The sequence below is a fragment of the Pedobacter sp. genome (assembly GCF_040513095.1).
Taxonomy (GTDB): Bacteria; Bacteroidota; Bacteroidia; order Sphingobacteriales; family Sphingobacteriaceae; genus Pedobacter.
Genome location: NZ_JBEVDX010000173.1, coordinates 1 through 49,796, shown reverse-complemented (window position 1 = coordinate 49,796; position 49,796 = coordinate 1). Strand labels below are relative to the sequence as shown.

The following is a 49,796-nucleotide window of genomic DNA, read 5'->3' as shown; positions in this document are numbered from 1 at the left end:
TACTAGCGCCTTCATCTCCTTGCAAACGGTGTACAAAAAGGTGCTGGTCTTTTGCAACTTTGAATTGCTGTCCTGCTATATTTACTATTGCGTACATTGTTAAATAATTAGTATTTTAAATTGTTTATTTTTTATCGAGGTGCAAATATAGAATATATATTTATAAAATCATAACGATTTCTATTTCTTGCTGTATCTTTCTTCAGCATCATTGATAGTTTGCTCTACAAGGGTCTTCATCTGGCCGGCAACAGTAGCCAGTTTAGGAATATCATTGTAATCAGTCAGGTATACCACCTTCTTTGTTTTACGTTTGTATTTAAAGGTAAAGACATACCGCAGCACCTTCGACTTGTTCAGATCTGTTTCTGCATTGGCAATCAGGTCAGGGAAGTTCCAGTATCCCAGCTCGTTCATCTTGTTGTGCAGATAAATGATATCATTCTGCCTCAGTTTGACATTGGTTTTGATCAGGGAATCATTTTTATCGAGGTATTCATATCTTCCGGTAGCGGAATCATAAATATTAGGCATGTCATTGCCAGCACCCCACTGGAACTGGAAAGACACAAACTCGTCTGATCTGAAAGGGGCATTCCTGATAATCGGGGTGTAATAGATAATACAATAGCCCAAAAACGGAAGGACTATGGTCAGGAATAAAAATATTTGTTTTGCTCTGGTACTCATTATATGTAGTTAAAAAAAATTAATCCTGGGCTTCTGAAAGCTCGCCCTCCCACTTGCTCACTACGGCAGTAGCAATGCTGTTTCCAATCACATTTGTTGCAGACCTGCCCATATCCAGCAGCGGATCTATCCCAATCAGCAGGGCCAGCCCGGCTTCAGGAATATTAAATGTGGCAATCGTACCTGCTATCACTACAAGGGATGCCCTTGGTACGCCCGCAATGCCCTTACTGGTTAACATGAGGATCAGCATCATAGTCACTTGCTGCTGGAAAGACAAATGGATTCCGTACGACTGCGCAATGAACAAGGAGGCGAATGTCATATACAACATAGACCCATCCAGGTTAAATGAATAACCAAGCGGCAGTACAAAACTCACGATCTTATCCTTACAGCCAAAACGCTCCAGCTGAAGCAGTGTCCTGGGGTAAGCAGCTTCACTGCTGGCAGTACTAAATGCCACCAATACCGGCTCCTTCATCCTGTTCATCAGGTTAAACACCCGTCCTTTAAGGATAAGGTAACCGATCAGGATCAGCAATAACCATAACATCAGCATACTGGAATAAAACTCCCCGATAAATAAGGCATAGGTAGACAATACGCTTAAGCCCTGTTTGGCAACAATAGCCGCCATGGCACCAAATACCGCAAAGGGTGCAAAGTTCATCACATATCCGGTAATTTTAAGGATTACATGGGCAACAGAATCAAAAAATTCAATGATGATTTTGCCTTTCTCTCCTATCGCTGCCGTGGCAACACCAAAGAAGAGGGAGAAAACTACGATTTGCAGGATCTCATTGGTGGCCATTGCTTCAGTCATGCTCTTGGGTACTATATGCGAGATAAAGTCCTTTACTGAGACTGCTGCTTTTTGTATACCAGTGTCTGAGTGACTGCTTGGCAAAGGCAGATGCATGGCCTCGCCGGGTTTAAAGATGTTTACCATAATCAAGCCCAGTGTGAGCGATAATAAGGATGCACTAAGGAACCAAAGCATTGTTTTGCCTCCTATCCGTCCAACAGCTTTGATATCCCCTACTTTGGCAACACCCACTACAAGGGTGGCAAAAACCAGCGGCGCAACAATCATTTTGATCAGCCGGAGAAAGATATCACTTAATAAGGTAAGGGGTTCCAGCTTCTTTTCCCTGATGGTCTCGTTTTCCCTGCGGACCTTTAACGCTTCTTTCTTCTGTATATTTAACTGCACATAACTTACTCCGGAAGTATCTTTTATTCCCCCCAGCTGCGTGTCAATACTTTTAATCTGATTATCAGCCCTCAGGATATTGGTATTATAGGCATCAAATGATTTTACGTTAAGAACGTAGCCCAGGATGACGCCCAGTATCAATGCTAAAAATATAAAAAATGTTAACTTGTTGTTTTTTGACATTGGTTGTGGATGTGGAGGTTTGAGAGCGTAAAACTACAATAATAAACTTATTTAGTAAAGATTGTGGAAAACGCGGGAAAAAACTATCCCTGCCTGTAACAATTCGGTACCAAACACGTCATACACACATAAACTAAAGCAGATTGGATCAGAAAGACCTCTTATTTAAGCAAATCTTCGACAGTAATTCCAAGAAGATCTTCCATTTGTGCTATGGATATACGGGAGATGCTGATGCGGCCAACGACCTCTTGCAGGAAACCTTCCTGAAAGTATGGCAGAATATGGATAAGTTCAGACAGAAATCGCTCATCTCCACCTGGATCTACCGTATAGCTGTAAACACATGTCTGACCTATCTCCGGTCTGAAAAGAGACAGGCAAAGGATGAGCTGACAGAAACACTTATCGAAAGCAAAACGGAAGAATACTCCGAAAAAAATGAGCAGATCGCTCTTTTGTACAAATCTATATCCAAACTTGAGGAGAATGACCGTTTAATTATTACCATGGTGCTGGATGAACTTCCCTACAACGAAATCGCAGATATTTCAGGGATTTCCGAAGGAAATCTCAGGGTTAAAATTCACCGGATTAAACAAAAACTCACCGAATTATACAATCAACATGCAAGACTTTGAAAATATACAGTCCCTCTGGCAATCGCATTCTGTAGAGCTGAAAATCTCTTCGGGTGAGATGCTGGACCAGGCAAAAAAAGAAGTAAATGCGATACGTACCAAATCGCTGCTTAACATCGGGGGAATGCTGCTTTCCTTTATTGCCATCAGTGCAGCGCTGATCTACTTTGAATTCGATGCCTGGACAACAAATCTCGGTATAGGCATCATCGTGCTTGCGGTGGCAATTTATACCTTTTTACTTTACCGTGAGCACCGCCTGATCTCCCGTAATGATTTTACAGAACATCCGGGTGCTTTTTTAGCTAAGCTGCATGAATACCAGCTCAGCAGATTTAACCTTTATAACAAGCTGTACTGGTTTTATGTCGCTGCAATTTCGATAGGATTTGTCCTCTTCTTCTTTGAAACCCTGCATAACCTTGGCCTCTGGACACAGCTTTCCATTTTAATTTTCACTGTACTGTGGATGGTCTTCTGTGCGACAATCCTGCGCAGGGCTTTTATGAAAAAAGAGAAAGAACGCATTGATCTCCTGATTGAGAAATTTGAAAGAATCAGTGCACAGTTCCAGGAACAGGCATAAAGCGGTAAATCTTTATTTCGTGATTTCGTCTATTGAAAAAGTGTTCCCCCGTAAGCGGTAAAGGAGCATTTTTTCAGAACCGTTCTTTTGTGCGGTATCTGTAGAATTTACTATTGGATAGGACCTGAACAGTTCCCCGTTTTTGATCGTATATTTATCATTTCCGGCATAGGTCTTTTTAGCCCTGCTGCTCAGTGCAGGAAAGCTGATCTTGTTAAAGCCGCCGTTACCATATTCATATACATTGAGGTCCCGGATAGTTTTTTTGCTCAGTAACTCGATGTATAACTCAGGGTTACCGTCATTGTCAAGGTCCATATTCCAGGCATCAGTGATGATCCCTTCGCGCTCAACGGATAAAGATTTGTAATTGTTCTTAGTTGAATCAGACATCAGCAGCAGGTAGCCACCAATACTGTCTACTCCCTTGCCCCAGCTTACTACTTCAAAGTTAAGTCCCGGTTTAATGGCAATATCTTTATAAAAGGCAAAATGATCTGCATTCTTATTCACTGGGGATTTGTCTTCCCCGGCATTTTTTGCAGGTACGGTTTCTTTGTTATTACAGGCAAACAAAAACAGCAGCCCCACCAAAAGTGCAGACTGCTGTGAAATATATTTAAATGGCTTCATCCTCTTTTTTGTCAGCAATTTATGCTAAAAAAGATTTTTAACCAAATTTAAAATCTTACTTAGCTTCATTATTAAGCGGTGTGGATGTAACTACACTGCGCTTGCCGGTTGAAGTTATTACGATAGTTTTCAGTTCAAGTTTCTTCCCTTTTGGTACAGTTACTTTTAAAGGAGCTTTAACTGAGTTGGAAACTTCAGATGGGCGTGTGCCGTCCAGCGTGTAATATACTGTTGATCCGTTCACCGGCGCTTTAAGTGTAAAAGTACTCTCTTCGCCATCAATTTGCTTGTCAGACTGACCAAGTGGTGTAGGCACCCAGAAGTTCACTCCCGCCTTGTCCAGACGTGCAAGATGCAATGGAATGCGCTCTTCAGAGAAGTTTTTAAAATCTTTTCTGGCAACCGGGCTCCAGGCGATCTCACTTAAGGCCATCATCCTTGGAAAAACCTGGTATTCCAGCTTTGCATCATTCTCTACATATTCTGTCCAGATGTTTGCCTGTACGCCTTCAATGAATTTCTTCTGGTCGTCTGAAAGTTCAGCAGGAACAGGATCGTAAGAATAAGCTTTTGAATATGGCGAATTTCCACCGATATTTACCGGTTCATCAGGTGATGACGACTGTGCATGATCAACATACAGTCCATTTGTTCCCGGTGTCATGATTACATTGTGGTTTAGCTTGGCAGCAGCAATGCCCCCCTCAACTCCGCGCCACGACATTACAGTAGCATTCGGAGCCAGACCACCTTCAAGAATTTCATCCCATCCAATGATAGTACGGCCCTTTGTATTGATATATTTTTCAATGCGCTGAATGAAATAGCTTTGCAGTTCATGCTCATCTTTCAGGCCTTTTTCTTTGATCAGCTGCTGGCAGAACGCTGATTGTTTCCAGTATTCTTTCGGACTTTCGTCGCCGCCAATGTGGATGTATTTTGATGGAAATAATACCAGAACTTCATCCAGGACATCCTGTATAAATCCAAAGGTATATTCTGATGGTACAAATACATCGTCAAATACCCCCCATGTCTGCTGTACCTGTTTGCCTTTTCTCGGGCCAGACCAGGGTGCCTTCGGGTCGATATAGGTATCTCTCTCCGGAAAACAGCTCAGTTGCGGATAAGCAGCGATAGCAGCAGAGGCATGGCCTGGCATTTCAATTTCCGGAATTACATTAATAAACTTGCGCGCAGCATAGGCTACTACTTCTTTTACTTCAGCTTGTGTATAGTAACCTTTCACAGGCATATTATCTGCGGCAACTCCCGGATGATGTCCTATGACGCTGCCTGCCCTTACTGAACCTACACTGGTTAACTTTGGATATTTCTTAATTTCTATTCTCCATCCCTGATCATCAGTTAAGTGCCAGTGAAAGTTGTTTAGTTTGTAAGCAGCCATCAGGTCAATATATTTTTTCACAAAGGCAACAGAGAAGAAATGCCTGCACACATCAAGGTGCATTCCACGGTATTTAAATCTCGGATAATCCTGAATTTTACTTGCAGGGACATCGATTTCCTGGCCTTTTTTCTCAGGCATCATCTGCATCAGCGACTGTACTCCATAAAATAATCCTGCTCCTTTACCGGTAACTTTGATCGTTTTTGCATTTACTTCCAGCAGATAACCTTCTTCAGGAAGCTGATCTGCACCTTCAGAGGTCAGCAGAATCGCACGTTCACCATTAGCTGCACTTTTCGGCGTTCTCAGCGCAAAGCCACCATTACCAGTAATAAATGCATTGAGCATATCCGCTGTTGCAGCGTTTGTTGTTTCATTCGAAACAAGCACAACTGTTTTATCCAGCTTAAAGAAACCCGACTGCCGTTCAACAGACACAGGCGCAGGGATGATCCCCAAATTTGCATCTGTCTGAGCGCTCACACTCAGTGTTACAAATGCCAGGACTAGTCCTGAGATAACCTTCTTCATAGTTTATAGTTTTTGTTTATATTGATTTTTTCTTCCAGTCTGATATCCTGTGAACCGGCTCCTACCCTGAGGGTAAAACTTCCGGCTTCAACCACCCTTTGCAATTGCTGGTTAAGCAGGCTCAGGTCCTTTTTATGCAGTACAAAGGATACCGTCTTTGTCTGCCCAGCTTTAATTGTTACCCTGCTGAAAGCCTTCAGCTGCTCCACCGGGGTAACAACAGATGAAACATCATCCCGCAAATACAATTGTACCACTTCATCGCCGTCCCGGCCGCTTTCATTTGTAACGTTTACACTTACATTCAGGCTCAGGTCATCAGCCTCTGCTACCTCTGCTTTGAGGTCGCTATATTTAAAGCTACTAAAACTTAATCCATATCCAAAACTATAGAGCGGACTTGCCGGGCCTTCCACATAATCATGTTTGGAGGAGTTCTGGTAATTATAATAAACAGGCAGCTGCCCTACAGATCTTGGAATTGATATAGGTAACCTTCCGGCAGGGTTATAATCACCAAACAGCACATCGGCAACTGCATTTCCACCTTCCTGTCCCGGGTACCAGGCAGAAACTATGGCAGGTACATTTGCTGACGGCCAGTTCAGGTTCAAAGGCCTACCGCCGATAAATACAAGGATTACAGGTTTACCTGTTTTTACTACAGCTTTTAAAAGCTCCAGTTGTTTGCCCATCAGGTCCAGCGACTGCCGGTCAAATCCCTCACCGCTTTCCATATCACTCACATTCGTTGTGGCCTGACTTACCGTAGCGGCTCCGGTACTGATATATTCTGTTTTAAAATCACGTGCACTGGAACCTCCCAGTACAACAACAGCCACATCAGATTGCGCTGCAGCAGCTACTGCGTCAGCAATATGAACATCAGCTGTATCCCTGATTGCACAACCTTTTACGTAGTTTACCTTTGCTGAAGGCAATTTTCCTTTTATGCCTTCCAGAATGGTAACTATTGCTTTAGGATCCTGCGGAGCCGTATAATCACCCAGCTGGTTATAGATATTGTCAGCATTTGGTCCGATCACGGCGATAGAACCTATATTTTTCTTTAAAGGAAGAGCGGCTGACTCATTTTTCAACAGGATCACCGACTCCTGTGCTACTTTACGGGCAAGTGCTACATTAGCAGCATTCCTCACAAATTTCTGAGCTGCTTTAGGATCTGCGTATGGATTCTCAAATAATCCCATCTCAAACTTCTGCGTAAGGAGGCGGCCAACGGCTTCATCAATTCTTTGCTGAGAAACCCTGCCCTCCTTCACTGCCGTAATCAGGGGAGCAGAAAAAATTTGTCCGCCCAAATCGTTGTCCAGTCCTGCATTCATTGCAAGCGCAGCAGCATCAGTATTATCAGCCGCTACGTGTTGCGTAGATACCAGTCCGTCTATACTTCCCAGATCAGAAACTGAAAAACCTTTGAATCCCCATTGTTTATGTAAAAGCGTATCCAGCAGGTAAGGGTTGCTGCTGCATGGAATACCATCTACAGAATTATAAGCAGCCATGATCGATAATGCACCAGCTTTAACTGTAGCCTCAAACGGCGGCAGATAACTGCTGATCAGTTCTCTTCTTCCCGGATTGATTAAACCTGCATTGTGCCCACCTTCAGGCGCGCCATAAGCGGTAAAATGTTTCAGCGTGGAAATAATGTTTACCCCGCTGTTCAGCATGTTATTTACTCCCTGGAATCCTTTTACCATGGCTACGCCCATTGTACTGTTCAGGAACTGGTCTTCTCCGTAGGTTTCTTCTACGCGTGACCATCTTGGCTCGCGTGCAAGATCCAGTACCGGACCGTAGCCTATATGTGCGCCCTGCAGTCTTGCTTCTTTGGCAATTGCTGTAGCCATCGACTGGATCAGCATCGGGTCCCAGGTGCTGCTCTGTCCTATGGAGGTAGGAAAAACAGTGGTCCCGATTGCCATATGCCCATGCGGACATTCTTCGGCGATAAATACAGGTATCTGTAACCTGGTATGATCTATAATATATTTCTGCAGGGCATTTGTTGCCAGTGCAGATTTATAAGGGTCAAGGCCTGTTTCCAAAGTCTTCTGTGTCCATGGGTCTGCTCTCAGCGTGGCCCATAACATTCCTATCTGCTGCGCTTCCGCAGCCTTCTTAAATTTATCGGAGGCCACTACTGTGCTTCCTTTTTTCTCATACATTTCCCATCCCAGCAGAGTAGAAAGCTGACCGACTTTCTCTTCGAGGGTCATTCTGCCTAGCAGGTCTTTCACCCTGTCAGCTACTGCAGCTTTGGGGTTTTTATAAAGCGGGACTTCTTTTTTTTGTGCAGAAACCAGTGCAGGACTGCCTACAAAAAAGAGAACTGGCAAAAGCCAGTTCTTTAATTTATTTTGTTTCGTAAACATTTTTGGTAATGGGTTTTTGGGTTTAAATCAGCAGGTGCGGACGTTCCTGGTAAACTTCCCAGAGAAATTCACCAAAGATTGTATTCGTCCATGCAAACCATGCCCTGGTAAAAGTTTCCGGATGATCTTTTTTATAGGATTCATGCATAAACCCTGTGCCGGCGTGGCTCTTTTTCAGCCATGCGATACACTGTTTAATTTCTGCATCGTCAGAACTTGTTAATCCCCTGGCGATAATGCTCAGTGGCCAGATCATGTCCTGCTGTTCTACATGGGGACCACCGATTCCTTCGCTTTCCACACCTTTGTAGAAGTATGGGTTATGCTCAGACAGCGCAAATTTACGCGTGTTCTGATAAACAGGATCTGTAGCTTTTACCGCGTTCAGGTATGGCAGGGCCAGCAGACTTGGTACATTGGCATCATCCATCAGGTTTACGTTACCAAAACCATCTACTTCAAATGCGTACATTTTACCGTAAACGGGATGTTCAACGATAGCATATTTTTGAATAGCGGTTTCTACCTCCAGTGCCAGAGCAGTCAGTTCTGCGGCTAATGCAGCGTCCTTATGTACTGCCGTTACCAGCTCAGCAATTTGTCTTAAACTCACTACAGCAAACAGGTTTGATGGCACCAGAAATGGAAAAACCGTTGCGTCATCACTCGGTCTGAACATCGAGCAGATCAGGCCCACAGGTTTTACCGGAAAACCGTAACCAGCCATAGGTAAACTATCAGTTGGTTTTGCAGTTTCACGCTGGAAAGTATAAGGTCCCAGACCTGTTTTGCGCTGTTGCTCCTTGAACGTTTTAACGATAAGCTGTATTGCTTTTTTCCACTCAGCATCAAATGGAGCTGTATCTGATGTCAGCTTCCAGTAGTTGTAAGCCAGACGCATGGTATAACACAGCGAATCGATTTCCCATTTGCGCTCATGTACACCAGGCTGCATCTTTGTATGATCACTCTGCCACTCACTTTTCTGCTCACCAGTATGGTAAAAAGCATTGGCATAAGGATCTTTCAATACATAAATAGTCTGACGGTTAATCACACCTGCAATCAGGTCCTTCAGCTTTGTATCTTCCTTCATAAAAGAAAGGTATGGCCATACCTGTGCAGAACTGTCCCTCAGCCACATGGCGTCAATATCTCCCGTGATCACATATGTATCAGGTCTTCCATTGGCAGTAGTATAGGTAACCGTTGTATCAAGCGTATTTGGAAGGCAATTATTAAACAACCAGCTCAATTCCGGATCTGTAACATTCTTCTGGAATTTTTTTATTGCTTTTTCTACAGCAGGGCTGCTGAATCTTCTTTTGTTCACCGGTACCCTAACATTGGGATATGCCAGTTCAAAAGCACTCAGGTCCTTACTCAGAAGGAGCCCTGCAGTAAGCAGGCCGGTGTTGGTAATAAAGTCTTTTCTATTCATCTGTATTTGGTTTTTTTCTGATTATATAACAGGCTGGCTCTTCAAGGCCGGAACACTTTTTCCAACTTTGCATCCTGTGGTAGCATAATAAAAAATGTATATGTAACAAGGAACCATAATCCAGTATGCCTGCTGCGGGTTAACAATGTCTGCTAAGGCACCATAACACAAAGGAATTACTGCTCCTCCGGCAATACCCATAATCAACAGGGAAGATGCCATCTTGGTAAATCTGCCCACTCCGTTTAAAGCCAGCGGCCATATCGCAGGATATACCATTGAGTTGGCGAAACCTAACAATGCGATAAACAGCACAGATACATAACTTGTAGTGAAAATGGCCACAAGGGTTAATACCACACCCAAGGCTGCAAACCACTTCATCGCATTTTCCTGGCTCAGGTATTTTGGGATACAAACAATACCAACCAGGTACCCGAGGATCATTCCGAGCAGGGTAAACGAAGTAAAGAACTTAGCTGTAGCTAAAGGAACTCCCTGGTAGGCACCATAACTGATTACAGTATCACCCGCCATTACCTCTACCCCTACATAAAGGAACATGGTAAGTACACCCAATAACAGGTGAGGAAATTGAAATACACTGGTTTTACCTGCTGTAGCAATAGATACTTCTTCATCTTCTTTATCCGCATCAACTTCCGGAAGCGTAGAAAAATAGATCAATACTGCCAGTATAACCAATACCACGATGATTACTGCATAAGGCAGGATCACTCTCGAAGCCAAAAGGTTCAGTTCAGCAATCTTTGCTGCCGGGCTCATCTGGGCAAGGCGTGCATGAAAACCGTCTGCATCTTTCAGTGCTATGGCACCTAAAATAATCGGCGCGATTGCACCCGCTACTTTATTACAGATCCCCATCACACTTATTCTTTTGGCGGCACTGTCTGCCGGGCCCAGAATGGTGATATAAGGGTTAGAAGCGGTTTGTAACAATGCAAGTCCCGTACCCTGAACGAACAGTCCCAAAAGGAAGAGTGCATAAGTACGTGTCAGCGCTGCAGGGATAAAGATCAATGCACCAACACCCATCACTACCAGCCCTAAAGCCATTCCGTTTTTGAATCCGGTCTTGTTCAGCACACTGGCCGAAGGAATCGCCATCACCAGGTAACTGATATAAAAAGCGAAAGCAACCAGGTAAGACTCAAAGTTGTTGAGCTCACATGCAAGCCTTAAATACGGGATCAACACCGAATTTAACCAGGTTACAAATCCAAATACAAAGAACAGCGCACCAATGATAAATATGGGCTGGATTCCTTTTTTTACTGTTGTAGTCATTTAAATGATTATAAAGAATGAGGTTAAACTAGAATTTCCATTTTACGAAAGCTTCCATTGCTTCGTATTCTGCCAGACCGAGCTGATCATAAGCTTTGGCAGTTTCCTGCGTACGTGCTTCTGCCCTTACCCAGAATTCTCTGGAGTCGTCTCCAGGGAAGACAGGAAGGTCTTTTTGCGACTGGTGTTTGAAGATCGCCAGTCTTTTTCTTTCTACCTCTTGTGGAGAAAGCGGAACGGCCATTTCAATTTCGTGGGTTTCAAACTCATGCCATGCACCTCTGTACATCCACAACCAGCAGTCTTCTGTCCAGCTTTCTGTTGCACGCAACCTGATCATGGCTTCAACGATAATATTGAAACACACTTTATGCGTACCATGCGGGTCTGCAAAGTCACCTGCAGCAAAGATCTGCTGTGGTTTTACCTGCTGTAAAAGTTCCATTGTCTGCACGATATCATCCTCATAACTCACGTTTTTCTGGAATTTACCCCTGTCATAGAAAGGAAGGTCCTGGAAGTGTATACGGTCGTCAGTTAATCCTGCAAACCTCGCACCTGCAATAGCTTCCCCTTTTCTGATCAGTTTTTTAACTGTGCGGATCTCTTCTGGATCTGTTTGATTCGGCAGTTTTTTGCTGATAAAGTCACGCATTTCGTTATAGGTAGCGCGCAGTTCAGAAGCACCTTCCGCTCTTGATTCGGCAAAATCTATATTGAATTCCATGAACCTCAGTACATCATCATCCCAAACCGCAGTGTTACCTGAAGTCTGGTAAGCCACATGCACCTCATGCCCCTGGTCTGCAAGGCGGATGAAAGTACCACCCATTGAGATCACATCGTCATCAGGGTGTGGTGAGAAAATAACCACACGTTTTTGTGCAGGCTGTGCACGTTCCGGACGCTGGCTGTCATCTGCATTGGGTTTACCACCCGGCCATCCGGTAATCGTATGCTGTAACTTATTAAAGATCTGAATGTTGATATTGTATACCGGGCCGCGTTCTGTTGCCAGCTGCGCCATCCCGTGGTTGTTATAGTTATCTTCAGTTAGTTTCAGGATTGGTTTGTTCAGCTCTTTAGCCAGCCAGATTACTGCTTTGGTGACTGTAGCATCATTCCACTGGCAGTCTTTAACCAGCCATGGTGTATCAAAACGTGTCAATGAAACGGCTGCGTCCCCGTCAAGAATAAATTCCACATTAGGAGAAAGCTGTAAGAAAGTTGCCGGTACATCAGAAGACAATTCACCTTCAACTGCTTTTTTCACAATCGAAGCTTTTTTCTCGTTCCATGCCATCAGGATAATTTCTTTGGCTTTGAAGATGGTACCAATACCCATAGTGATTGCTTTGGTAGGTACATTTGCCACCCCTCCGAAATCACGTGAGGCATCTCTTCTTGTCAGGTCATCCAGTGTAACCAGACGTGTTCCTGAGTTCGGTGCAGAACCCGGCTCATTGAAACCGATGTGTCCTGTTCTGCCAATACCCAGCAGCTGCAGGTCAATACCGCCAAATCCACTGATCTTTTGTTCATACTTTAAACAGAAGTCCTCGATATCTTCCCTTGCCAGCTCACCATTCGGAATGTTGATGTTTTCAGCAGCGATATCAATGTGGTTGAAAAGGTTTTCATTCATGAAACGGACATAACTCTGGTCTGCATCAGGTTTCATAGGATAGTATTCATCCAGATTGAAAGTAACCACATTTGCAAAACTCAGCCCTTCTTCCTTGTGAAGACGGATAAGTTCTTTATAAACTTTTACAGGAGTAGCACCGGTTGCCAGACCCAATACAGCCTGTTCACCTTTTTCCTGTTTTGAAATAATGAGTGAAGCGATCCTTTTTGCTACATCAACGCTTGCAGTTTGTTCATCACTGTATACGGTAACTGGCAACTTTTCGTATCGGGTCTCTTCCAATAAATTTAATCTGGACATGTTTATTTGAGTATTAGGTTATCTATGGATTTATTTGGATTGTTTGTTCATTACCAGCGTAGTTTGTTAAAGTCAGCGTTGGCATAGCGGCTCCTTTTTCAGGAGTATAGTCAATAATAACCTTTTTTTCTGCTCCCGGAAGAACCGAGAAATAGTTATCATCATAAAATACTGGCAATATTCTTTTCTTCGTTTTTGAATCTACAAGGGAGATACGGTTGAAGAAATTTACCGGGCCGTTAGCAGCATTGGTTAAAGTTACTTCGATCTTTCCGTTTTTCAATTGTTTTGCCGTAGTTTTAAGTGGCGAAGCTTTCAGTTCATTCAAACCAGAATACATCCCTTTTTCATCGGCGAGCCAGTATAGGTTATCACTCAATACTTTTTTATCTTCATCAAGCAACTGCATGGAAAGGAAAGACCCTTTTTTTGCAGACAGCTGATCGATCATTTTTTTGAATGATCCGATTTTCTTGTAGCTGGAAGGGTCCATGAAAGTGAACACCTGCGTGATCATCGTTTCCTTACCCTCCATATCAAAAGATTTGATCACCAGCATCATGCTGCGTTTAGCCTCAAAGCCATTGTTTACTACATACACCATTCCATCTTCCTGGTTATACATAGAGTGCAGTGATTCACTTCCTGAGCGCAGGCCGAATAAACAGGCATTGGGATCAAGGTAGTAATCATACATCTGGCCACGCATCGATGTCCATGGGTTTTGTGTTTTCCAGATGATCACACCCGTATACCAGTCCCACATATGTGAGCTGAAACCTTCCATTAAACCTCGGTACTGGTCATAGTTCACCAGCTGTGCTTTTAAGGCGAAATCGCCGATGCTCGTTGGTTTACCGTAAGGCAGGATATGGTCTTCATAACCTACACCCAGGTAATTGTGGTAATCCCATACAGAATCTGCTTTCTCTGAAGGGCCTCCCGGCTGGCGTTTGTCTGCAGGAATAAACTGCGGCGCTACCAGGCTTGACTTTGGCAGGATACGCTCCAGTGATTCCAGATCGCCTACACCTACAGAACCTACTTCGGAGTTGAACGGCCATGTTCTTGTGTTCCAGAAGGTGGAAATTTTCTGAATGCCATAAGGTCCGTCCCCATTACCACCAAGTGTATTCCTTGACATATCGTCTGAGTTTGAATAATCTACAAACCAACGGGTACCATCCAGTTCCGGAAGCAGCTTGTCCCTTAAAGGAATCAGGATATCTTCCGGTGGTGTGATCTCATTTCCGCCGCACCATACTGCCAGCGAAGGATAGTTTCTGATCATCTTGATTGCATCAGCGGCACATTCCAGAAACAGGTTGTGGTCATCAGGATATTTCCTGCGTGTCCACTGATCTTCAGATTTCATCGGATCCAGCCAGCGTCCGTTTGCGTCGCCAGACATCCAGAAATCCTGGAATACCAGCATTCCGTATTTATCACAAGCTTCAAAAAACTCAGGTCGCTCTACCAGTGAACCGCCCCAGATCCTGATCAGGTTGAGGTTCATATCACGGTGGTACCTGATTTCAGCATCATATCTTTCCTTGGTTAAGCGCAGCATCGCGTCAGACATGATCCAGTCGCCACCTTTAATAAAAATTTTCTGACCGTTTACGCTGATTTGTTTACTGCTGGTAATGCTGTTCCATTCTGTTTGAATTTCCCTGATACCTACGCTTACCGACTCACTGTCAGTAACCAGTGTACCTTTTTCCTGGAAACTGATTTTAAGGTCATACAAATCCTGTTTACCGTATCCTGCAGGCCACCATAATTTCGGATTTTTAAACACCAGGTCTGGCATTTTAATTTCCGCAGCAGCATTGGCTTTTAGCAATACACTTTGCATTACCTTTTTACCGTCAATCACATACACTAGGTTTCCGCTTACTTCTTTCGCCGTTGAATTTTTCAGTTCGGCAGAAACTTTAATAATTGCAGGCTCCTGTGTTCCGTCAGCTTTTCTTTTGCCGGGAACAAGAGTAACCACATGCGGGTTATCAAGGCTCACACTACCTGTTCTTTCGATAAAAACTTTATCCCAGATACCAGTATTTCTGTCCCTGATCGGACGGATCCAGTCCCAGCCAGCTGTATACTGCGAACCTACCCCACGGGCGATGGTACCATCACCACCCTGACCGCCATTCGGGTTACCTACTACATCCGGTGGATGTACAATTACGGCCAATCTGTTGCTTCCTGTTTTGGAAAGCAGTTTGGTTATATTGAATGATTTTCTCAGGTACATTCCTTTGAATGGAGCGGCATTTACCTTTTTTCCATTCAGAAAGATATCACAGCTGTAGTTGATCCCTCTGAATTTTAACCATACCTGGCCATCAGCAGCAGGTACAGCTTCTTTGAAATCCTTTACAAACCAATAGGTATAATAGTCTCTTCCAACTTTATACACATCGGGAATAAGGTTATTATTCATCCCGAAATATGGATCCGGTACTTCTTTGTTAACCAGCATTGTGGTCAGTACCGTTCCTGGCACAACCGCCTTTTTCCAGCCTGAAGTAGAAAAATCACTCGTTGATATATCAGTTCCCTGAGCTTTTACCTGGGTAGCTGGCGAACACAGCCATCCGGAATTAAGTTCATACTGATCCTGGGCAAAAAGCTGTCCTGCTGTTGTCAGCACTACAAGCAATGTACACAGGTATTTTAGGGATTTAATTTTCTTAAACATTATAAATTGTATATAGTATTGAGTTATTGTGTTACTGAATATGGTCTGTCCGCCTGTTTTATACCCCACGTTGCAGAAGGTTTAGCGCCCATAGTAATTGTCATTGCTCCACCTTTAACCAGCTCGCTGTGCAGGATGTAGCTTTTTGTATAAGGTTTTCCGTTCAGTGTAATTGACTGGATATATTTATTTGTTTTACTGTTGTTTTTTACAGAAAGGTTGAATGTTTTACCATATCCTACTTTCATCGTGGCTTCATTGACAACCGGGCTGCCGAATACGTACATTCCGTTTGAAGGATTCTCAGGATAAAATCCCAGTGAGGAGAAGATGTACCAGGCAGACATCTGACCTACATCTTCGTTACCGCTTAATCCATCCTGTTCATCATGGTAAAGATTCTCCATGATGTATCTTACTTTATCGGCAGTTTTATAGGGTTGGCCTACATAGGCATACATATAAGTAATATGATGACTTGGCTCGTTTCCATGTGCATACTGACCAATCAGTCCGCTGATGTCCGGAGATGAAGAAGCACCCATATCACCTTTTGCCGCAAACAGGGAATCCAGTTTAGCAGTAAAAGGTTTCTGTCCGCCCAGCAAACCGATCAGGCCTTCCACGTCCTGCGGTACCAGCCAAAGGTATTGCCATGCATTTCCTTCAGTATAATCATCCTGACGGTGGATTGCCTGAAAAGGGTTGAAAGGAGTTCTCCAGGTATTGTTTTCAAAGCGGCCTCTCATGAAACGGCTCTCTTTATCAAAATAGTTCTGGTAGCTTTTTCCGCGTTTGATCCAGTAGTCATAATCCGCTTTATTGCCACGGTTTTTAGCTACTTGTGCTACACCCCAGTCGGCAACCGCATACTCCAGTCCCATTGCAACAGACTCTACAGTGCTGTCAGCAGGAATAAAACCATGTTGCTGCAACAGGTTAAGTCCGCGTTCTTTTCTCATACCTGTAGCTTTCAGTGCTTCATAAGCAAGGTCTTTATCAAATCCTTTGATGCCTTTGAGGTAAGCATCTGCCACCGTGATCATCCCTGGATTGCCCACCATACAATCAGTTTCGTTGCCCATCAAATGCCATACCGGTAACCTGCCCTGCTGCTGGTAAATTGCCAGCCAGGTGTTTACCATATCCCCTGCTTTTTCACTGTTGATCAGCGTTAGCAAAGGCATTGCAGCCCTGTAGGTATCCCATAAAGAGAATGTTGTATAATTGGTGAAAGGGGCATTTTTATAAACTTTTTTATCCGTACCCATATAGTCACCGTTCACATCATTGAACAATGAAGGAGCGATCATGGTGTGGTATAAAGCGGTATAAAAGATTTTCATTTGTTTAGGATCATCACTCTTGATGACTACCCTGCTCAGTTCCTTATTCCATTCTGCATCAGCTTTGGCCACCTGAGCGGCGAAGTTCCAGCCCGGAATTTCAGTTTTCATATTCAGTTTCGCATTTTCTACGCTTACTGGCGAGATTGCAACCTTCAACTGGATCGGGCTGCTGTCTTTTGCATCAAAAACAGCCAGACCTAATACCCCTTGCGCCTTCAGTTCGGTACCGGCTTTGGTAACAGTGCTGTCAGATACAGAGAATTTTTTGATCGGTCTTGAAAATACAGCAGTAAAATAAATCCGCTGGTCTGCTGCCCAGCCTTTGGAAGAACGGTAACCGGATATTGTAGTATCATTTTCCTGACGGATGAAAGTTTCCACTGGTGCATCCCATCCTATACCCTGTTTCAGGTTGATGATAATCTTAGGCTGCTGTCCGGCAGGAAAAGTATATTTGTGAAAGCCTACTCTCTTGCTGGCAGTCAGCTCAGCTTTAATGCTATATCGTTTAAGCATTACACTATAATATCCTGGCTTAGCGGTTTCATCTTTGTGAGAGAACAAAGAAGTAAAACCACTTTGCAGGTCGCCGGCTTTACCTTCAGTCATTTTCACATCACCGGTTACTGGCATGACAGAGATGTCTCCCAGATCACCAATACCTGTACCACTGAGGTGTGTATGGGAAATTCCAGTGATGGTAGAATCACTGTAATGGTAACCTGAACACCAGTCCCAGCCCGTAGACAGATTCCTTATTCCAAGCTGCACTGCACCAAAAGGTACGTCTGCACCTACAAAGACGTGGCCATGGCCGCCTGTTCCGATAAAAGGATCAACATATTTAGTCAGTTGCACAGAAGATTTAGTCTGTGCCAATGCCTGACCGCTGATAGCTGCCAGGATCAGTGTACCGCCAAGCATCAAACTTTTTACAGGAAGATGAAAGCGCTGAAGTGTCATTTTAAACATAATTATAATTATTGTGCAGGGTATGAAAATGCCAGTGCACCGTAAACAGTAGTATTATTTTTTATTGATTCCGGAAGATGAACTTTGACTGTTGTGCCGCTCAGCTCCCATTTCACCGGTTGATTGGTATTGAGCAGGACCATTTTGCCACCTTTTTTCGGTGCATTGCCATTCCATTCAATTGTAGTTGCAGGAAGCTTTTCCTTGAAGGTGTAAATAGCGTTTTTGGTCAGCTTATTTTTGCTCTCGGTAAACCAGGTATTTCCCTGGTGATAATCAGGAGTAATCCTTGTGCCGTAAATAGCTTTGCCATTGGCTTTCATCCATTTGCCTATCTCTACGAGACGCTGTGTAGCAACCTCTGGGAATGTCCCGTCAGGTCGTGGTCCAACTCCAAGCAGTAAACTGCCTCCTTTTGCAACCACCTCTACCAGCGAGCTGATCACCTGGTTTGGTGTTTTGTACTGGTCGTTTTTCACAAAGCCCCAGGCGTTGCCGAGTGTCAGGCAGCTTTCCCATGGATGGTCCTGTTGTGTTTTGGGAATGGTTTGTTCCGGAGTCTGATAGTTTTCGTAAGGGCCATGTACCGTTCTGTCTACCATCAAAAGACCAGGCTGCGCCTCTCTTGCCATTGTGGCAATCTTAGGCATGTCGATCTGCTGGTCCCATTCAGGAATAGCAGCACCCCAGCTTCTCACCTCATCGTTGACGGTTTCGAGCGGACGCACCCATCCTCCGTCCAGCCAGAGAATGTCTATAGAACCATAGTTATGCATCAGTTCGCCGATCTGGTTATAGGCAAAAGTTTTAAACTGATTCCATCTCCATGGGTACTTTCTGATATCGTAATTTGTGTTGCGGTCTGGGGTCGCGTATTTAGACCACCAGAAATATTGAGAATGCCAGTCCGGTTTGGAGAAATAGGCGCCGATCATAAAACCCTGTTTTCTGAATGCATCGAAAACATATTTAGCTACATCAGCTTTGGGATTATTGGCGAAGGGGCCGGAGGCAATATTGAAGTCGGATTGTTTGGTGTCAAACATCGAGAAGCCATCGTGATGTTTGGTGGTAAAGATCATATATTTCATACCAGCATCTTTACCTGCTTTTGCCCATTGGTCTGGGTTAAATTTTACCGGGTTAAACTCTTTGCTGAGTCCCCAGTACCACTTTTTGTAGTCTTCATAAGCTACTGTACTATCTGGACGCTCGATCCAGCTTTCATTGCAAAGTTCCCAGGATTCTATAATTCCGGGGACAGCATATAGTCCCCAATGGATGAGCATTCCGAACTTCTGGTCCTGCCACTGATCTAATTTTGTTTTTACCGCCTGATCTTTGGGCCACTCATAAATCGTAGATTGTTGGTGTACGCCATTCTGGGCCTGTACTTTTACAGATAGCAGTATTAAACATACAACTACCCAATTCATTTTTTTCATCTGAATATATCGTTTTTCAATGGTCATGAAGCTTGCATAAGATTGTTCAGATTTATTATAAGTTGTAATCTTATGCAGGTTTCATTACTTATTTTTTAGCTTGATGAAACTAGCAGTTCCTGCTGATTTTTCCCATGAGCGTTAAGGAACCTGTTAAGAAGCCTTAAAATATCTCATTTTGACAGCTTATTTTACGTTAAATAGTGGTCCGGTGCAAATAAGCCTGTAATATCTTAAAAAAAAAAGAAACAACTCCTACCGAAATACTATTATTTGAATTTTCATCAAAATAATTGCACAACGGCAGGAGTTCTTTCTATTTATTAGTTAGCTACGTCCCACCAAACCCTTGAGGTAAGGAAGTCGCCGCCAGTTAAAGTTGCAACAGCAGCAAGATAGTTGGTGCCGTTAGCAGTTCTCTCTGTTTGAGGATAGATCATCCTTCTTGGAATTGTACCGTTAGTTACGTTACCTGTATAGTTTACCGGAGTAAGTACAGGGAAACCAGATCTTCTCCAGTTAGACCAGCTTTCGATAAAGCTAAAAGTAGCATTTTCATTAGCCCAGTATTGTTCGTTGATCATTTTTAATTCCTGACCGGCAACCAAAGGATGAGCAGCTGCAAAGGCAGCAGCAGTACCGTCAGCAATCGTTGCAGCAGTATTGATTTGTGCCAATCCTGTTAATGAAGCAGTTAATGCACTCGCGTAATGCGTAGCGGCATTTGCACCTACTGCCCAGCCGCGGAAAGCAGCTTCAGCAAGCAGGTATTCAGTTTCAGCATACGAAAGCGTGATGATTGGTGCGTTTTGTTGAATAAACACAGCAACCCTTGGTCTTGAATAATTACCCAGGGCAGCTACATCACTACCTGTACCTGAAGCGCCCGGATATCCCGCAGCACGTGCGATATTGGTAGCCCCTTCACCAAGATCATAGCCATTTGGCATACCAACCTGAACAGCAGCAGTATTGTCACCTACTAGGGTGCTGTTTTTGTTGTTTACCGCACCCGGAGCAGAAATTTCTGCGATAGCACTGATACGTGGATCATTAGATGCTTTCAGGAAGTTGATGAAAGTCTGGCTCCATCTAACCTGCTGGAAATCGTCAGTTACCAGTAGCGCACCAGTACTTGCATTTCTTGTATCGTCGAAGTTACCATCAGTTTTGAAAATCATATTGTCAGCATTGCTGGCCATTACACCACCTGTGTAAGCTCTCTCTGCCCAGGTTTTTGCTGTAGCAGGATCAACTTTAGTTAAACGCATAGCTAATCTCAGCATCAATGAATAACCGGCTTTTCTCCATTTTGCAACATCACCGGAGAAATAAGTATCACCAGTAACCGTTCCTGCTGCCGGATCAAGGGCAGTAATAGCAGCCTGCAGGTTAGTTAGCAATGCTGTATAGATAGCCTGTTGAGAATCGTACTTAGGAGTAACGTTTCCTGCCTGAGCCATTAATGCTTCAGAAAAAGGAACTGCACCGTAAGCATCAGCAATCCTTTGGAACAAGAAAATCTGATTGATTTTCGCCACCTGGATTACATTTCTGAATTTACTTGCATCCTGAGCAGTACCAACTTTAATGGCCTGGTCCAGTTTACTTAATGCAGTGTAACCTTCATTCCAGATCCTTGCCTGGTAGCCGATAGTACCGCTTGTATTTACATATTTATCACCGTTTCCGTAGTAACCTAAAGTACTTGCCAGACCCTGGATTGCCATAGATTGATATAGTAACTGGGTATAACCGGTATTTGCGTATCCAAGCTCACCGGAGGTAAGCAGGAAATTTGGATCTGTATTTGTAATTGTACCAGCTTTCGGGTCAGTATTTGTTTCGCCAAGATCTTCTTTAGAACAAGACGAGGTAATTACTACCGCAGAAAAAGCCAGGTATGTTAATATTTTTTTCATAGCTGTCTATTTAAATTTGAAGTTAACATTGAAACCATAAGTTCTTGTGAAAGGCAATGCTCCGCCTTCAACACCTGCAAGGGCAACTTGTGAAGAGAAAGTATTCTCAGGATCAATATTATCAGTATGTTTCATGATTGTGAATAAGTTACGTGCTACAAGGTTAACGCTTATAGAAGAGAATGGAAGTTTACCAAGCATGTTTTGTTTAAACGTGTAACCCAATGTAGCCTGACGGAATTTGATAAAGCTACCGTCTAACACTGCAAGACTATTCACATTCTGCATTAAGCCGGTGTAATAGTTCTGAGCGCCTACATTTGTAGTATTTACTGAGCCATCTTCTTTTACACCCTGAGCAACAACACCACCATCACGACCTGGCAAAGTAGCTTTGTTTAATCCATAAGTATAAGAGTAGAATTCAGTTGCCGAAAGGATTTTGTTACCGAATCTATAATCAATCAGGAAGCCCAGGTTCCAGTTTTTGTATTGGAAATCGTTATTGAAACCACCATAAATTTTTGGAAGACCAGATCCCTGTGGTTTAAGATCACCACGCAGCGGAATACCATTGGCACCAATTACAATGTTTCCATTGGCATCATATTTATAATCGTAAGCCATGATCTGAGCTACACCGTAACCTTGAACAACTCCGATATATGCATCACCAGGTCTGTAAGTACCAGTGTTTAACGGGGCGTTTGTACCGCCGTCAATGCTCAATACTTCTGTCTTAACATTGGTAAAGTTGAAGCTTGAATTCCAGCTGAAATCATCAGTTTTAACCGGTGTACCGCTTAACATCACCTCAATACCTGTATTTTTTGTCGATCCCAGATTCACATATCTCGACTCAAATCCTGAAGCTACAGAAGTTGTTGCCTGAACTACTTCACCCTCAGTTTTTCTTCTGAAGAATGCAGCATCAACACCAATCCTGTTGTTCAGGAATTTCAATTCTGTACCAAACTCAATTTCTGACAATGAGTATGGCTTCAGGTTTGCATTCGGCAAAATATTGCTGAAGCTTGCTGCAGTTGTACCGTTGATCGAATTTCCGATAGTGTAATATTGCTGGGTCAAATAAGCTTGTGCCGGCTCACCGCTGGTTTTAGCATATGACGCACGTAATTTACCAAAACTTAACGGCTCCCAATTTGTCAGCTGTGAGAAAACAAAGCTGGTTGATACTGATGGGGTAAAGATACTGTTTTGATTAACTGGCAGTGTAGAGAACTGATCGTAACGGCCGGTAGTACTCAGCGTTAATAAGTTTTTATAAGTGAAATCGGCAGTATAATATGCAGACTGCGTTTCTCTTGCGTTATAATCGTAATTAACGTTTCTCGTTCTAAGGTTAGAAGGTGTGTACAGATATGGAATAATGAAACTGTTACCACTTGAACCTGTTTGTTCATAAGTTGCTTTACGGTAGTTTCCTCCGGCACTTGCACTAACATTAAAATCCTTTACAACTTCTTTGTTGAAACTTAACAATACGTCAGTGTTCATCTCTGTTCTCTGCGCCTGTGAAAGACCATTTAACTGACCTAAACCACTGTTAGAGTAAGCTGTTCCATAAGGAGTTACCGAAAGAGAACGGTCATTAGTAAGGTCATAACCTAAACGTGCCTGTAAAGACAGGTAGCTTGTGAAAGCATATTTGGCAGATGATACCGCAATAAAACGTTTACGGGAGTTATCATTTACCAGCTGGCTGGTTACAAAATAAGGATTAGTCACGTATGAGTTATCATTCCAGCTCATCTCCGCACCGGTTACTGTATTGTATCCCGGAGCCAAAGTTGTTACATCTAAACTTGTAGGCAGGAATTGAACAGCATAGTTAGCGTTTAATGGTGAATCACTCAAATAAGCTTTGTTTTTGTCCTGCTGATCGATATAGTTGGCAACCAGGTTAAAAGATAACTTGTCTGTCAGCTGCTGATTAGTACTGAAGTTGAAAGTTTTTCTTACCAGGCCACTGTTAGGCAACACCGATTTTGCATCCAGATTAGCTGCAGAAAAACGGTAAGTTCCTTTTTCGCCACCACCTGCTATAGAAACACTGTTAGTGAAACTTGGGGCAGTACGGTAGAAAGTACTAACATTATCGGTTACGGCTGAATATGGGTGAAGCTGACCATCAGCAGCAATAGTTTGCGCGCCGTCTAATTTCTCTCCCCATGAATACAGGCCAGAGCTGATAGCAGAATTTTGGTTTGTTGGTCTTGCACCTTGCTGTCCCTGACCATATTCGTATTGGTAGTCAGAGTTATCTACTGCTTTATCAAATTGTAAGTTGGCATTGTATTCAATTTGTACTCTGCCTTTTTTACCTGATTTAGTAGTAATGTTGATTACACCATTTGCAGCTCTGGCACCATATAATGCAGAAGCAGTTGATCCTTTCAGAACGGTCATGCTTTCTACGTCATCCGGGTTGATGTTGGAAAAACCATCACCACCGTCAGATCCGCCATACTGGCCTGCACCTGTTCCTCTTTGGGAGTTGTCGATCGGCACACCGTCGATAACGATCAAAGGAGTAGTACTACCAGTAAATGAAGTAGCACCACGGATATTCAACCTTGCAGAAGCACCAGGACCACCACTTGTACCCCCTACACTTAAACCTGCCACGCGGCCGCTCAATGAGTTGGCAATGTTTGATTCCCTTGCTTTATCCATAGTTTCGCCGCCAACTTTAGTTACAGAGTAACCTAATGTTTTCTGGTCTTTGGTGATACCTAAAGCAGTTACAACAACCTCATTCAGGTCGTTTGCATTTGGTTTGATACTTACGTTAATTGTAGTTCTGCCATTAACAGGAATTTCCTGTGATGCATAACCTATATAAGATACTACAAGGACTGCATTATCGGGTACGCTTAAAGAGAACAAACCTTCAGCATTTGTAGTAGCACCACCTTTACCACCTTTAACCTGAACAGAAGCACCAATTACCGGTAAACCTGTTTCGTCAGTGATTTTACCTTTTACAACGATATCAGCTGCTTTTTCTCCAACCGGAACAATTACGATCAGGTTATTTGCCAGCATATTGAATGTAAAGCCGGTATTTTTAAGGGTTTCATTTAAAATGAAAGGAACATCTTTGTCAGTAACATCTATACTGATAGTTTTTCCTGCTGGGATTTTACGGTTACTGAACATGAACCTGTACCCTGATTTGGCTTCAATCTGTGCAAGTACATCAGTAAATTCTGCAGAGGTCACTTTTACAGAGATTCTCTTTTGTGAGTATACACCGGCAACTGCACTTAGATTAAGTGTAAGCAGCAGTCCGCATGTAACTTTAATTATGGCCATTGATTTTGCTGGCGCATTTTTTGGTACTGCGCGTTTTAAGCGCGATAAAAATTTCATACTAGTTATTGTTAGCGTGATAATTCAAGCTTCCGTCTGGAAGTTAAAAAATAGACAATTGGTTTTTTGCTCGATTTGGGAATGGAATACTCCCGCATGTCATTGCTTACGTGGAAATCTCTCTCATATGATCTGGGTTAGTTGTTTTTTATTTTGTTTATAATAGTTGTGCTTTGATTAGAAAATTCTGATTGCAGAATCATTTATGGTGTAATTAAACTTTTCTGTGAGCTGGAGAGCTTTAAGCGCTTCCCCTATATTCTCTTTTTCTATGATGCCGGTAAATCTCAGTTGTTTTGGGTTCTCGTTGTCGAAGCTGATATCTACGTTATACCATCTTTCCATACTTCTGGCTAACGTTGAGAAATCTTCATTTTTGAAAGTCAGTTTATTATTTGTCCAGGAGGTTTCTATAATGGTAGCATGATCAGGCTCAAAATAGGTCAGCTGTCTCATGGAAGTATCAATATCTGTACTGTTCAGGGCTCCCCTCCTCTTATCACTACGAGGATTTCTGAACACAAGTTTTTGTGAGGGTTTTAAATAGATCTGTTTCTTTGATGGATTGTTCAGGGTAACAGTGATTGCACCATTGAGCAAAGTGGTTTCGGTAAGGCTTTCATTGGAGTAAGCTTTTACATTAAAAGTTGTGCCCAGTACTTTAATGTCCATATCCTTGGTATGTATTATAAAAGGGTGAGCCGCGTCCTTGCTCACATCAAAAAAAGCTTCTCCAATCAAAAACACCTCTCTGGTAGAATCAGAAAAGTGAGACGGATATTCTAACCTGCTGTCGGCATTAAGCCTGATCTCTGTTCCGTCTGTTAATGTAAATACAGAGCGGACTCCCTTTGGTGTCTCTTTAATAATAAGTTCTTTTCTATAGGTCAGAAAACTATGGTATACAAAAAAAGTACAGCAGAGGATCAATAAGCCTGCTGCTGATTTGGACATCCAGTCCAATAATGGCGTAGCGGATATTTCATCCTCTATATTATCTTTATTATCCGCATGCTCCGGAAAGTCTTCCTCACCAGTTTCACCCTTCTCTATTTTTTGCTGAATTCGTTTAAAGAGCGAAGTGCTGTCATATTCCACCTTATGGCTGTTAGACCAGTAAGCTCTCAACAGATCCTCTTCTTTACGGTCATAAAAAGGCTCCCCACGTAAGTAGATTAATTCGCGCTTCTCATCCACTGTGATTTCTCCAGTCAGATCTTTGGTAAGCAACTCAATAAACCTATCTTTTTCCATTCAGTATCCTTTTAAGAGCGTTCACCTATATAGACACGGAACTTTTATAAAATGCTTACAGGAAAGTAAAATAAAATTGGTAAGGTTAGTGTATTTTGAACACTTAGCATGATTTTGAGTATTAAAAATCTTCACACAAGGCCAATTCAACTAAAAAAGCATTTTTTATAAGGCGGTTTACATTAGTAAACTTGTAAAAACCAGAAAAAAACTAGTTTTTCGAACGGAATTATATTTGAAAAAAGAGAAAATATAGTCCGGTTATGTGATTTTAACATTTTTTATATAAAAATGCTGGTGAATATCTTATTTTATATATCAGTTGCTATAAAAAGAAAGGGAATCTGCATCTGTTAAAATAAGCTATATGTTGCCGGGGCTGCCTGCTGCTGAAGGGCACGAGAATGCCCCGGCACCATATAGCTTATTTTTTTGAAAAGATAATCCAGGGGAATTTACAATCCACCGCGCTGCAGATAATCCTCAGATAAAGATGTAACTATCTTATTCAGCGAAGCCGGAGGATCTTAGAAACTATGCGATTTTAAAATTTGACTACTATATACAATGTGCATTGCTATATATATACAATACTTATACAGACATTATACAAATTTCGAAAAGAAATTCTTGACGGTAAGATAAGGACTCATCTCCACACTAAGTTTCTTCATTGCCCTCAATATCTGTGTCTGCACTGTTTTATGTGAAATATTCAGGATCTCAGCAACCTCTTTGTACTTCATTCCATCTTCTTTTACAAGCTGGAAGATAATTTTACATTGTTGCGGAAGGGTATCAATAGCCTGATCGAGTTTAAAGAACAACTCCTTTCTTTCAATCTCTGCTTCAGGATTGCTGTAGGCTACAATTTCACTATGGCTATCTTCAATCTGAACCAGCTGCACGGCAGCGTTTTTTCTGAGATGATTGAGTGACCGGTTTTTCACCGAGATAAAAATGTAGGTTTCGAGATTTTCTACCCCGAGCATCTTCATGCGTTGGTTCCAGAAATTTACAAATACGTCAGCTACGATTTCTTCTGCTATTTCTTTTTTATTAACATACAGCTCACAGAATTTTATCAGCCGGGTATTGTAGATAAGAAAGAACTGTTCAAATGACTTGTGATCATTATCACAAGCTATTTTCATCCATAGTTTCTTTACATCAAGTCCTTTTTCTATCAAAATAGGTATGTTAAATCGTTTTATCAACTTTGTAAACTGAATTTATGATTTTTATACTATAAAATCAACCTTCTCCGGAGTTTACGTAAAATGTGTCGGTGAATTGACCGTAATATTGCAGAGTAAGCATGCAATATGGCCTTCTAACAATTCAAAGACATAACTTTCTCAATATTTCAAACAGAATTAAGCAATAATAACCAGTTAAAACGCAAAATAAATATGCATGACTGTCAGTAAACTATATTAAATGAATTGGGCCTGCGAGTGCAAACCAGCAGGCCCAATTCATTTATTACTTATTAATGGTTAAAACGTTCGATCATTTAAGATAGTACTTTTACCTCGTCTTCTTTTGCTGCAAGGTAACGCTCGGCATCCAGTGCTGCCATACATCCTGAACCTGCAGCAGTAATAGCCTGGCGGTAATAGTGATCCTGCACATCACCACAGGCAAAAACACCTTCAATATTGGTTTTTGTAGTCCCCGGAATAGTTTTTAAATAACCGGTATCATCCATTTCCAGCCATCCTTTAAACATATCTGTATTCGGTTTATGACCAATGGCTACAAAGAAACCTTCAACTTCAAGATCCGACTCGAGGCCAGTCTGGTTATTGTGAATTCTCAGGCCAGTTACGTTTTTACCATTACCCAGTACTTCTTTGGCTTCAGAATTATAGATCACTTCTATATTTGGTGTATTCAGTACGCGGTTCACCATTGCTTTGGAAGCTCTGAATTCGTCGCGGCGAACAAGCATATATACTTTTTTACATAATTTGGCAAGGTATGTTGCCTCTTCAGCAGCAGTATCTCCGGCACCAACGATCGCTACATCCTGTCCCCTGAAAAAGAAACCATCACAAACAGCACATGCCGAAACGCCGAAACCGTTGTAGTGGGATTCACTCGGTAAACCCAGCCATTTAGCTGTAGCACCTGTAGAGATAATCACAGTATCAGCAGTAATCGTTTTGATCTCATCCACAACCACTTTGTGTGGCATTGAAGAGAAATCTACTGAACTTACATAACCAAAACGGATATCAGTTCCGAACCGCTCTGCCTGTTTGCGGAAATCCTCCATCATTTCAGGTCCCATTACTCCGTTGGGATATCCCGGAAAATTATCGACATCAGTTGTCTGTGTCAGTTGTCCCCCAGCTTCCATACCGGTATATAATACTGGTTTGAGATCTGCTCTTGCAGCATAAATTGCCGCAGTGTATCCCGCAGGGCCCGAACCAATAATAAGGCATTGAACGTGTTCTATTTCTTGAGTAGTGTCCATAATTTATTTTCTATGATAACTCCGGCGATGTTTGCATTTGAAAGATGCGTAAAATTTACCGGCGTTAATTGATATACAAAATTAAGCTTTAATATGAGATGCGCAAAACGTTAACCCCCTTAATTGACATTTTTGCGCTCTGCCTGTTTGTCCCGCAGCTTCTTACCTGTCAGCGAAGAGATCAGTTTATCGTCAGCATACTCATCTTCCTGCTTCCCGCCCCTTAAGATCCATGGGCCGTTCTTTTTATCACTGACATATACACCGGAGATCTGCACCTTTCCATTGTTGTCGTACGATTGGTATAATCCGTTTAATTTTCCCTGGCTATAGTTGGCCATCTGTTTAACTTTTCCATCTGCATAAAAACTGAGCCATTTTCCAAAACGCAGTCCATTTATATATCTACCGGTCAGTACCACATATCTGGCTTTACCATTGATCTCATAACCTAAGTTGGTATAGTTATTATCCGGTGTGATCCAGTCATAATATACAAACTGACCGTGAGGCACCTGTAAACTATCGTCTTTAAAGGTACCGGAAGTGAGTAATACGCCATCAAAATCAAACTTTTTGAAGGTATAAACGGTATCTCCTTCCACTTTGCCAAATACAGCGTAATTAATCGCCAGCGCAGAGTCTGCCACAATACGGTCACGCGCATCCAGTAAAATCGTTTTAACCTGACTGTATGCATTATTTATACCGCCTGCAAGCAGCAGTAAACAAAAGATTAATCTCCTCATATCTACATCAAATTTAGCTACTAGGTCTGGATAATTCCGACATTGAATTGTCTTTTTATTGGCGACTGATTAGCTGCTTCTATTCCCATAGAAATCACCTTTCGTGTTTCCAGCGGATCAATAATTCCATCTACCCATAACCTGGACGCCGCATAATATGGACTGGTCTGGCTATCGTATCTCTCAGTGATCTGTTTTAACAATTCTGCCTCCTTTGCGGGAGTGATTTCTTCAGCCCTGTCTTTCAGTGCAGCTGCCTGAATCTGAAGCAATGTTTTTGCTGCCTGAGCGCCGCCCATGACGGCTATTTTAGCCGTTGGCCAGGCATAAATCAATCTTGGGTCATAGGCTTTACCACACATGGCGTAATTGCCGGCACCATAGGAATTCCCGATCACAATAGTGAATTTCGGAACCACTGAGTTTGCAACAGCATTTACCATCTTCGCGCCATCTTTGATGATACCACCATGTTCAGATCTGCTGCCAACCATAAAACCTGTCACATCCTGCAGAAACACCAGCGGGATTTTTTTCTGGTTACAGTTCATAATGAACCGGGCTGCTTTATCTGCACTGTCGGAATAGATGACTCCGCCAAACTGCATTTCTCCCTTTTTAGACTTTACAACCTTCCGCTGGTTGGCAACAATACCAACTGCCCAGCCGTCAATTCTTCCCAGGCCACAAATGATGCTTTGCCCGTATTCCTTTTTATATTCTTCAAATTCAGATCCATCTGTCAGCCGGTAAATAATTTCATGCATGTCGTATTGCTTTTCCCGGCTTTCCGGAAGCAGACCATAAATCTCCTGCGGGTCCAGTTTGGGTGCCGCAGATTTGATCCTGCTGAAACCGGCATTTTCGGGCTGCCCCAGCATACTCATGATATTCCGTATGCTATCCAGGCATGCCCGGTCATTTGGATGTTTATAGTCCGTAACGCCTGATATTTCACTATGTGTTGCTGCACCGCCAAGGGTCTCATTATCGACTTCCTCCCCGATTGCCGATTTCACGAGGTAAGATCCTGCAAGAAATACGGAACCGGTGCCTTCAACAATCATTGCTTCATCACTCATAATAGGCAGATATGCGCCACCGGCAACACATGAACCCATGATCGCAGAAATCTGTACAATACCATCAGCAGACATGATTGCATTGTTTCTGAACATCCTGCCGAAATGTTCCTTATCCGGAAAAATTTCATCCTGCATCGGCAGATATACGCCTGCGCTGTCAACCAGGTAGATCACCGGCAACCGGTTTTCCATTGCAATTTCCTGCGCGCGAAGGTTTTTCTTGGCCGTCATCGGGAACCAGGCGCCGGCTTTAACAGTTGCATCGTTGGCAACGATCATACACTGCCGGCCTGAAACATAACCAATACCACAGACCACTCCCGCTGCAGGGCAGCCCCCTTGTTCTGCATACATTCCTTCAGCAGCAAAGGCTCCGACTTCCATCAATTCTGTACCTTCGTCTATCAGGTAAGCAACCCTCTCCCTCGCCAGCATTTTACCTTTTTCTTTTTGCTTAGCTGCACTCTTCTCCCCACCACCTTTATATATAGTTTTCAGCCGGGTTTTAACCTCGTATACCAGCTGTTTATTGACGTCTTCGTTTTTATTGAATTCGATATCCATAAAGGCAAGATAAAAGTAATCTCTCAAATTAGAGCGAATGAAATATAAATTTCGCTGGACTAAAAGGGCTTATTGTACGTTGTACACGCATTGTTTAAGCTTTGTTTTCAATGTTTCAGCCGTACTTTGTTCGTACCCTGGTCGTGTTGGAACTAGTGTTCAACTATATCCAGTCTATACTCGGACTATACCATGTCTACCCCAGATGAACCCCAACCAGACCGCAACTCAACCGCATGTCTACCCTTTAGGTCGACTAGCGGTTGAGTTGTAGTTGACATGGGGTAGACATGGTATAGTTGAAGTATAGTTTAAGTTTAGTCAGACTATAGTTTTAACAATGACCAAATACGAGCAGTATACGACCAATTCGTGGATAAAGCGGCTTTGAAGGGCGAATTTAAATCAGATCACGGTCTTTAAACCAAACAGGATCAGGTACCGCTGTAAAAGCTTTCATCTTTTCCAGCAAATCTAATGGCTGATCTGAGTTGATAACAAGCGCCCTGTTGTTTGGTTTGAGCATACGCTGCTCTACCATTACATCCATCTGGGCAAAAAGATGGTCATAGAAACCATTCACATTCAAGACACCTATAGCTTTATTGTGCAGGCCCAGCTGCAGCCAGGTCAGTACTTCGAAAAATTCTTCGAGTGTTCCGAAACCGCCGGGCAGGATGATAAAGCCATCTGCAAGATCAGCCATTTTCTGTTTGCGCTCATGCATATTCGCAGTAACGATCAGCTCGGTCACCTCCATATGGCCCACTTCCAGGTCGAGCAGGAACTGTGGGATCACGCCGGTTACCAGCCCGTTGTTTTTCAATACGGCATCAGCGATAATTCCCATTACGCCTACGCTGCCACCCCCATAAATTAAACGGATATTCTGATCAGCAAAGGCTGCTGCAAGTTCTTCTACTGCCTTCAGTAAAATTGGATCACCATTAAAGTTGGCCCCGCAATACACACATATTGATTTCATTCTGTAGAGAGATAATTTAGGTTAAAAATAAAAAATCATCTCAGTGCCCTGTGGCATGAGATGATTTCAGTAGCGTTATAATACGATAGATTAACGTGAATAGTTTGGTGCTTCTTTGGTGATGGAGATATCATGAGGATGGCTTTCCCTCATTCCGGCAGCGGTAATACGAACAAATTTAGCTTCCTGTAATTGTTCGATCGTTGCAGCTCCGCAGTAATGCATTCCTGCCCTCAGGCCGCCTACATACTGATAGATCACTTCTGCCAGCGTTCCTTTATAAGGAACACGGCCAACAATACCTTCAGGAACAAGTTTGGTAACCACATCTTCATCATCCTGGAAGTAACGGTCTTTAGAACCAACCTGCATTGCTTCTACAGAACCCATACCACGGTAAGATTTAAATTTACGGCCTTCATAGATGATTGTCTCACCCGGAGACTCTTCTACTCCTGCAAATAAGGAGCCCGCCATAATTGAGCTTGCTCCTGCTGCCAGTGCTTTAACAATATCCCCTGTTTGTTTGATACCACCATCGGCAATAACAGGGATTCCTGTTCCTTTTAATGCCTGGGCACATTCATAAACTGCATATAGCTGAGGTACTCCCACACCTGCTATAATTCTGGTGGTACAAATGGAACCTGGACCAATACCAACTTTTACAGCATCTGCACCAGCTTCTGCAAGTGCTCTTGCTGCATCAGCAGTAGCGATGTTCCCAGCGATCACCTGCAGCTCAGGAAAGCGGGCTTTGATGGCTCTTACCATATCAATTACGCCTTTTGAATGTCCGTGTGCGGTATCAACGGTTACTACATCCACTCCAGCCTGAACCAATGCAGCGACGCGGTCGATATTATCGGCAGCAACCCCAACGGCCGCACCAACTCTTAACCGGCCACGCTCATCTTTACAGGCTTTAGGATAGTTTTTATATTTCTGGATATCTTTGAAAGTGATCAGTCCTGCAAGGTGACCATCTTTACTGATTACGGGAAGTTTTTCAATTTTATAATCCTGAAGGATTTCCTCAGCCTGGATCAGCGTGGTGCCTTCAGGAGCGGTGATCAGGTTCTCACTGGTCATTACTTCAGATACCGGGCGCTGCATATCTTTTTGAAAACGCAGGTCGCGGTTAGTGATGATACCCACAAGTTTATTGTCTTTGTCGATAACAGGGATACCACCGATTTTGTATTTGGTCATGATCTGGAAAGCATCTGAAATCACTGCGTCTGCACGTAGTGTAACAGGATCCTGGATCATTCCGCTTTCAGAGCGTTTTACTTTGCTGACTTCATCAGCCTGGCGCTCAATGCTCATATTTTTGTGCAGTATACCGATACCACCAGCCTGGGCAATGGCAATAGCCAGTCCAGCCTCTGTTACGGTATCCATCGCAGCAGATACTATTGGTACATTTATACGGATTTTTCTGGTCAGGTAACTTCCCGTATCTACATCACGCGGAAGAACTTCAGAGTAGGAAGGAACTAATAATACGTCATCGTATGTCAGGCCTTCAGCAATAAATTTTTGGGGATCGAGTTGCATAGCAAATAATTAGGAGTTATTACTTGCCGGGCAAAGGTACACAAATTATTGCCAATCCGAAATAGTTTCAGTTAATGAAACGAATATGAGGCAGAACTGACAATAAAATATATGACCGCATGCCCTGGTTGTAATGCCAAAGCAGTACTGGCTAAGACAGTTAGCCAGTACAACCTTATTTTTTACCAACAATAACTTTGGTAAACTCTTCTGTATTCAAATATTTATTGGCCAGGGCTTTCAGTTCTTCGGCACCGATAGATTTGACTGTTTTGATATAATTATCATAGTATTCATATCCCAATCCTGAGAAATAGATATTCTTGAATTTATCCGCATGGGAGAAAGCATTTTCGAGACTGCCCAGCATAGAGCCCAACATATAGTTTCTTACAAGGTCAAGTTCCTCATCAGAAACAAGTTCAGACTTAAGGAGATCAATCTCTTTTTCAATTTCAATCAGTGCATTGCTGCACACATCTGCCCCTACTTCAGTGGCGATGAAGAAATATCCCGAATCCTTCATTGAAACAATAGCAGATCCAATACCATAGGTATAACCTTTATCCTCGCGGATATTGGCCATCAGTCTGGAACCAAAATACCCGCCAAGCAGGCAATTCATTACCTGGAAGGCCGGGAAATCAGCATGGGTCCTGTTCAGGCTCCTCAGGCCCATTCTTATTGCAGATTGTATGGCGTCAGGACGTTCAATAAACAGCTCACCCGTTAGGGATGGTCCAAAAGAGAAATGGTTGATCGCAGAGGCATCCTTATTGTTCCATTCTTTACCGAAAATAGCGTTCAAAATAGCATATTCGGGCTCTTCAAATTTCCCTGCCACAAAAATCGTACAGTTCTCAGGTTTATATGCTGCACTGAAATAAGTAGTCAGTTCCTCTCTCTGTATGGCCTGGTAATCTTCTACTTCGATATTTGAGCCATAGGCAGTATTGCCAAAAATTGCATTCGCGAAATTCTTTCTTGCAATAAAGTCGTTTTTCTGCAGGCTTACCTTTAAAGACTGCTGCTGGTTCTGTTTAAAGATATCCAGCTCCTGCTGAGGGAAAATACTTTCATTCAGCACAGACCACAATATAGGCAACACGGCCTCCAGGTGTTTATTCAGCGTATATACTTTGATGCTTGACTGGTCAGCTCCATAATCGGTTTGCAGGAAAGCACCATAATAATCCACTTTATCGGCAATCTCTCTTGCACTTAGTGTTTTTGTTCCATTATTGATCAGGTGGCTCACAGCAATAGCCTGCAGTGGATTTGATTCATTCCAGTTTACGTTTTCAAAAACCAGTTCTATGCGAACGAGCTCCTGTTTACCCGCATTGACAGTAAAAACCTTGATCCCATTGTCCAGCTCCTGTTTTTTAGGAGATATAAAATTGATTTCATTTACCTGTTTCGACTCAGGTATTAGTGTACGGTCAAGCATTGTCAGATGTTAAATAGTATAAAGTGGAACATTGCTCTCTCACGAAAGTCTTTTTTGCAGCATCGTGTATCTTTGGTGCATCAACAGCAAGATATTTATCGATCTCGGTATTTAAACCTGCTGCATCACCGAGTAACTCATAATAAGCAAGGTTCATGGCCTTATCCAGTAAGCTCATTTCTGCAAATACCATAATAGATTCCGATTTGTTCTTCACTTTGGTAAGTTCAGTTTCAGTAACCTCTTCATTCGATATTTTTGTCAGTTCTGCCCAAACCGCAGCTTCAGCATCGTCCATTGCCACACCTTCGCTCAGCTTACCTTCGATGATGAACAACCCTTCATCCATACTACTGGTGATATAGGCGTGGATATCACTGAATAACTGCTGTTCTTTCAGCAGGCTGTTGTATAACCTGGACGACTGGCCCTGGGAAAGTATATCGGCCATCAGATCATAGGCCTGATAGGTTGCATCTCTGCGCGCAGGCATCTTAAAAGCCATATAAAAAGCATTTAGTGGTACTTTAGCAACAACAGTTTCCTTGCGCTCAGTAGTTTGTACAGGCTCTTTGGGTAGGTTTCTCAGGTATTTATTGCCGGCAGGGATTGGGGCAAACCACTTTTCTGCCAGTAATTTTACTTCCTCAGTTTTCACATTTCCACCTACAACCAGGATCGCGTTCTGAGGATTGTAGTGTTTATAGAAAAATGCTTTCACATCCTCCATTGATGCATTTTCAATTTGTGCCAGGTCCTGCCCGATGGTTGCCCATTTGTAAGGGTGCTGCTGATAGGCCAGAGGTCTGAGCTTTAGCCATACATCTCCGTAAGGCTGGTTCAGGTAACGCTGTTTGAACTCCTCGCAAACTACATTACGCTGTGTTTCAAGGCTTTTTTCTGAAAAGGCCAGACTCAGCATCCTGTCGCTCTCCAGCCAGAAAGCTGTTTCAATATTTGTAGCCGGTAAAGTGATATAATAATTGGTGATGTCATTGCTGGTGAAGGCATTATTCTCCCCTCCTACCCTTTGCAGGGGCTCATCATAACTCGGTATGTTTACGGAGCCGCCAAACATCAGGTGCTCAAAAAGATGTGCAAATCCGGTTTTATCTTCTTCTTCATCCCTTGCCCCAACATCATATAGAATATTTAATACAGCCATGGGCGTTGTATCATCTTCATGTACCAGGACACGAAGGCCATTAGCTAGTGTAAAACGATTGAAGTCTACCATAAAAAATTTATAATTCTGCCAAATATAAGCATAATGATTTTGGCTAAATGTGCTAAATATTCCATAGCTGCCAAACACACTCTGACACTAAAATTTACTCCTTCCCAATCTTGAGGTTATAATGTGATAATCTTGTGAAATAAAAACAGCAGAAGTTACCTTATATTTGTACAATGAATACTGCTGATATGAATACTGCTGATTTATTAGAACGCGCGCTGCATTTCGACTTCCTGACAAAAGAAGAGGGCGTGTTCCTTTATGAACATGCCTCTACTGCTGAACTGTCTTTTGTGGCCAATGAATTAAGGAAAAAGCAGGTTCCAAGCGGTAAGGTGACCTGGCAGATCGACCGCAACGTGAATACAACCAATGTATGTATTGCCAATTGCAAGTTCTGCAACTTCTTCAGAAGACCGGGACATGAAGACAGTTACATCACGGATATTGAAACCTATAAGGTAAAGATTGAAGAAACGTTCCGTCTTGGGGGCGACCAGCTGCTGTTGCAGGGCGGCCACCACCCCGACCTGGGACTAAACTTCTATGCAGACTTATTCAGAAAGCTGAAAGAGCTTTACCCGGATCTTAAACTCCATGCACTCGGCCCACCTGAAATTGCCCACGTAGCAAAACTCGAAAAACTTTCACATACTGAGGTTTTGAGTGCATTAAAAGCTGCAGGTATGGATTCTCTCCCAGGCGCAGGCGCAGAAATCCTCAATGACAGGGTAAGGAGGCTGATCTCCAAGGGAAAATGTGGCGGACAGGAATGGCTGGATGTGATGCGCGCGGCACACCAGTTAGATATTACTACTTCGGCAACAATGATGTTCGGTCATGTAGAAACTATTGAGGAGCGTTTTGAACACCTGGTATGGATCAGGGAAGTTCAGAGCGAGAAACCAGCCCATGCCAAAGGATTTTTAGCATTTATACCATGGCCTTTCCAGGATGATGGCACTTTACTGAAACGCCTGAGGGGCATAACCAATGATGTTTCGGGTGATGAATATATCAGGATGCTGGCGCTCAGCAGGATTATGCTGCCAAATGTTAAAAATATACAGGCCTCATGGCTTACAGTAGGAAAAAATGTCGCTCAGCTGTGTTTACATGCAGGGGCAAATGACTTCGGGTCGATCATGATCGAGGAAAACGTAGTTTCTGCCGCAGGTGCACCGCACCGTTTTACGGCCAAAGGGATACAGGATGCGATCAGGGAAGCCGGATTTGAGCCTCAGCTCAGGGGCCAGCAATACAATTACCGGGATCTTCCTGAACAACTTGAAGAGCAGGTAATTACTTACTAAAGTATAAAATCAGGTCTTAAGGGTATAAAAAAAGAGGGCAATTGCCCTCTTTTTCATTTTAAACCTAAACAAACTATTATGATTTTATAAATAACGAGGCAATAGCAAGCACATCGGCTTTAACTAAAAACTCGTCAAATGATTCTGTAGCTGCAGCGGTAGAAACGCCTAAACTTGGGATATTAACACCCGCCTGCACCACATTATCTTCACCTTTATATACAGCATCAACTTGTGGAACACCGCTGTCATTAGCACCGGTAATCCATGGTTTTAAAGCAGTTACACCACCACCAGCAGGCGCTTTACGCATCTGACGGATATGCGAAGCATGACGAGCTTCAACAGAGTGGATCTGCAATGCGGTTTGTAATACACTCGGACTACCCATTAAGGCAGGTGCCTGACCTTTATATGCTCTAACACCTGTATCTTCAAATGCCTGTGCAACTGCAAGGAATGTCGGATAGTTGCTGAATACCGTTGGGAAAGTATTTTTTGCGGTGTAATCAAAATTGGCAGCTGTAAAGCTTACCGGAGTACCACCTGAAGAAGTGATCGCAGTTTTCAACAGATTGACGTGTGCCAGTTCATGGTCACGGATCGTATTGATTGCTGCTACTGCCGGTGTACCTGCAGGAATTAATCCCACTGTTGCACTACCCTGCTGATAGAAATAATATTCAAGATATTCTAAAGTCAGTGCAAAGTTAAGCACGTCAATAACAGTAGATGTAGTCTGTCCGTATGCTTTTTTAAACATAGAACCAAGGGCAAGAGGCACAGCGGCAACAGCCATTTTAGAACCGAAGTTGTAAAAAGATTTCATTGCAGCCCTGCGTGGATTTAAGCGCTCATAGATCTCGCCATCCACTTTTTCAATTTCGTCTAATATATTGATGATATTCATGATTTCTTAATTAAGATGGTAAGTTAGATGCGTTAATTTTAGTGTTGATAAATGCGGATGCAATACTAAGTACCTCTGATGGTGTTCTTGCTTTATCCAGGCCGTTTGCGTCAACTACTTCAGAATTGGCAAAAGTTCCATTCTCAATCAAATCACGGATCAGTGCAGCATGTCTTGCTTCAACTGAAACGATTTTGCCTGCAAGCACTAGATAGTCTGCGCTCTTGATCAGTTTACCAGCACCATTGTATGCAGATACGCCCAGATCTTCAAATGCTTTAGCCGTTGCCAGCACACTTGCCCTCTGTGTAAAATTAATCGCAGTAAAATTCACTTCAAGTCCGATAATCGCGCTGGTGCCCAGGGCTTTTTTAAAGAATTCCCTGTGTGCAAGTTCATGATCCCTGATATCAGTTAACAGTGAAAGTTCAGCAGGTGTTATACCTGAATAAGGAGCTTTAACTACGGCATCGTAAAATGCAGCTTCGAGTTGCTCCAGGGCATATGCATAATTGAGAATACCCACGTCACCAGATCCAAGGTTTACACCGTCGACCCTGAGACCTTCACTGCCGTCATCTTTTTTACATCCGGCAGCAAGTAAGGCTATACCTGCAGCTCCTGCTCCGGCATATTGAAGAAAAGATCTGCGTTGCAGCGGAGCAGTGAGAATGCCGCTTTCTTTGTGCAGCAATTCCTGATCTTCTTGTTGAAAGTTTTTCATAAGTAGGAAATTTTAAGTTGTTATTGGTTCGTTGTAGTAAAGAATAATTCGTGTCTTTAGCGTGACATACGCCGGAAAAATTGATCCGGTTTTCGGGAATTGAATAAAAAATTCTCCAATAGGCTATTTTTTTAATAAATTCACTTTCATTAAACCTCTGCCTGTGCTGAATGTGATTATAGTTGATGATGAAGAATTCGCCCGGTCTTCGCTTTATTTTCTTTTACAGGAAAACTGCGAAAATGTAAATATTTGCGGCATCGCAAAGTCAGTAGACGAAGCCACAGAACTGCTCAAAAACTTCGATGTGGACCTGATCTTCTTAGACATTGCCATGCCGGGTAAAAACGGCTTTGAACTGATTCCTGAAGCGAAAAACAACAATGCGCAGGTAGTTTTTACGACTGCGTTTGACCAGTATGCACTGAAGGCCATCAAGGCAAATGCACTGGACTATTTGCTGAAGCCGATAGACATTGATGAGCTCCGGGAAACTGTTGATAAAGCTTCAAAAATGATCCGGTACAGCGGGCAGGAAACAGACAAAAAAGAACGTCTGAAAAATTTATCTTCCGCACTGAACGACGGAACAGAAATTCGTAAACTGAGTCTTCCAAACGGACAGGGTTACACGCTGATCGAACTGAATGAGATCATCAGAATTGAAGCCGACAGCAACTATTCCGTATTTCACCTTGACAAAAGGGATAAAATAACCGTATCCCGTGTACTGAAGGATTACGAAGAACTCCTGCCCGATGACCAGTTTGTAAGAATCCATAAATCCAGTATAGTTAACCTGAACTACCTGAAAGAGTACAATTCCAGAAACGGACTGGAAGTAGTCTTAAAAAATGGAGAGAAAATTGCCGTTTCGCGCAGAAGGGCAAGCATATTCGCAGAGAAAGTTAAATCCTATACCAGCTTCACAAGTGACAAATAGTATCCGGTATTTCCGCCTGTTTTTACTGAACTGCTTTCTTCTGTTGTGCAGTTACAGCTATGGACAAACCACCTTTGTAAAACATTTCAATACAAAAGATGGCTTGCCCAGCAATACCTGTTACTTTACGCTGCAGGATAAAAAAGGTTATATCTGGGTTGCAACAGATGCCGGGGTATGCCGCTTTGACGGCAAAGTTTTTGAGACTTTCTCTATCGACGATGGCTTACCTGATAACCAAATCATTAAACTCTACGAAGATCACAGTGGAAGAATCTGGTTTTCCGCCTTAAACGGTCAGCTCAGCTATTTTTACAAGGGAAAGATCATCAATGAAAAGAACGACCGGATGCTGAAATTGCTGAATTTCAAAAGCATCGTCATCTCGTTCTTCGAAGACAGCCAGGGCAACATGTGGTTTGGGACCAACATGAACCTGCTGGTAAAATGGGATGGAAAATCGACCATAAAATACGTCTCGGGCAATAGTTCCAGCCAGTTTATCGCCAGCGTGATGTACGAAGACAAAGCGGAACGTCTCTGGGCAGTCAGCGCAAAAGCCCTGCACCTTTACAATGGCAAAACCTTTGTAAGCGTAAAAAAAACAACAGGCATCTTATCCTTTAAAACAGCCCTGAACCGGCCCGAAAAAACGATGTTACTGCTGGACAGCAATGGCTTAAATTTAAGGGATGCTGAGCATCAGAAATTAATATTTCCAATTGATACCAGCCTGCTCAGAAACAATCCGGGTTACTTCTACGCAGAAAATCAGCAGGAACTCTGGCTGGCTAACAACTCCGGCGTGAGTTACATTGACAGGCATGGCCACCGCATCCAATATCTCTCCAATGTGCAGACTACCCAGGTGATCAGGGATAGCAGGGGAAACATGTGGTTCACAACCAACAACGGCATTTATATGCTACCTGAAAAGTCGAAAAGGATCTACGTGGTAGACCAGACGCATGGTTTAAGTAACAATGGGATCAAAAGCCTGATGAAGGACAGTTACAACAGGCTATGGATGGGTATGGACAATGGAACCATCAATATCCTCAGCAGACCGGGTTATACGGTAAGCTGTGTGAACCTGCCTGACAATAAATTCAGCGCCATTAAACAAATGGCCATGGATTCGAGCGGAAAAAAAGTACTGTTCTCTTCAGATTATGCATTGGGGATGCTGGATATTTCAGATAAATTACCCGGAAGGCCGCGCTATCTGCGCGAACAGAACAACACTGGTTTTGTACTGAAGAATTTCAGCATCAGTAAAGACAATCAGCTGGCACTTGCCCTGTCTTCAGGAATAGTGATACTTAATCAGCCCATACAGGATTTCAGTTTCTCCTCATCAGCGTACAAAGAGGGAGAAAACTATTTCAGTGGCAGGGCTTACCGGGTATACTATGATCAGTCAAAGCATCTCTGGTATTCCAATACCAGTGGGTTCTCCGAATTTTCGAAGGACAAAACCATACATTTCCACCAGAAGGGCGGTTTGCTGAGTGCGCGGATCAATGATATGGCTACACTGGGGGATGGCACAACTGTACTTGCTACTGATGGTTACGGCATAATTTTCTTTCAGAAAGGCAAAGTCATCAGACACATCACTACAGACAGCGGCCTGGCCAGCAATATCTGCAAAAAGTTATTTATCCAGGACGGTTATGTATGGGTAGTAACCAATATTGCAGTAAACCGGATTTTACTAAAAGATAACTATCCGGTTGAATCTTTTGATTTTACCAACAGCATGCTTGAAAATGATGTGAATGAGGTATATGCCGACAAAGACACCGCATTTTTCGCAACCAATCATGGCCTGGTTTACTTTGCCAACAGCCCCTTTGACAGAACGCAGGAGGTTCCCAAAGTGCTGATCTCTTCAGTGCTAAACAATAAAAAGCTGGTTGACCTCAATTCTCCCATGGTCTTTGCACCGGCAGACAATAATATCACCTTCTTCTACAGCGCTATTGATTTCCAGAACAATAATATTTCCTACCGCTACAGGCTAAATCCGAACAGCTCCTGGACTGAAACTAAGAGCAGGCGACTTGAATTTTCTTCCCTGGAGCCTGATAATTATACATTTGAGCTTTGTGCAAGGACCAGCAACAGCCAGTGGAGCAAACCGGTAAGCGTAAGTTTTGTACTGAAAGAACATTTCTGGCAATCCCTGTGGTTCATGGCTCTGCTCCTGTTGCTCGCCAGTTTCAGCTTTTATAAAATTGCGGTCATCGTGACCAAACAGCAGAAAGATAAAGACCAGCAGCGCCTGTTATTAAAAAACAAAATACTGATGCTGGAGCAGCAGGCTTTACAGGCGATGATGAACCCGCATTTTGTATTCAATGTGATGAACTCCATTCAGCATTACATCAATACTAAAAACACTTCTTCCGCCAATAAAATACTCACGGGCTTCGCAAGGCTGATCCGGAAAAACCTGGATATCTGTACAAAGAGTTTTATATCCCTCGAAGAAGAAATTGAATACCTGACACTGTACCTGAGCCTGGAGAAAATGAGGTTTGGTGAAAAATTCAATTACACCATCAGCATTGGCCGGGACATCGATCAGGACGAAACGATGATCCCCTCCATGATCCTGCAGCCTTATATCGAAAACGCCATCTGGCACGGACTGATGCCGAAAGAAGAAGGAGGTAATCTCGCTATTGTCATCAATCAGCAGCCTTCAGGTTCACTGCTGATCCAGATTACAGATGATGGTATAGGCATAGACAATTCGTTACGTATTAAGAATGAAAAACATAACAGCAAAGGGATGAGCCTGACCCAGGAACGGGTGAACCTGATTAACCAGATTGAGGCAGATCCGATACAGATTTCCATCAGTCAGAACGGTAATTCAGGCACAACTATCTCTATTTTAGTACCAAAAAGGTAGCCATTTACCGTTTACTCAATGATCCCTACCACTTACTAACTATAATTCATTTCAAATTAAATTTGCATTAAACTTGTTATAGATATTAAAGCAAACAAAGTTTGCAAAAGCGTTCTTATAGAATTGGCAAAAGATATTTTTTCACCTAACCTAAAACTTATCTCAATTCAGGTTTCATTTGTGTGTTAAAAGTGGTAAAGCGCAAACTTTACCACTTTTTTTTTGCTTTCATTTTTTTTTCAGAGGTTCCATCTGACCTGCAATAAGTTAAATATCCGGGGCACAATTTTAAAAATAGTTCTTTTTTTAAAATGCTTTTTGTGTTATTTTTGGTTGAGCAAAAAAAACAATAAAGACAGCCGCAGTGCTATACAAAAAGTTTTTTTGTATTTTTAACTTATCAATAATTCTGGCAATTTTATTTTAGACAAATGACAAATCCAAAAAAATCCGTTAAGAAAGGTTCATTAGATGATCAGGCACAGGACAAGGAAATGACTGATGAAAATTCTTTTGACTCCGTTGAGAAGAACAAAACATATGATGATGACGAGGACGATGATTTTGATCTGCCACTGGATGATCTGGATACCTTCGACGACTTTGATGACGATGACGAAAGCTACTAAGTAATCTGACCAACACATATAGAGCATCTTAAATCAAGATGCTTTTTTATTTAAAATCTCCCCCTTCAATGCAAATTATTCCCGTTTCTGGTTCACAAACAAAGAAAGAGTTCTTAAAAGTCCCGCATTTAGTTTATAAAAATGATAAAAACTGGATTTGTCCGCTGGACCAGGATGTGGAAAAAACTTTTGACCCTGCCAAAAATCCATTCTTTAAACACGGGGAATGTACCAGATGGATCCTTAAAAATGATAAGGGCGAAACAATTGGCAGAGTGGCAGCTTTCATCAACCAGAAGAAAGCTTACAATTACGAGCAGCCTACCGGCGGAATGGGTTTTTTTGAATGCATTGAAGATCAGCAGGCCGCGTTTTTATTATTTGATACCGCAGCAGCATGGCTGAAAGAAAGAGGTATGAAGGCGATGGACGGGCCTGTCAATTTTGGGGAGAATGATACATTCTGGGGATTGCTCGTAGAAGGCTTTAGCCCTCCTTCATACGGGATGAATTACAACCCTGCCTATTACCAGGCATTTTTTGAAAACTATGGTTTTATAACCTCTTATCAGCAGATCACCAACCACCTCGCTGTGAGAAAGCCATTTCCTGAACGCTTTACCAAAATTGCCAACTGGGTAGCCAACAAACCAGGCTATACCTTTGAGCACTTCTCCAAGAAAAACCCGGACAAGTATGTAGAAGACCTGATGGAAATCTATAATGATGGCTGGAAAGATTTTGAGAATTTTGTGCCGATCAAAAAAGAGACCCTCCAGGAAAGTTTTAAACAGATGGAGACCATAATGGACGAAAAGTTAATTTGGTTCGCTTATTTGAACGGAGAACCGGCTTCATTCGTAGTTATTATACCTGATGCCAATCAGATGATAAAAGATTTTAACGGAAAGCTGGGCCTGATCGAAAAACTGAAATTTGTTTACCGCAGATGGAAGGGCGTAAACAGGATGAGGGCTATCGTCATGGGAACTAAAACTGCTTATCAGAAGCATGGCCTGGAATCGGCACTGTTCATCAAACTCAAGGAATATGTTTTGCCTATGGAGCAGTATGATGAACTTGAACTTTCATGGGTGGGTGACTTTAATGATAAAATGCTGTCCATTCATGAAGCAACAGGTGCCACTTTCGGAAAGCGGCACCTTACGCTGCGTAAACTGTTCTCTTAAAAGAGAGCTTATTTTTCTCTGATCTCTTCGTAAAGATCGATCACTTTTTTCTGAAGCTTGATGATTTCTTCTTCTCTCAAAGAAAGTTTCGCTTTCAGGTTGTTGATCTCTTCGAAATTTACTGACTGAGGGTTTTCCCCTTCTTTAGAGATGATGTCCATTGTAGAAACTTCAAAAAGATTAGCGATCTGCGCAAGGCGTGAAATGTTGATGTCTGTAATTCCTGTCTCAATTTTAGAAAACGCAGGAATAGAGATGTTGAGTCTTTTGGCTACTTCGCCCTGGCTCCAGCCATTTTTCTGGCGAAGTTGTCTGATGTTCTTACCGATAATGTTCATTTTTATAAATTTAGGTGTGTTTTGTTCTTTTAAATATTCAACTCACGTGCCAATTTGATCAAATCCATGCCACCAAAGTTCCCTGAACTCATCAGGAGCAGGTTGGTGTCCTTAAAATTTAAGCCTCTCAAATATTGCTCAAGAGTATTGGCATTATCAAAAAAAGTAAGCCGATCGTTCTTGAATGCTGTTCGAACATCTATTTCACTGAACGGTGTAATTTTTTTTTGTTGAAATGTTTTTTCATCAATATATACGATAGGATTATCTGCCTGGATCATCGTATCTGCATATTGTAGTAAAAAATTTTTATTTAAACTACTAAATGTGTGTAATTCTATACAAGCAACTAACTTTCTTTCCTCAAATTGTGACTTTACTGCCTCAACTGTCGCTTTGACCTTTGAGGGAGAGTGTGCAAAATCTTTAAATACACTTGTGTTTTTCCCGGCAAATAACAGCTCGAGCCTTTTTGCAGCGCCTTTAAAGGAAACAATTGCCTCATTGAAGGCCTCTTCATATATGCCCAATTCTTTACAAACCAGTTTCGCAGCACTTAAATTCATCAGATTATGGTCACCAAAAACTTTCAGTGGCAAATGCTGAGGAAGAAGGTATGTTACACCAGATTTAACGTCATGCGGCGGGATATCGTACCCTATTTTGGTAATTTCACTGTTACTCAATTCAACAATATTACGTAATTCTTTATCAGTCTCACAGTAGATTAATTTTCCACCGCTCTGTATGGTGTCAATAAATGCTTCAAATTGAAGCATATATTCCCCAAAAGTAGGAAAAACATTAACATGATCCCAGGCCACACCACTAATTACTGCAATATTTGCCTTGTAAAGATGAAATTTTGGTCGTCTGTCAATAGGCGAAGCGAGGTACTCATCCCCCTCAATAATGATCATAGGGGCTGAATCGGTCACTTTTACCATGGTGTCGAAGCCTTCAAGCTGGGCTCCTACCAGGTAATCGAAATCTTTTCCATGAAAGTTCAGCACGTGCAGGATCATCGAGGTGATAGTCGTTTTACCATGACTTCCGCCAATTACGACACGTAATTTATTTTTCGTCTGCTCATAAATATATTCCGGATAGGAGTAAATCTTTAACCCGAGCTCCTGCGCACGGAGCAATTCGGGATTATCGATAAAAGCATGCATACCCAGGATGACTGCATCCAGATCGCTGGTGATCATCTCAGGATGCCAGCCCATCTCAGGTGGCAAGAGCCCGAACCGGGCCAGTCTGCCAGCCGAGGGTTCAAAGATTGCATCATCAGATCCGCTTACCTCAAAACCTTTTTTATGCAGGGCAATAGCAAGATTATGCATTGCACTTCCGCCTATAGCGATAAAATGTATTCTCATTCTGATTTATTAAAATGTGCAGCTACCCAGTCGCCAATTTTCTTGTGATCACAATAGGTTATTTTTAAAGCTTTACAGGCATCAGTGATCATCTCCAGATCCGGCGACTCATAGAATCCGCTGAAATATATGTCTCCGCCATTTTTAAGCACACTGGCATAAACCGGTATCTGATCGAGCAGGATATTGCGGTTAATGTTGGCCAGGATGATATCAAATTCGCGCGCAGGAATAACTTCCTTGCCGCCCCAGAGGGCTGTTATTGTCTGTATATCATTTAATGCAGCGTTTTCCTTTGCACTTAAATAGCAAACTTCGTCGTTATCTATAGCTATCAGTTCCTTTGCGCCCATTTTTGCCGCGAGAATAGCAAGGATACCCGTTCCCGCGCCCATATCAAGGATTACTTTATCCGCAACATCAGCATCAAGGATATATTGCATCATCATGGTGGTGGTTTGATGATGCCCGGTACCAAATGCCATTTTCGGATCGATTACAATCTCATAGGCATACTGAGGCTGGGGAGCATGAAATGTTGCGCGCACATAACAGCGCTCATCGATGATAAGTGGCTCAAAATTTTTTTCCCACTCCTCGTTCCAGTTTTCTGCGGCTATTTCTGTAACTGTATACGCATATTCAAATTCGTCTTCAAATTGAATAAGCGCATCAGTCAGATTGTACTGGCTGTAACTGTCGTCATCGATAAATGCCGAAAAGCCATTGGGAGTATCTTCGAAAGTATTGAATCCAATTTCCGCCAGCTCATTGATCAGAAGATCTTTCTGATATTCCTGAATGCTGACGAAACTAAAGGTAACCTGTATGTATTGCATTAAGCATTGAAAGTTTTAACGATATCGGCAAAATCACGTGATTTCAGTGACGCACCACCAATCAGTCCGCCGTCAATATCAGTTTGAGCAAATAATTCTGCAGCATTTTTAGGGTTACAGCTACCGCCGTATAAAATCGATGTTTCTTCTGCAGCAGCAGCATCGTAATGCGCAGCCACTTCTGCACGTATAAAGGCATGTACTTCCTGAGCCTGTTCTGCAGTAGCAGTTAATCCTGTTCCGATAGCCCAAACCGGTTCATAAGCGATAACGGTTTTTGAGAAATCTTCAGCACTTAAAACAAAAAGTCCGTTTACAAGCTGGTTTTTCAGGATTTCAAAGAAATTACCGTTGTTTCTCTCATCCAGTGTTTCGCCGATACAGAAAATTGGGCTAAGTCCGTTAGCCAGGGCAATTTTGGTTTTTTCGGCAAGCAGCGCATCACTTTCAGCAAAGTACTGGCGGCGTTCAGAGTGTCCGACAATGACATATTCACAGCCAACAGATTTGATCATCTTTGCAGAAATCTCTCCCGTATAGGCACCACTTTCGTTTTGATGACAGTTTTGCGCACCGATTTTTACAGTTTCGCCACCAAGCTTTGCCAGACTGTTAAGGTGGATAAAGGGTGCACATATGATAGCAATCTGGTCGCCTTTTTTCTCATCTCTGACGATGTTGACGATTTCTGAAAACAGAGCAATACCCTCTGCATAATCTGTATTCATTTTCCAGTTTCCTGCTACTATTTTCTTTCTCATAATTAATCTATTCTTATTTCTATTATCTATATTATTCCAAACGTTATTTCAACATTATAGTATATTTCCAAAAACACTATTCGCTACACAAATAGATGCTAAAGTAAAAAACTATGTATTAAGATTGCCTATAAATTTCTGTTAATTCAAAAATCTTAGCCAAGATATCTTTTTCCATCTGATTAAGTTCAATATTTCTGCGTTCAAATACCTTTTCAGTGGTTTCGAACATTTTATTGAGTCTATAAACTTCAGTTTGCTTTGTACCGCCCCAGGAAAAATCGGGTACAAAATTAGGTGGATAACCCGCACCAAATACATTTGAACCTACCCCAACAACCGTCCCGGTATTAAACATGGTATTAATTCCACATTTGACATGGTCGGCCATAATCAGGCCCGCGAACTGCAAACCTGTATTGCGGTAGCCACCGAAGCCGTAATCCCAAAGCTTTACATCACCATAATTATTCTTCAGATTCGAGTTATTGCTGTCGGCCCCGATATTACACCAGGCCCCCATTACAGAATTGCCAAGATAGCCTTCATGCCCTTTGGCAGAGTAACCCCAGATCACTGCGTTTTTTATCTCTCCGCCTACTGTGCTGTAAGGGCCAATAGTTGTTTGTCCATAGATTTTAGCACCCATTTTCACCTGCGAGTGGTTACACAAGGCAAAAGACCCCCTGATATGAGATCCCTCCCAGACCTGCGCGTTTTCACCAATATACACAGGCCCGTTAAGGGTATTGAATGTGGCGCATTCTGCTTCCGCTCCTGCTTCAAGAAAAATCTGATCTCCCAATACGGTATTTGTACTGCTCAGCGGCTGGGAAGACCTTCCTTTGGTCAGTAATGTAAAATCAGCTTTAAGCTCGGTATCATTATTTCTGAAGATGTCTTCAGGATATATGATATGGGTGAAGTTGCCCGTATAGGTAACCGGGCGGAGGTCGGATGTTTGTTTAAGACTGGAGGCCTCAGCTGCATTCACTTTGTAGGCCAGCACCAATGTGTCTTTCAGCAGCACTTCGCCAGGTCTGAGAGTGGAAATCGCTGCAAAGAGTGCTTCATCAGGACATACCGCCCCATTTACAAATGTATCGGCATCAGCCAGGGCTGCATACTTAACAGAAAGATAGTCTGCAGTAAGAAAGCCCGGGACATGTTCTGCGTATTTAGCCCATTTCTCTGCTATTGTCAGTATCCCCAGCCGTAAATCAGCTACGGGCCTTGTAAAGGTAAGCGGGCGCAGCGTTGACCAGGAACTGTCGTCAAATAAATTAATCCTCATCCGTATTTATTTGTTTTTTCAGTAAACCTGACAAAAATAAAAAAAGTCCCGAAGCATCAGCATCGGGACTTTAAATAATTTCCTATATGGTTACACTTATTTCTTAGCGTAACGTGTTTTGAATTTATCAATACGACCAGCAGTATCTACCAGTTTCATTTTACCAGTGTAAAATGGGTGAGAGGTGTGGGAGATCTCTAATTTATATAGAGGGTACTCATTACCATCTTCCCAAGTAACAGTTTCTTTAGTATCTACACAAGATTTAGTTAAGAAAGAGTATTCGTTAGACATATCTTTAAATACTACGAATCTATAGTTTGATGGGTGAAGATCTTTTTTCATATGAATTTATACTTATTTGTCGCTTATTTTGAAGGTTGCAAATATCCTAATT

At 42.5% G+C, this 49,796-nt stretch carries 38 protein-coding genes; 7 read left to right on the top strand and 31 right to left on the bottom strand.

The genetic code is table 11. The features are described from left to right. The 3 genes from ABWY16_RS19235 to ABWY16_RS19225 form a co-directional block, all read right to left on the bottom strand. A partial coding sequence (locus ABWY16_RS19235; RefSeq protein ID WP_353906290.1) for a bL21 family ribosomal protein occupies positions 1–97 on the bottom strand: 97 nt, incomplete at its 3' end. An 83-nt stretch (positions 98–180) separates the two neighbouring features. Next, positions 181–690, bottom strand: coding sequence for a hypothetical protein (locus tag ABWY16_RS19230; protein ID WP_353906288.1), 510 nt, complete (start codon positions 688–690; stop codon positions 181–183). Between the two features lie 19 nt (positions 691–709). After that, on the bottom strand, positions 710–2,095 hold the full coding sequence (locus tag ABWY16_RS19225) for a dicarboxylate/amino acid:cation symporter (RefSeq protein WP_353906287.1): 1,386 nt from the start codon (positions 2,093–2,095) through the stop codon (positions 710–712). Positions 2,096–2,238: 143 nt separating this feature from the next. On the opposite strand from ABWY16_RS19225, the gene ABWY16_RS19220 reads away from it, so the two are divergent. Together ABWY16_RS19220 and ABWY16_RS19215 are read left to right on the top strand one after the other, a co-directional pair. Further along, on the top strand, positions 2,239–2,736 hold the full coding sequence (locus tag ABWY16_RS19220; RefSeq protein WP_353906286.1) for an RNA polymerase sigma factor: 498 nt from the start codon (positions 2,239–2,241) through the stop codon (positions 2,734–2,736). Beyond that, entirely contained in the window at positions 2,723–3,322 is a 600-nt protein-coding gene (locus tag ABWY16_RS19215; RefSeq protein WP_353906285.1) for a hypothetical protein, read from the top strand. Before ABWY16_RS19220 ends, ABWY16_RS19215 begins: the two co-directional genes overlap by 14 nt. Positions 3,323–3,334: 12 nt before the next feature. Here ABWY16_RS19215 and ABWY16_RS19210 read toward each other — a convergent pair whose 3' ends face one another. The 20 genes from ABWY16_RS19210 to ABWY16_RS19115 all read right to left on the bottom strand — a co-directional run bounded on the left by ABWY16_RS19210 (position 3,335) and on the right by ABWY16_RS19115 (position 36,153). Beyond that, the gene (locus ABWY16_RS19210) at positions 3,335–3,955 is read right to left on the bottom strand and encodes a hypothetical protein (protein ID WP_353906284.1); all 621 of its coding nucleotides are present in this window, start codon (positions 3,953–3,955) and stop codon (positions 3,335–3,337) included. 55 nt (positions 3,956–4,010) lie between these two features. Continuing rightward, complete coding sequence (locus ABWY16_RS19205) at positions 4,011–5,897, bottom strand: beta-N-acetylhexosaminidase (RefSeq protein ID WP_353906283.1); 1,887 nt, start codon at positions 5,895–5,897, stop codon at positions 4,011–4,013. Further along, positions 5,894–8,296 carry a glycoside hydrolase family 3 C-terminal domain-containing protein gene (locus ABWY16_RS19200; RefSeq protein ID WP_353906282.1) on the bottom strand — a complete coding sequence of 801 codons (2,403 nt, stop codon included), beginning with the start codon at positions 8,294–8,296 and terminating at the stop codon, positions 5,894–5,896. The genes ABWY16_RS19205 and ABWY16_RS19200 overlap by 4 nt, the downstream gene beginning before the upstream one ends. Positions 8,297–8,318: 22 nt before the next feature. Continuing rightward, positions 8,319–9,737 (bottom strand): glycoside hydrolase family 125 protein, encoded by a 1,419-nt coding sequence (locus ABWY16_RS19195; RefSeq protein WP_353906281.1) that lies wholly within the window; start codon positions 9,735–9,737, stop codon positions 8,319–8,321. Between the two features lie 21 nt (positions 9,738–9,758). Then, positions 9,759–11,045, bottom strand: coding sequence for a sugar MFS transporter (locus ABWY16_RS19190; protein WP_353906280.1), 1,287 nt, complete (start codon positions 11,043–11,045; stop codon positions 9,759–9,761). A gap of 28 nt (positions 11,046–11,073) precedes the next feature. After that, complete coding sequence (nagB, locus tag ABWY16_RS19185; RefSeq protein WP_353906279.1) at positions 11,074–12,993, bottom strand: glucosamine-6-phosphate deaminase; 1,920 nt, start codon at positions 12,991–12,993, stop codon at positions 11,074–11,076. 22 nt (positions 12,994–13,015) lie between these two features. Continuing rightward, complete coding sequence (locus ABWY16_RS19180; protein ID WP_353906278.1) at positions 13,016–15,700, bottom strand: glycoside hydrolase family 2 protein; 2,685 nt, start codon at positions 15,698–15,700, stop codon at positions 13,016–13,018. A 23-nt stretch (positions 15,701–15,723) separates the two neighbouring features. Further along, complete coding sequence (locus ABWY16_RS19175; RefSeq protein ID WP_353906277.1) at positions 15,724–18,021, bottom strand: GH92 family glycosyl hydrolase; 2,298 nt, start codon at positions 18,019–18,021, stop codon at positions 15,724–15,726. Positions 18,022–18,029: 8 nt separating this feature from the next. Further along, complete coding sequence (locus ABWY16_RS19170; RefSeq protein WP_353906276.1) at positions 18,030–19,466, bottom strand: alpha-L-fucosidase; 1,437 nt, start codon at positions 19,464–19,466, stop codon at positions 18,030–18,032. 323 nt (positions 19,467–19,789) lie between these two features. After that, positions 19,790–21,388 (bottom strand): SusD/RagB family nutrient-binding outer membrane lipoprotein, encoded by a 1,599-nt coding sequence (locus ABWY16_RS19165; protein WP_353906275.1) that lies wholly within the window; start codon positions 21,386–21,388, stop codon positions 19,790–19,792. Between the two features lie 6 nt (positions 21,389–21,394). Continuing rightward, on the bottom strand, positions 21,395–24,784 hold the full coding sequence (locus ABWY16_RS19160; RefSeq protein ID WP_353906274.1) for a SusC/RagA family TonB-linked outer membrane protein: 3,390 nt from the start codon (positions 24,782–24,784) through the stop codon (positions 21,395–21,397). A 177-nt stretch (positions 24,785–24,961) separates the two neighbouring features. Continuing rightward, positions 24,962–26,038: a FecR family protein gene (locus ABWY16_RS19155; protein WP_353906273.1), complete on the bottom strand. Its 1,077-nt coding sequence runs from the start codon at positions 26,036–26,038 to the stop codon at positions 24,962–24,964. A 605-nt stretch (positions 26,039–26,643) separates the two neighbouring features. Continuing rightward, positions 26,644–27,228, bottom strand: a complete 585-nt coding sequence (locus ABWY16_RS19150; protein ID WP_353906272.1) for an RNA polymerase sigma-70 factor — start codon at positions 27,226–27,228, stop codon at positions 26,644–26,646. Between the two features lie 326 nt (positions 27,229–27,554). Continuing rightward, positions 27,555–28,523, bottom strand: coding sequence for a thioredoxin-disulfide reductase (gene trxB / locus ABWY16_RS19145; protein ID WP_353906271.1), 969 nt, complete (start codon positions 28,521–28,523; stop codon positions 27,555–27,557). A 119-nt stretch (positions 28,524–28,642) separates the two neighbouring features. Next, positions 28,643–29,272, bottom strand: coding sequence for a toxin-antitoxin system YwqK family antitoxin (locus tag ABWY16_RS19140; RefSeq protein ID WP_353906270.1), 630 nt, complete (start codon positions 29,270–29,272; stop codon positions 28,643–28,645). Between the two features lie 20 nt (positions 29,273–29,292). Next, positions 29,293–30,921, bottom strand: a complete 1,629-nt coding sequence (locus ABWY16_RS19135) for an acyl-CoA carboxylase subunit beta (RefSeq protein ID WP_353906269.1) — start codon at positions 30,919–30,921, stop codon at positions 29,293–29,295. Between the two features lie 400 nt (positions 30,922–31,321). Next, positions 31,322–31,906, bottom strand: coding sequence for an LOG family protein (locus tag ABWY16_RS19130; protein ID WP_353906268.1), 585 nt, complete (start codon positions 31,904–31,906; stop codon positions 31,322–31,324). Positions 31,907–31,996: 90 nt separating this feature from the next. Next, positions 31,997–33,466 carry an IMP dehydrogenase gene (gene guaB, locus ABWY16_RS19125; protein WP_353906267.1) on the bottom strand — a complete coding sequence of 490 codons (1,470 nt, stop codon included), beginning with the start codon at positions 33,464–33,466 and terminating at the stop codon, positions 31,997–31,999. 175 nt (positions 33,467–33,641) lie between these two features. Further along, entirely contained in the window at positions 33,642–34,916 is a 1,275-nt protein-coding gene (locus tag ABWY16_RS19120) for a M16 family metallopeptidase (RefSeq protein ID WP_353906266.1), read from the bottom strand. Continuing rightward, positions 34,909–36,153, bottom strand: a complete 1,245-nt coding sequence (locus ABWY16_RS19115; protein WP_353906265.1) for a M16 family metallopeptidase — start codon at positions 36,151–36,153, stop codon at positions 34,909–34,911. The genes ABWY16_RS19120 and ABWY16_RS19115 overlap by 8 nt, the downstream gene beginning before the upstream one ends. Before the next feature lie 188 nt (positions 36,154–36,341). Between ABWY16_RS19115 and mqnC the strand changes: the two genes are divergently transcribed. Next, on the top strand, positions 36,342–37,466 hold the full coding sequence (mqnC, locus tag ABWY16_RS19110; protein ID WP_353906289.1) for a cyclic dehypoxanthinyl futalosine synthase: 1,125 nt from the start codon (positions 36,342–36,344) through the stop codon (positions 37,464–37,466). Between the two features lie 76 nt (positions 37,467–37,542). Here the strand turns inward: mqnC and ABWY16_RS19105 are convergent, their stop codons facing one another. Then, positions 37,543–38,376: a ferritin-like domain-containing protein gene (locus ABWY16_RS19105; protein ID WP_353906264.1), complete on the bottom strand. Its 834-nt coding sequence runs from the start codon at positions 38,374–38,376 to the stop codon at positions 37,543–37,545. Between the two features lie 10 nt (positions 38,377–38,386). Continuing rightward, positions 38,387–39,100, bottom strand: a complete 714-nt coding sequence (locus ABWY16_RS19100) for a ferritin-like domain-containing protein (RefSeq protein ID WP_353906263.1) — start codon at positions 39,098–39,100, stop codon at positions 38,387–38,389. A gap of 163 nt (positions 39,101–39,263) precedes the next feature. Here ABWY16_RS19100 and ABWY16_RS19095 point away from each other — a divergent pair, with 163 nt between their 5' ends. From ABWY16_RS19095 to ABWY16_RS19080, 4 genes are all read left to right on the top strand, one after another. Beyond that, positions 39,264–40,043: a LytR/AlgR family response regulator transcription factor gene (locus ABWY16_RS19095; protein ID WP_353906262.1), complete on the top strand. Its 780-nt coding sequence runs from the start codon at positions 39,264–39,266 to the stop codon at positions 40,041–40,043. Next, positions 40,033–42,966, top strand: a complete 2,934-nt coding sequence (locus ABWY16_RS19090) for a sensor histidine kinase (protein ID WP_353906261.1) — start codon at positions 40,033–40,035, stop codon at positions 42,964–42,966. Before ABWY16_RS19095 ends, ABWY16_RS19090 begins: the two co-directional genes overlap by 11 nt. 431 nt (positions 42,967–43,397) lie before the next feature. Then, positions 43,398–43,595: a hypothetical protein gene (locus ABWY16_RS19085; RefSeq protein WP_353906260.1), complete on the top strand. Its 198-nt coding sequence runs from the start codon at positions 43,398–43,400 to the stop codon at positions 43,593–43,595. A gap of 68 nt (positions 43,596–43,663) precedes the next feature. After that, entirely contained in the window at positions 43,664–44,785 is a 1,122-nt protein-coding gene (locus tag ABWY16_RS19080; RefSeq protein WP_353906259.1) for a GNAT family N-acetyltransferase, read from the top strand. 8 nt (positions 44,786–44,793) lie between these two features. Here ABWY16_RS19080 and ABWY16_RS19075 read toward each other — a convergent pair whose 3' ends face one another. The 6 genes from ABWY16_RS19075 to ABWY16_RS19050 form a co-directional block, all read right to left on the bottom strand. Beyond that, complete coding sequence (locus tag ABWY16_RS19075; RefSeq protein WP_041884843.1) at positions 44,794–45,123, bottom strand: helix-turn-helix domain-containing protein; 330 nt, start codon at positions 45,121–45,123, stop codon at positions 44,794–44,796. 29 nt (positions 45,124–45,152) lie between these two features. After that, complete coding sequence (locus ABWY16_RS19070; protein WP_353906258.1) at positions 45,153–46,505, bottom strand: UDP-N-acetylmuramate--L-alanine ligase; 1,353 nt, start codon at positions 46,503–46,505, stop codon at positions 45,153–45,155. Beyond that, positions 46,502–47,344 carry a 50S ribosomal protein L11 methyltransferase gene (gene prmA, locus ABWY16_RS19065; protein WP_353906257.1) on the bottom strand — a complete coding sequence of 281 codons (843 nt, stop codon included), beginning with the start codon at positions 47,342–47,344 and terminating at the stop codon, positions 46,502–46,504. The genes ABWY16_RS19070 and prmA overlap by 4 nt, the downstream gene beginning before the upstream one ends. After that, the gene (tpiA, locus tag ABWY16_RS19060; RefSeq protein WP_353906256.1) at positions 47,344–48,105 is read right to left on the bottom strand and encodes a triose-phosphate isomerase; all 762 of its coding nucleotides are present in this window, start codon (positions 48,103–48,105) and stop codon (positions 47,344–47,346) included. Before tpiA ends, prmA begins: the two co-directional genes overlap by 1 nt. Positions 48,106–48,223: 118 nt before the next feature. Then, positions 48,224–49,399, bottom strand: coding sequence for a putative sugar nucleotidyl transferase (locus ABWY16_RS19055; protein WP_353906255.1), 1,176 nt, complete (start codon positions 49,397–49,399; stop codon positions 48,224–48,226). 96 nt (positions 49,400–49,495) lie between these two features. Continuing rightward, positions 49,496–49,744: a type B 50S ribosomal protein L31 gene (locus ABWY16_RS19050; protein ID WP_090554400.1), complete on the bottom strand. Its 249-nt coding sequence runs from the start codon at positions 49,742–49,744 to the stop codon at positions 49,496–49,498. Between the last annotated feature and the right edge of the window lie 52 nt (positions 49,745–49,796).

Excerpts from the sequence above, each read along its gene's own strand:
- ABWY16_RS19230 (WP_353906288.1), bottom strand. The coding sequence starts at position 690 with ATGAGTACCAGAGCAAAACAAATATTTTTATTCCTGACCATAGTCCTT.
- ABWY16_RS19225 (WP_353906287.1), bottom strand. The coding sequence starts at position 2,095 with ATGTCAAAAAACAACAAGTTAACATTTTTTATATTTTTAGCATTGATA.
- ABWY16_RS19215 (WP_353906285.1), top strand. The coding sequence starts at position 2,723 with ATGCAAGACTTTGAAAATATACAGTCCCTCTGGCAATCGCATTCTGTA.
- ABWY16_RS19210 (WP_353906284.1), bottom strand. The coding sequence starts at position 3,955 with ATGAAGCCATTTAAATATATTTCACAGCAGTCTGCACTTTTGGTGGGG.
- ABWY16_RS19205 (WP_353906283.1), bottom strand. The coding sequence starts at position 5,897 with ATGAAGAAGGTTATCTCAGGACTAGTCCTGGCATTTGTAACACTGAGT.
- ABWY16_RS19200 (WP_353906282.1), bottom strand. The coding sequence starts at position 8,296 with ATGTTTACGAAACAAAATAAATTAAAGAACTGGCTTTTGCCAGTTCTC.
- ABWY16_RS19195 (WP_353906281.1), bottom strand. The coding sequence starts at position 9,737 with ATGAATAGAAAAGACTTTATTACCAACACCGGCCTGCTTACTGCAGGG.
- ABWY16_RS19190 (WP_353906280.1), bottom strand. The coding sequence starts at position 11,045 with ATGACTACAACAGTAAAAAAAGGAATCCAGCCCATATTTATCATTGGT.
- nagB (WP_353906279.1), bottom strand. The coding sequence starts at position 12,993 with ATGTCCAGATTAAATTTATTGGAAGAGACCCGATACGAAAAGTTGCCA.
- ABWY16_RS19180 (WP_353906278.1), bottom strand. The coding sequence starts at position 15,700 with ATGTTTAAGAAAATTAAATCCCTAAAATACCTGTGTACATTGCTTGTA.
- ABWY16_RS19175 (WP_353906277.1), bottom strand. The coding sequence starts at position 18,021 with ATGTTTAAAATGACACTTCAGCGCTTTCATCTTCCTGTAAAAAGTTTG.
- ABWY16_RS19170 (WP_353906276.1), bottom strand. The coding sequence starts at position 19,466 with ATGAAAAAAATGAATTGGGTAGTTGTATGTTTAATACTGCTATCTGTA.
- ABWY16_RS19165 (WP_353906275.1), bottom strand. The coding sequence starts at position 21,388 with ATGAAAAAAATATTAACATACCTGGCTTTTTCTGCGGTAGTAATTACC.
- ABWY16_RS19160 (WP_353906274.1), bottom strand. The coding sequence starts at position 24,784 with ATGAAATTTTTATCGCGCTTAAAACGCGCAGTACCAAAAAATGCGCCA.
- ABWY16_RS19155 (WP_353906273.1), bottom strand. The coding sequence starts at position 26,038 with ATGGAAAAAGATAGGTTTATTGAGTTGCTTACCAAAGATCTGACTGGA.
- trxB (WP_353906271.1), bottom strand. The coding sequence starts at position 28,523 with ATGGACACTACTCAAGAAATAGAACACGTTCAATGCCTTATTATTGGT.
- ABWY16_RS19140 (WP_353906270.1), bottom strand. The coding sequence starts at position 29,272 with ATGAGGAGATTAATCTTTTGTTTACTGCTGCTTGCAGGCGGTATAAAT.
- ABWY16_RS19135 (WP_353906269.1), bottom strand. The coding sequence starts at position 30,921 with ATGGATATCGAATTCAATAAAAACGAAGACGTCAATAAACAGCTGGTA.
- ABWY16_RS19130 (WP_353906268.1), bottom strand. The coding sequence starts at position 31,906 with ATGAAATCAATATGTGTGTATTGCGGGGCCAACTTTAATGGTGATCCA.
- guaB (WP_353906267.1), bottom strand. The coding sequence starts at position 33,466 with ATGCAACTCGATCCCCAAAAATTTATTGCTGAAGGCCTGACATACGAT.
- ABWY16_RS19120 (WP_353906266.1), bottom strand. The coding sequence starts at position 34,916 with ATGCTTGACCGTACACTAATACCTGAGTCGAAACAGGTAAATGAAATC.
- ABWY16_RS19115 (WP_353906265.1), bottom strand. The coding sequence starts at position 36,153 with ATGGTAGACTTCAATCGTTTTACACTAGCTAATGGCCTTCGTGTCCTG.
- mqnC (WP_353906289.1), top strand. The coding sequence starts at position 36,342 with ATGAATACTGCTGATTTATTAGAACGCGCGCTGCATTTCGACTTCCTG.
- ABWY16_RS19105 (WP_353906264.1), bottom strand. The coding sequence starts at position 38,376 with ATGAATATCATCAATATATTAGACGAAATTGAAAAAGTGGATGGCGAG.
- ABWY16_RS19100 (WP_353906263.1), bottom strand. The coding sequence starts at position 39,100 with ATGAAAAACTTTCAACAAGAAGATCAGGAATTGCTGCACAAAGAAAGC.
- ABWY16_RS19085 (WP_353906260.1), top strand. The coding sequence starts at position 43,398 with ATGACAAATCCAAAAAAATCCGTTAAGAAAGGTTCATTAGATGATCAG.
- ABWY16_RS19080 (WP_353906259.1), top strand. The coding sequence starts at position 43,664 with ATGCAAATTATTCCCGTTTCTGGTTCACAAACAAAGAAAGAGTTCTTA.
- ABWY16_RS19075 (WP_041884843.1), bottom strand. The coding sequence starts at position 45,123 with ATGAACATTATCGGTAAGAACATCAGACAACTTCGCCAGAAAAATGGC.
- ABWY16_RS19070 (WP_353906258.1), bottom strand. The coding sequence starts at position 46,505 with ATGAGAATACATTTTATCGCTATAGGCGGAAGTGCAATGCATAATCTT.
- prmA (WP_353906257.1), bottom strand. The coding sequence starts at position 47,344 with ATGCAATACATACAGGTTACCTTTAGTTTCGTCAGCATTCAGGAATAT.
- tpiA (WP_353906256.1), bottom strand. The coding sequence starts at position 48,105 with ATGAGAAAGAAAATAGTAGCAGGAAACTGGAAAATGAATACAGATTAT.
- ABWY16_RS19055 (WP_353906255.1), bottom strand. The coding sequence starts at position 49,399 with ATGAGGATTAATTTATTTGACGACAGTTCCTGGTCAACGCTGCGCCCG.
- ABWY16_RS19050 (WP_090554400.1), bottom strand. The coding sequence starts at position 49,744 with ATGAAAAAAGATCTTCACCCATCAAACTATAGATTCGTAGTATTTAAA.